The 55,113-nt window shown below is 60.4% G+C and carries 56 protein-coding genes (1 of these 56 only partly in view); 24 read left to right on the forward strand and 32 right to left on the reverse strand.

Annotation, left to right across the window (positions count from 1 at the left end):
* Nucleotides 1–90 precede the first annotated feature (90 nt).
* The gene (locus AB1462_RS08165) at nt 91–498 is read right to left on the reverse strand and encodes a flagellar basal body-associated protein FliL (protein WP_090401558.1); all 408 of its coding nucleotides are present in this window, start codon (nt 496–498) and stop codon (nt 91–93) included.
* A gap of 150 nt (nt 499–648) precedes the next feature.
* Between AB1462_RS08165 and AB1462_RS08170 the strand changes: the two genes are divergently transcribed.
* Together AB1462_RS08170 and glpT are read left to right on the forward strand one after the other, a co-directional pair.
* Nucleotides 649–1,626 carry an NADPH:quinone oxidoreductase family protein gene (locus AB1462_RS08170; protein ID WP_315335348.1) on the forward strand — a complete coding sequence of 326 codons (978 nt, stop codon included), beginning with the start codon at nt 649–651 and terminating at the stop codon, nt 1,624–1,626.
* 247 nt (nt 1,627–1,873) lie between these two features.
* Entirely contained in the window at nt 1,874–3,211 is a 1,338-nt protein-coding gene (gene glpT, locus AB1462_RS08175; RefSeq protein ID WP_065926651.1) for a glycerol-3-phosphate transporter, read from the forward strand.
* Here glpT and AB1462_RS08180 read toward each other — a convergent pair.
* Nucleotides 3,208–3,861, reverse strand: a complete 654-nt coding sequence (locus AB1462_RS08180) for a gamma-glutamylcyclotransferase (RefSeq protein WP_090401556.1) — start codon at nt 3,859–3,861, stop codon at nt 3,208–3,210. The two genes, glpT and AB1462_RS08180, sit on opposite strands and share 4 nt — an antisense overlap.
* Nucleotides 3,862–4,126: 265 nt before the next feature.
* On the opposite strand from AB1462_RS08180, the gene AB1462_RS08185 reads away from it, so the two are divergent.
* Nucleotides 4,127–4,609, forward strand: coding sequence for a sn-glycerol-3-phosphate transporter (locus AB1462_RS08185; RefSeq protein ID WP_259191707.1), 483 nt, complete (start codon nt 4,127–4,129; stop codon nt 4,607–4,609).
* A 28-nt stretch (nt 4,610–4,637) separates the two neighbouring features.
* Here the strand turns inward: AB1462_RS08185 and AB1462_RS08190 are convergent, their stop codons facing one another.
* From AB1462_RS08190 to AB1462_RS08210, 5 genes are all read right to left on the reverse strand, one after another.
* Nucleotides 4,638–5,606: a CDP-6-deoxy-delta-3,4-glucoseen reductase gene (locus AB1462_RS08190; RefSeq protein WP_090401554.1), complete on the reverse strand. Its 969-nt coding sequence runs from the start codon at nt 5,604–5,606 to the stop codon at nt 4,638–4,640.
* Nucleotides 5,606–7,072: a 4-hydroxy-3-polyprenylbenzoate decarboxylase gene (gene ubiD, locus AB1462_RS08195; RefSeq protein WP_090401553.1), complete on the reverse strand. Its 1,467-nt coding sequence runs from the start codon at nt 7,070–7,072 to the stop codon at nt 5,606–5,608. The genes AB1462_RS08190 and ubiD overlap by 1 nt, the downstream gene beginning before the upstream one ends.
* Nucleotides 7,073–7,228: 156 nt before the next feature.
* Nucleotides 7,229–8,488 (reverse strand): transcription termination factor Rho, encoded by a 1,260-nt coding sequence (gene rho / locus AB1462_RS08200; protein WP_003176825.1) that lies wholly within the window; start codon nt 8,486–8,488, stop codon nt 7,229–7,231.
* A 234-nt stretch (nt 8,489–8,722) separates the two neighbouring features.
* A complete protein-coding gene (gene trxA / locus AB1462_RS08205; protein ID WP_259191706.1) occupies nt 8,723–9,052 on the reverse strand; it encodes a thioredoxin TrxA in 330 nt (109 codons plus the stop codon).
* 121 nt (nt 9,053–9,173) lie between these two features.
* A complete protein-coding gene (locus AB1462_RS08210; protein WP_090401552.1) occupies nt 9,174–9,869 on the reverse strand; it encodes a FadR/GntR family transcriptional regulator in 696 nt (231 codons plus the stop codon).
* Nucleotides 9,870–10,124: 255 nt separating this feature from the next.
* Here AB1462_RS08210 and AB1462_RS08215 point away from each other — a divergent pair, with 255 nt between their 5' ends.
* Genes AB1462_RS08215 through AB1462_RS08230 form a run of 4 tightly spaced genes read left to right on the forward strand, consistent with a single transcriptional unit; the run spans nt 10,125 to nt 12,967 of the window.
* On the forward strand, nt 10,125–10,910 hold the full coding sequence (locus AB1462_RS08215) for a transporter substrate-binding domain-containing protein (protein ID WP_017530859.1): 786 nt from the start codon (nt 10,125–10,127) through the stop codon (nt 10,908–10,910).
* A 17-nt stretch (nt 10,911–10,927) separates the two neighbouring features.
* On the forward strand, nt 10,928–11,596 hold the full coding sequence (locus AB1462_RS08220) for an amino acid ABC transporter permease (protein ID WP_017736949.1): 669 nt from the start codon (nt 10,928–10,930) through the stop codon (nt 11,594–11,596).
* On the forward strand, nt 11,593–12,243 hold the full coding sequence (locus AB1462_RS08225) for an amino acid ABC transporter permease (RefSeq protein ID WP_090401551.1): 651 nt from the start codon (nt 11,593–11,595) through the stop codon (nt 12,241–12,243). Before AB1462_RS08220 ends, AB1462_RS08225 begins: the two co-directional genes overlap by 4 nt.
* Nucleotides 12,230–12,967, forward strand: coding sequence for an amino acid ABC transporter ATP-binding protein (locus tag AB1462_RS08230; protein ID WP_090401550.1), 738 nt, complete (start codon nt 12,230–12,232; stop codon nt 12,965–12,967). Before AB1462_RS08225 ends, AB1462_RS08230 begins: the two co-directional genes overlap by 14 nt.
* A 4-nt stretch (nt 12,968–12,971) precedes the next feature.
* Here AB1462_RS08230 and AB1462_RS08235 read toward each other — a convergent pair whose 3' ends face one another.
* The 5 genes from AB1462_RS08235 to AB1462_RS08255 all read right to left on the reverse strand — a co-directional run bounded on the left by AB1462_RS08235 (nt 12,972) and on the right by AB1462_RS08255 (nt 18,269).
* Nucleotides 12,972–13,544: a hypothetical protein gene (locus tag AB1462_RS08235; protein ID WP_367246565.1), complete on the reverse strand. Its 573-nt coding sequence runs from the start codon at nt 13,542–13,544 to the stop codon at nt 12,972–12,974.
* Nucleotides 13,501–16,005, reverse strand: coding sequence for a fimbria/pilus outer membrane usher protein (locus AB1462_RS08240; protein ID WP_367246566.1), 2,505 nt, complete (start codon nt 16,003–16,005; stop codon nt 13,501–13,503). The genes AB1462_RS08235 and AB1462_RS08240 overlap by 44 nt, the downstream gene beginning before the upstream one ends.
* Before the next feature lie 6 nt (nt 16,006–16,011).
* The gene (locus tag AB1462_RS08245; RefSeq protein ID WP_367246567.1) at nt 16,012–16,728 is read right to left on the reverse strand and encodes a fimbria/pilus chaperone family protein; all 717 of its coding nucleotides are present in this window, start codon (nt 16,726–16,728) and stop codon (nt 16,012–16,014) included.
* A gap of 98 nt (nt 16,729–16,826) precedes the next feature.
* A complete protein-coding gene (locus AB1462_RS08250; RefSeq protein WP_367246568.1) occupies nt 16,827–17,474 on the reverse strand; it encodes a DUF1120 domain-containing protein in 648 nt (215 codons plus the stop codon).
* A gap of 144 nt (nt 17,475–17,618) precedes the next feature.
* Nucleotides 17,619–18,269, reverse strand: coding sequence for a DUF1120 domain-containing protein (locus tag AB1462_RS08255; protein ID WP_367246569.1), 651 nt, complete (start codon nt 18,267–18,269; stop codon nt 17,619–17,621).
* Nucleotides 18,270–18,774: 505 nt separating this feature from the next.
* Between AB1462_RS08255 and ppx the strand changes: the two genes are divergently transcribed.
* A complete protein-coding gene (ppx, locus tag AB1462_RS08260; RefSeq protein WP_090401544.1) occupies nt 18,775–20,277 on the forward strand; it encodes an exopolyphosphatase in 1,503 nt (500 codons plus the stop codon).
* 138 nt (nt 20,278–20,415) lie between these two features.
* Here ppx and ppk1 read toward each other — a convergent pair whose 3' ends face one another.
* The gene (gene ppk1, locus AB1462_RS08265; protein ID WP_367246570.1) at nt 20,416–22,641 is read right to left on the reverse strand and encodes a polyphosphate kinase 1; all 2,226 of its coding nucleotides are present in this window, start codon (nt 22,639–22,641) and stop codon (nt 20,416–20,418) included.
* An 18-nt stretch (nt 22,642–22,659) separates the two neighbouring features.
* A complete protein-coding gene (gene hemB, locus AB1462_RS08270; protein WP_090401542.1) occupies nt 22,660–23,673 on the reverse strand; it encodes a porphobilinogen synthase in 1,014 nt (337 codons plus the stop codon).
* Nucleotides 23,674–23,880: 207 nt separating this feature from the next.
* Here hemB and AB1462_RS08275 point away from each other — a divergent pair, with 207 nt between their 5' ends.
* A complete protein-coding gene (locus AB1462_RS08275) occupies nt 23,881–24,519 on the forward strand; it encodes a DedA family protein (protein WP_090401541.1) in 639 nt (212 codons plus the stop codon).
* On the opposite strand, the gene AB1462_RS08280 is transcribed toward AB1462_RS08275, so the two are convergent.
* Nucleotides 24,500–25,735: a sterol desaturase family protein gene (locus AB1462_RS08280; RefSeq protein ID WP_367246571.1), complete on the reverse strand. Its 1,236-nt coding sequence runs from the start codon at nt 25,733–25,735 to the stop codon at nt 24,500–24,502. The two genes, AB1462_RS08275 and AB1462_RS08280, sit on opposite strands and share 20 nt — an antisense overlap.
* Nucleotides 25,736–25,850: 115 nt before the next feature.
* Between AB1462_RS08280 and elbB the strand changes: the two genes are divergently transcribed.
* Nucleotides 25,851–26,516, forward strand: a complete 666-nt coding sequence (elbB, locus tag AB1462_RS08285; RefSeq protein ID WP_259191696.1) for an isoprenoid biosynthesis glyoxalase ElbB — start codon at nt 25,851–25,853, stop codon at nt 26,514–26,516.
* 65 nt (nt 26,517–26,581) lie between these two features.
* Here elbB and AB1462_RS08290 read toward each other — a convergent pair whose 3' ends face one another.
* Together AB1462_RS08290 and AB1462_RS08295 are read right to left on the reverse strand one after the other, a co-directional pair.
* A complete protein-coding gene (locus AB1462_RS08290) occupies nt 26,582–27,037 on the reverse strand; it encodes a YaiI/YqxD family protein (protein WP_090401538.1) in 456 nt (151 codons plus the stop codon).
* Between the two features lies 1 nt (nt 27,038).
* Complete coding sequence (locus tag AB1462_RS08295; RefSeq protein ID WP_367246572.1) at nt 27,039–28,934, reverse strand: FTR1 family protein; 1,896 nt, start codon at nt 28,932–28,934, stop codon at nt 27,039–27,041.
* 268 nt (nt 28,935–29,202) lie between these two features.
* Between AB1462_RS08295 and AB1462_RS08300 the strand changes: the two genes are divergently transcribed.
* The 4 genes from AB1462_RS08300 to AB1462_RS08315 are packed head-to-tail and all read left to right on the forward strand — an operon-like array spanning nt 29,203 to nt 32,346.
* A complete protein-coding gene (locus tag AB1462_RS08300) occupies nt 29,203–30,597 on the forward strand; it encodes a COG3014 family protein (RefSeq protein WP_090401536.1) in 1,395 nt (464 codons plus the stop codon).
* 10 nt (nt 30,598–30,607) lie between these two features.
* Nucleotides 30,608–30,979 (forward strand): YcfL family protein, encoded by a 372-nt coding sequence (locus tag AB1462_RS08305; protein ID WP_259191689.1) that lies wholly within the window; start codon nt 30,608–30,610, stop codon nt 30,977–30,979.
* 35 nt (nt 30,980–31,014) lie between these two features.
* A complete protein-coding gene (lpoB, locus tag AB1462_RS08310; protein WP_053127752.1) occupies nt 31,015–31,602 on the forward strand; it encodes a penicillin-binding protein activator LpoB in 588 nt (195 codons plus the stop codon).
* A 3-nt stretch (nt 31,603–31,605) separates the two neighbouring features.
* Nucleotides 31,606–32,346 (forward strand): penicillin-binding protein activator LpoB, encoded by a 741-nt coding sequence (locus tag AB1462_RS08315; RefSeq protein WP_315335357.1) that lies wholly within the window; start codon nt 31,606–31,608, stop codon nt 32,344–32,346.
* A gap of 141 nt (nt 32,347–32,487) precedes the next feature.
* On the opposite strand, the gene AB1462_RS08320 is transcribed toward AB1462_RS08315, so the two are convergent.
* The 3 genes from AB1462_RS08320 to AB1462_RS08330 all read right to left on the reverse strand — a co-directional run bounded on the left by AB1462_RS08320 (nt 32,488) and on the right by AB1462_RS08330 (nt 35,694).
* Complete coding sequence (locus AB1462_RS08320) at nt 32,488–33,120, reverse strand: LysE family transporter (RefSeq protein WP_367246573.1); 633 nt, start codon at nt 33,118–33,120, stop codon at nt 32,488–32,490.
* 91 nt (nt 33,121–33,211) lie between these two features.
* On the reverse strand, nt 33,212–33,784 hold the full coding sequence (locus AB1462_RS08325) for a mechanosensitive ion channel family protein (protein WP_090401532.1): 573 nt from the start codon (nt 33,782–33,784) through the stop codon (nt 33,212–33,214).
* Complete coding sequence (locus AB1462_RS08330) at nt 33,784–35,694, reverse strand: ATP-binding cassette domain-containing protein (RefSeq protein WP_090401531.1); 1,911 nt, start codon at nt 35,692–35,694, stop codon at nt 33,784–33,786. Before AB1462_RS08330 ends, AB1462_RS08325 begins: the two co-directional genes overlap by 1 nt.
* 50 nt (nt 35,695–35,744) lie before the next feature.
* On the opposite strand from AB1462_RS08330, the gene AB1462_RS08335 reads away from it, so the two are divergent.
* Nucleotides 35,745–36,209, forward strand: a complete 465-nt coding sequence (locus AB1462_RS08335) for a TIGR02444 family protein (RefSeq protein ID WP_259191675.1) — start codon at nt 35,745–35,747, stop codon at nt 36,207–36,209.
* On the opposite strand, the gene AB1462_RS08340 is transcribed toward AB1462_RS08335, so the two are convergent.
* Nucleotides 36,206–37,285, reverse strand: coding sequence for an AlgP family protein (locus tag AB1462_RS08340; protein ID WP_367246574.1), 1,080 nt, complete (start codon nt 37,283–37,285; stop codon nt 36,206–36,208). The genes AB1462_RS08335 and AB1462_RS08340 overlap by 4 nt on opposite strands.
* Before the next feature lie 192 nt (nt 37,286–37,477).
* Between AB1462_RS08340 and AB1462_RS08345 the strand changes: the two genes are divergently transcribed.
* Nucleotides 37,478–38,155: an FKBP-type peptidyl-prolyl cis-trans isomerase gene (locus tag AB1462_RS08345; RefSeq protein ID WP_090401528.1), complete on the forward strand. Its 678-nt coding sequence runs from the start codon at nt 37,478–37,480 to the stop codon at nt 38,153–38,155.
* Between the two features lie 52 nt (nt 38,156–38,207).
* On the opposite strand, the gene rsd is transcribed toward AB1462_RS08345, so the two are convergent.
* The 7 genes from rsd to AB1462_RS08380 all read right to left on the reverse strand — a co-directional run bounded on the left by rsd (nt 38,208) and on the right by AB1462_RS08380 (nt 44,604).
* Entirely contained in the window at nt 38,208–38,666 is a 459-nt protein-coding gene (gene rsd, locus AB1462_RS08350) for a sigma D regulator (RefSeq protein ID WP_090401527.1), read from the reverse strand.
* Between the two features lie 209 nt (nt 38,667–38,875).
* Nucleotides 38,876–39,397 carry a disulfide bond formation protein B gene (locus AB1462_RS08355; protein ID WP_259191673.1) on the reverse strand — a complete coding sequence of 174 codons (522 nt, stop codon included), beginning with the start codon at nt 39,395–39,397 and terminating at the stop codon, nt 38,876–38,878.
* Between the two features lie 236 nt (nt 39,398–39,633).
* Nucleotides 39,634–40,875, reverse strand: coding sequence for a heme biosynthesis protein HemY (locus tag AB1462_RS08360; protein ID WP_259191672.1), 1,242 nt, complete (start codon nt 40,873–40,875; stop codon nt 39,634–39,636).
* Between the two features lie 5 nt (nt 40,876–40,880).
* Complete coding sequence (locus AB1462_RS08365; RefSeq protein WP_259191670.1) at nt 40,881–42,005, reverse strand: uroporphyrinogen-III C-methyltransferase; 1,125 nt, start codon at nt 42,003–42,005, stop codon at nt 40,881–40,883.
* Between the two features lie 18 nt (nt 42,006–42,023).
* The gene (locus tag AB1462_RS08370) at nt 42,024–42,782 is read right to left on the reverse strand and encodes a uroporphyrinogen-III synthase (protein WP_315335360.1); all 759 of its coding nucleotides are present in this window, start codon (nt 42,780–42,782) and stop codon (nt 42,024–42,026) included.
* Nucleotides 42,779–43,720 (reverse strand): hydroxymethylbilane synthase, encoded by a 942-nt coding sequence (gene hemC, locus AB1462_RS08375; RefSeq protein WP_315335361.1) that lies wholly within the window; start codon nt 43,718–43,720, stop codon nt 42,779–42,781. The genes AB1462_RS08370 and hemC overlap by 4 nt, the downstream gene beginning before the upstream one ends.
* Nucleotides 43,721–43,857: 137 nt before the next feature.
* On the reverse strand, nt 43,858–44,604 hold the full coding sequence (locus AB1462_RS08380; RefSeq protein WP_090401521.1) for a LytTR family DNA-binding domain-containing protein: 747 nt from the start codon (nt 44,602–44,604) through the stop codon (nt 43,858–43,860).
* Between the two features lie 502 nt (nt 44,605–45,106).
* Here AB1462_RS08380 and argH point away from each other — a divergent pair.
* Nucleotides 45,107–46,501 (forward strand): argininosuccinate lyase, encoded by a 1,395-nt coding sequence (gene argH, locus AB1462_RS08385; protein WP_315335362.1) that lies wholly within the window; start codon nt 45,107–45,109, stop codon nt 46,499–46,501.
* A 36-nt stretch (nt 46,502–46,537) separates the two neighbouring features.
* Here the strand turns inward: argH and AB1462_RS08390 are convergent, their stop codons facing one another.
* Nucleotides 46,538–47,197, reverse strand: a complete 660-nt coding sequence (locus AB1462_RS08390) for a glutathione S-transferase family protein (RefSeq protein WP_367246575.1) — start codon at nt 47,195–47,197, stop codon at nt 46,538–46,540.
* 125 nt (nt 47,198–47,322) lie between these two features.
* Between AB1462_RS08390 and AB1462_RS08395 the strand changes: the two genes are divergently transcribed.
* The 3 genes from AB1462_RS08395 to AB1462_RS08405 all read left to right on the forward strand — a co-directional run bounded on the left by AB1462_RS08395 (nt 47,323) and on the right by AB1462_RS08405 (nt 50,964).
* Nucleotides 47,323–47,607, forward strand: a complete 285-nt coding sequence (locus tag AB1462_RS08395; protein WP_090401518.1) for a hypothetical protein — start codon at nt 47,323–47,325, stop codon at nt 47,605–47,607.
* A gap of 95 nt (nt 47,608–47,702) precedes the next feature.
* Nucleotides 47,703–47,957, forward strand: coding sequence for a TIGR02647 family protein (locus tag AB1462_RS08400; protein WP_034116378.1), 255 nt, complete (start codon nt 47,703–47,705; stop codon nt 47,955–47,957).
* A 166-nt stretch (nt 47,958–48,123) separates the two neighbouring features.
* On the forward strand, nt 48,124–50,964 hold the full coding sequence (locus AB1462_RS08405; RefSeq protein WP_315335363.1) for a class I adenylate cyclase: 2,841 nt from the start codon (nt 48,124–48,126) through the stop codon (nt 50,962–50,964).
* On the opposite strand, the gene rnk is transcribed toward AB1462_RS08405, so the two are convergent.
* The 3 genes from rnk to cyaY form a co-directional block, all read right to left on the reverse strand.
* Nucleotides 50,961–51,371 carry a nucleoside diphosphate kinase regulator gene (gene rnk, locus AB1462_RS08410; RefSeq protein WP_090401516.1) on the reverse strand — a complete coding sequence of 137 codons (411 nt, stop codon included), beginning with the start codon at nt 51,369–51,371 and terminating at the stop codon, nt 50,961–50,963. The two genes, AB1462_RS08405 and rnk, sit on opposite strands and share 4 nt — an antisense overlap.
* 131 nt (nt 51,372–51,502) lie before the next feature.
* Nucleotides 51,503–51,721, reverse strand: coding sequence for a DUF1289 domain-containing protein (locus AB1462_RS08415; RefSeq protein ID WP_090409849.1), 219 nt, complete (start codon nt 51,719–51,721; stop codon nt 51,503–51,505).
* A gap of 2 nt (nt 51,722–51,723) precedes the next feature.
* Nucleotides 51,724–52,056, reverse strand: coding sequence for an iron donor protein CyaY (cyaY, locus tag AB1462_RS08420; RefSeq protein WP_090401515.1), 333 nt, complete (start codon nt 52,054–52,056; stop codon nt 51,724–51,726).
* A gap of 238 nt (nt 52,057–52,294) precedes the next feature.
* On the opposite strand from cyaY, the gene AB1462_RS08425 reads away from it, so the two are divergent.
* The 4 genes in view from AB1462_RS08425 to AB1462_RS08440 are tightly spaced (at most 13 nt apart) and all read left to right on the forward strand, a layout consistent with a single transcriptional unit that may run on beyond the window.
* Nucleotides 52,295–52,465, forward strand: coding sequence for a lipoprotein (locus AB1462_RS08425; protein WP_010207449.1), 171 nt, complete (start codon nt 52,295–52,297; stop codon nt 52,463–52,465).
* 9 nt (nt 52,466–52,474) lie between these two features.
* On the forward strand, nt 52,475–53,722 hold the full coding sequence (lysA, locus tag AB1462_RS08430; RefSeq protein ID WP_090401514.1) for a diaminopimelate decarboxylase: 1,248 nt from the start codon (nt 52,475–52,477) through the stop codon (nt 53,720–53,722).
* Between the two features lie 3 nt (nt 53,723–53,725).
* Entirely contained in the window at nt 53,726–54,556 is an 831-nt protein-coding gene (gene dapF / locus AB1462_RS08435; RefSeq protein ID WP_090401513.1) for a diaminopimelate epimerase, read from the forward strand.
* Between the two features lie 13 nt (nt 54,557–54,569).
* Nucleotides 54,570–55,113, forward strand: partial view of a DUF484 family protein gene (locus tag AB1462_RS08440; protein ID WP_090401512.1) — the 5' portion only. Its footprint extends 173 nt past the window's final position; only the first 544 of its 717 coding nucleotides appear in the window; the start codon lies at nt 54,570–54,572; its stop codon lies off the right edge, out of view.

The following is a 55,113-nucleotide window of genomic DNA, read 5'->3' on the forward strand; positions in this document are numbered from 1 at the left end:
GAGTAGCGCCCTACGCAGCCTCGCTTGCGCTCGGCAGCTGCTACGGGGTTTGCGCGGTTTTGGATAAGACGGTATCTACGGGGCGGCGCGTTACTGAATGATCAGGTTATTGAACAGCAGGTCTTCCACCATGGGCTTGCCCGTCTCGTCGTTCATCACTTGCTGGGTTTGCTTCAGCGCTTCCTGGCGCAGCTTTTCCTTGCCCTCGACAGTGCTCATCGTCTCGTTGGTCTGCTGGGTGAATAGCGCGACCAACTGGTTACGGATCAATGCGTCGTTGGCCTTGACCGCTTTGGCGGCTTCCTCGCCAGTCACGCGCAGGGCGATGTCGGCCTTGAACACTTTGAGCTTGGCCGTGCCATCCAGGCCGTAGTTACCCACGAACGGCGGGCTCAGGCTGATATAACTGACCTTCGGCGCCGCACCTTCTTTGGCTTCTTCGGCCTGGGCTGCCATCGGCAAGGTCAGGGCCAGCATCAACAGGATCCACGCTTTCACAGTTCATTCCTCACATTCGGTTGCCGGGTAGCATAACGCTAGCAAGGCAGAGCACAAGCTTATGGCGACTTATCAGGGCCGAGCATGCTCGTTGACCCACAGGCCTACCCTCCTACACTTATCGGCCACGACACCAAAAGGAATAGCCCGATGAAAGCTGTGCTGTGCAAAGCCTTCGGCCCCGCCGAAACCCTGGTGCTGGAAGAAATCGCCAGCCCGGCGATCAAGAAGAACGAAATCCTGCTGGACGTGCACGCCGCCGGGGTCAACTTCCCCGACACCCTGATCATCGAGGGCAAATACCAGTTCAAGCCGCCCTTCCCGTTCTCGCCGGGTGGCGAGGCCGCGGGCGTGGTCAGCGAAGTGGGCGAAAAGGTCAGCCACCTGAAAGTCGGCGACCGGGTCATGGCGCTCACCGGCTGGGGCAGCTTTGCCGAGCAGGTCGCGGTGCCGGGCTACAACGTGCTGCCGATCCCGCCGAGCATGGACTTCAACACCGCCGCCGCCTTCAGCATGACCTACGGCACCTCGATGCACGCGCTCAAACAACGCGCCAACCTGCAACGCGGCGAAACCCTGCTGGTACTCGGCGCTTCCGGCGGCGTGGGCCTGGCCGCCGTGGAAATCGGCAAGGCCATGGGCGCGCGGGTGATCGCCGCCGCGAGCAGCGCCGACAAACTCGCCGTGGCCAAGGCCGCCGGCGCCGATGAACTCATCAATTACAACGAAGCCAACCTCAAGGACGAGATCAAGCGCCTGACCGACGGCAACGGCGCCGATGTGATCTACGATCCGGTGGGCGGCGACCTGTTTGACCAGGCCATCCGCGCCATCGCCTGGAACGGCCGCCTGCTGGTGGTGGGTTTTGCCAGCGGGCGCATCCCGGAGCTGCCGGTGAACCTGGCGCTGCTCAAGGGCGCAGCGGTGGTCGGGGTGTTCTGGGGCTCGTTTGCCCAGCGCCAGCCGCAGGACAATGCGGCGAACTTCCAGCAACTGTTCACTTGGTATGGTGAGGGCAAGCTCAAGCCACTGGTGTCGCAGGTGTATCCGCTGGAGCAGGCTGCCCAGGCGATCAATGACCTGGGGCAGCGCCGGGCGGTAGGCAAGGTGGTCGTCCAAACCCGCTAACCGACCTGAAATGTAATCAAATGTGGGAGAGGGCTTGCCCCCGATGGCAGTGGGTCGGCTACAGATAAGCTGACTGACCTATCGCTATCGGGGGCAAGCCCCCTCCCACATTTGATCTTCGGTGTTCGTAAGAGAACATGCTCCTACTCTCATTTCCTGTATTTGCAGATAAGAAGCGATGCTATTTTCGGTAACGAAACTGTAACATTCGAATCCGCAGTCAAAACAAGAAATCTGGAGCTTTTGAATGTTTGCTTTCTTTCGTCCTGCCGCGCACCAGGCGCCTCTGCCTGAAGAAAAAATAGACAGTACCTACCGACGGCTGCGCTGGCAGATCTTCGCCGGTATTTTCTTCGGTTATGCCGGGTACTACCTGCTGCGCAAAAACTTCTCCCTGGCCATGCCCTACCTGATCGACGAGGGTTATACCCGGGGTGAGCTGGGCCTGGCGATGTCGGCCATCGCGATCGCCTACGGCCTGTCCAAGTTCCTCATGGGCCTGGTGTCAGACCGCTCCAACCCGCGCTACTTCCTGCCCTTCGGCCTGCTCGTATCGGCGGGAGTGATGTTCATTTTCGGTTTCGCACCTTGGGCGACGTCCAGTGTGACCATGATGTTCATTTTGCTGTTCATCAACGGCTGGGCCCAGGGTATGGGCTGGCCGCCCAGTGGCCGGACCATGGTGCACTGGTGGTCGCAGAAAGAACGCGGCGGCGTGGTATCGGTGTGGAACGTGGCGCACAACGTTGGCGGCGGCCTGATCGGCCCGCTGTTCCTGCTGGGCATGGCCTGGTTCAACGACTGGCATGCCGCCTTCTACGTGCCGGCCACGGTGGCCTTGGCGGTGGCGGCGTTTGCCTTCATTACCATGCGCGACACTCCGCAATCGGTGGGCCTGCCACCGATTGAGCAATACAAGAACGACTACCCGGAAGGCTACGATGCCAGCCACGAAGACGAATTCAGCGCCAAGGAAATCTTCGTCAAGTACGTGCTGCGCAACAAAATGCTTTGGTACATCGCCTTCGCCAACGTGTTCGTCTACCTGCTGCGCTACGGCGTACTGGACTGGGCGCCAACCTACCTCAAGGAAGCCAAGCACTTCACGGTCGATAAGTCGTCTTGGGCGTACTTCTTCTACGAGTGGGCAGGTATTCCGGGCACGCTGCTGTGCGGCTGGATGTCGGACAAGATCTTCCGCGGCAACCGTGGCCTGACCGGCATCGTGTTCATGGCGCTGGTGACCGTTGCGACCCTGGTGTACTGGCTCAACCCACCGGGTAACCCGATGGTCGACATGATCGCGCTGTTCTCGATCGGCTTTTTGATCTACGGCCCGGTCATGCTGATCGGCCTGCAGGCGCTGGAACTGGCCCCGAAGAAAGCCGCCGGTACGGCTGCCGGCTTCACCGGCCTGTTCGGCTACCTGGGCGGTTCGGTGGCGGCCAGTGCGGCCATGGGCTACACCGTGGACCATTTCGGCTGGGACGGTGGTTTTGTGCTGCTGATCGGCGCGTGCCTGCTGGCCATCGCGTTCCTGATCCCAACGCTGTGGCACACCAACAGCGTCAGCTCGGCGCGTTAATCGCCTGGGCAATCCTTGGCACAACGCTTGAGCCGCGCCTCCAGATTCTTGTCTGGCATGGCGTGGCTACGCAGGGCGTTGACGGTCTGCTCGACATAATCGCGAGTGGTCCCGTAACGCCCGCAAGCGCTTTGCAACACATGGTTCAGCACGATATCGGGCAAGTTGCCGGCGTAACTGGGCAAGTGCCGCTCCAACACAAACCCCAACGCCTGCACCTGACTGCCATCTTCAAGACGGCAGCTGAGCCAGTGCGGCCGGTAGGAGGGGTAAGGCATCTCGCGCTGCCACAAAGCGTAGAGCGAGGCCTCCAGTTGATCTTCCGGCAAGCGGTAGGCAAACCCACTGCACGAGCCACCGCGATCCAGGCCAAAGACCAAGCCCGGCAACTCCGGCGTGCCCCGATGCTCGTGGGACCACAGGTACAGGCCCCGGTGATAACCGTGGACCCGTGCCCGCACCCGCTCAGTCGACGAACATTCCGGGCGCCAGATCAGCGAACCATACGCAAATAGCCAGACCGGGCCACCCTTGTGCCGGCCCATGGTGGCCTGCATCGAGCTCATTAACTGTTCGTGAGTGAGTTGCGGCCCAAGATCGAGCCGCGGAGGGTAAGCCAATTGCAAAAGATCGGATTCAATGGCGGTCATGGCGAAAAGCGGTGCGCCCCCTGTGTGTTACCAGTTGTAAGCAACTTTACCGTAATAAAACGCGCCGCTGTAACCGTACGGCGAAAAAGTGCTACAGGCGGTTGTCGCGACTGCGGTGACGGCGCAGCCCTTTTCGTCAGGATTGCACCCGGCAATCTCGCTACTTTCAGCCCCGGTTCAGCCTGGGAGCACGCCAAGCGGTCAAAATAGCGCGCACATCACGACCCACCTAGCCGCCATCAAACCGACTATCGAGGTCGCTCCCATGAAGAAATTTCGACTGCCTGGCCTGCTGTTCCTGGCCCAAGCCACCACCGCACTGGCTGGCGAAACACCGCCCGCCAATGACGACAAAGGCTTCTGGTACGCGCAGACCAGCGTGTATACCCGGCACTTCGCGCCGGACAAAGATCACAACAACAACCAGGACCTGATCGGCCTGGAGCGCAATGAAGCATCAGGATTGGTGTATGGCGGGGCGACGTTTCGCAACTCGTTCAGCCAGCGCTCCTACTATGCCTATGCAGGCAAGCGCTATGAGATGACCGACTATCCGGTGTACCTGAAGGTCACAGGCGGGGCGATCCAGGGCTACCGCGGCAAATACCGCGACAAGATCCCCCTGAACCGTTTCGGCGTAGCGCCGGTGATCATTCCGTCGGTAGGCACCCATTACGGGCCGGTGGCAGCGGAACTGGTGCTGCTGGGGTTCAATGCGGCGATGGTGACGACCGGGGTACGATTCTGAGCACGCCCCCTCCCACAGTTTGAACGCCTCAGGCCCGCGGGGCGTAGGCGAATACGTCGGCGCGCATCTGGTGTGCATCCATACCGGCGTCGACCAACGCATCCAGCGTGCCGTAGATCATCGCCGGTGAACCGCTGGCATAGACATGCACCGCCTTGAGGTCGGCAATGTCTTCGCACACCGCTTCATGCAGCAAGCCGCAGCGCCCCTCCCAACCGCATAGGTCGCTGACCACCTTGTGCAGGAACAGGTTGGGCAGTTGCAGCCATTGGTCCCAGTGCTCGATCTCGTAGAAATCTTCCGGGCGACGCACACCCCAGTACAGATGTACCGGGTGCTTGAACCCGGAAGCACGGCAATGCTCGATCAGGCTGTGCATCTGCGCCATGCCGGTACCGGCGGCGATCAGCACCAAGGGCCCGTCCGGCAGCTCGGCCAGGTGGGTGTCGCCAAATGGCAGCTCGATGCGCGCCATCTGGTCGCGCTGCAATTGCTCCAGCAAGTTGCGCGCGCTGTCCTCGCGGGCCAATACATGCAGCTCCAACTCGCGACCGGCATGGGGCGCCGACGCCAGGGAAAATGCCGACTTCTCGCCATTCTCCCGCTCGATCATCAGGTATTGCCCGGCGTGGTAACGCACCGCCTTGCCGGCCGGGGCCCGCAGACGCACGCGCCACACATCGCCGCCCACTTCCACGCACTCGCTCAATTGGCATGACAACTTGCGCAACGGCAACTCTCCCGGCGCCAGCACGCCATCCCACAACACCACGCAATCCTCCAGTGGTTCGGCGATGCAGGTGTAGAACTCACCATGGTCGCGCACTTCGCCGGCTTGCTGCACCCGGCCTTCCACCAGCAGTGCGGCGCACACGTGGCACACGCCATTGCGACACGCCTGAGGGCATTCGTAGCCCAGGCGGCGCGCGCCTTCGAGGATTCGTTCGCCGGGGACCAGCTCCAGCACGGCGCCGGAAGGTTGCAGGGTTACACGCATCAATCTATTCCCAATTCTTTCCAGATCGCATCGACACGTGCCGTGACGGCTTCATCCTTGACGATCACCCGGCCCCACTCGCGGGTCGTTTCACCCGGCCATTTGTGGGTAGCGTCCAGGCCCATCTTCGAGCCCAGGCCCGACACCGGCGACGCGAAGTCGAGGTAGTCGATCGGCGTGTTGTCGATCATCACCGTGTCGCGCTTGGGGTCCATGCGCGTGGTGATGGCCCAGATCACGTCGTTCCAGTCCCGGGCATTGATGTCGTCGTCGGTGACAATAACGAACTTGGTGTACATGAACTGTCGCAAAAACGACCACACACCCAGCATTACCCGCTTGGCATGCCCCGGGTACGACTTCTTCATCGTCACGATGGCCATGCGATACGAGCAGCCTTCCGGCGGCAGGTAGAAGTCGGTGATTTCCGGGAATTGCTTCTGCAGGATCGGCACGAACACTTCGTTCAGCGCCACGCCCAGGATCGCCGGCTCATCTGGCGGACGACCGGTGTAGGTGCTGTGGTAGATCGGTTTGATCCGGTGTGTGATGCGCTCGACGGTGAACACCGGGAAGCTGTCGACTTCGTTGTAATAGCCGGTGTGGTCGCCGTATGGGCCTTCATCGGCCATCTCGCCTGGATGAATCACGCCTTCGAGGATGATTTCAGCGGTGGCCGGGACTTGCAGGTCGTTGCCACGGCACTTCACCAGCTCGGTGCGGTTGCCGCGCAACAGGCCGGCGAAAGCGTATTCGGACAAGCTGTCGGGCACCGGGGTCACGGCGCCGAGGATGGTCGCAGGGTCAGCGCCCAGGGCCACGGATACCGGGAATGGCTGGCCGGGGTGTTTTTCGCACCACTCACGGTAGTCCAGCGCGCCGCCACGATGGCTCAGCCAACGCATGATCACCTTATTGCGGCCGATCACTTGCTGGCGGTAGATACCCAGGTTCTGGCGGTCCTTGTTCGGGCCCTTGGTGACGGTCAGGCCCCAGGTGATCAGCGGGCCGACGTCGCCGGGCCAGCAGGTTTGCACGGGGAGCATGGCGAGGTCGACGTCATCCCCTTCGATGACCACTTCCTGGCACACCGCGTCCTTGACCACCTTGGGTGCCATGGCAATGATCTTGCGGAAGATCGGCAGCTTCGACCAGGCATCCTTGAGGCCCTTGGGCGGCTCGGGCTCCTTGAGGAACGCCAGCAGCTTGCCGATCTCGCGCAACTCGCTGACCGACTCGGCGCCCATGCCGAAGGCTACGCGGTCGGGAGTACCGAACAGGTTGCCGAGCACCGGGATGTCAAAACCGGTCGGGTTCTCGAACAGCAGCGCCGGGCCCTTGTTACGCAAGGTGCGGTCGCAAATCTCAGTCATTTCCAGCACCGGGGAAATCGGCATCTGGATACGTTTCAACTCTCCGCGCTGCTCAAGTTGCTGCACGAAATCCCGAAGATCCTTGAATTTCATTAACCATGCCACCCGTAAAATAGGCGTACATCCTACCTGCTCTGAGGGCTGCTGGCAGCTTATCGCGGCGTATTTGGGTCAGGAACAGGCTTAAAAAACGCGCAAAAAAAAATGGCGCCCCTGGGGGCGCCATTCTTTCGGACCTGAAACGTCGTATTACTTACGTTTCATCGACAGGAAGAACTCGTCGTTGGTCTTGGTGGTTTTCAACTTGTCGATCAGGAACTCGATGGCCGCAACTTCGTCCATCGGGTGCAGCAGCTTGCGCAGGATCCACATGCGCTGCAGTTCGTCGTCGGCGGTCAGCAACTCTTCACGGCGGGTGCCGGAGCGGTTGATGTTGATCGCCGGGAACACGCGTTTTTCCGCGATGCGACGGTCCAGAGGCAGTTCCATGTTGCCGGTACCCTTGAACTCCTCGTAGATCACTTCGTCCATCTTCGAACCGGTTTCAACCAGTGCGGTGGCGATAATGGTCAGCGAGCCGCCTTCTTCAATGTTCCGCGCGGCGCCGAAGAAACGCTTCGGTTTCTCCAGGGCGTGGGCATCGACACCACCGGTGAGGACCTTGCCGGAGCTCGGGATCACGGTGTTGTAGGCACGGGCCAGACGGGTGATGGAGTCGAGCAGGATCACCACGTCCTTCTTGTGTTCGACCAGGCGCTTGGCCTTCTCGATCACCATTTCGGCAACCTGCACGTGGCGGGTTGGCGGCTCATCGAACGTCGAGGCAACCACTTCGCCGCGCACGGTGCGCTGCATTTCGGTTACTTCTTCCGGGCGCTCATCGATCAGCAATACGATCAGGTGAACTTCAGGATTGTTACGTGCAATGTTCGCTGCAATGTTCTGCAGCATGATGGTCTTACCGGCTTTCGGCGGTGCGACGATCAGGCCACGCTGGCCTTTGCCGATCGGGGCGCACAGGTCGATCACACGACCGGTCAAGTCTTCGGTGGAACCGTTACCGGCTTCCATCTTCATGCGCACGGTCGGGAACAGCGGGGTCAGGTTCTCGAAGAGAATCTTGTTTTTCGCGTTCTCGGGACGATCAAAGTTGATCGTGTCGACCTTGAGCAGGGCGAAGTAACGCTCGCCTTCCTTCGGTGGGCGGATCTTGCCAACGATGGTGTCACCGGTGCGCAAGTTGAAGCGACGGATCTGGCTCGGCGAGACATAGATGTCGTCTGGACCGGCGAGATAGGAGGCGTCTGCAGAGCGGAGGAAACCGAAGCCGTCCTGGAGAATCTCCAGCACGCCATCACCGGAGATTTCCTCGCCGCTTTTCGCGTGCTTTTTCAGCAGGGAGAAAATCACGTCCTGCTTGCGCGAACGGGCCATATTTTCTATGCCCATTTCTTCGGCCAGTTGGAGCAGGTCGGTAATCGGCTTTTGCTTGAGTTCAGTCAGATTCATATAGGAATGACGTAATCATTTATGGAGGGGGGGAAATTAAGCTTTTGGCTTAATGAGGCCGCGCCGCAGAGAAGGCGACAGGATCGCGTACTAATCGAAAAGGAATGCGTCGGCGACGGCTTGCAGGGGGCAGTGGAGAAACCAGTGCGGGGCCGAATGTACCACCTGAGTTTCGGAGCGTCTAGCCCTGTTTCACGAAAAAGCCCCGCTATTTACGGGGCTTTTTGACGACGCTTAGATGTTCGCGTCGAGGAAAGCTTGCAGCTGAGACTTCGACAGCGCGCCCACCTTAGTGGCTTCGACGTTGCCGTTCTTGAACAACATCAACGTAGGAATACCGCGCACGCCATGCTTGGCCGGGGTTTCCTGGTTGTCGTCGATGTTCAGTTTGGCAATGGTCAGCTTGCCTTCGTAGGTGGTTGCAATCTCGTCCAGGACCGGAGCGATCATTTTGCAAGGGCCACACCATTCAGCCCAGTAGTCAACCAGCACCGGGCCAGCAGCCTTGAGTACTTCGGCCTCAAAGGTCGCGTCGGTGACGTGCTTGATAAGATCGTTGCTCATGGATGTCTCCGGATTGTAAGCAAAAAAAACGTTGCCCATCATAGCCGTCCTTCCCCCGTTCAGGAAGCCGCCTCTGATTGAGTCTTCCTATGATGGCGCATGAGTTTGGATATAGCCCAACTCAGGGCGTAACGGGAGTCACGAAGGCGATACCTGTGCGCAACGCCGCATTGCGTACATGCTCCTGCATGGTTTTCTGCGCCGACGCACTGGCCCGCCGGGCCAGGGCGCGCAGGATTTTGCGATGTTCCTGCCAGGTTTCCATGGCCCGCTCCGGCCGGATGAACGGTAGTTTCTGGCTTTCCAGAAACACCTCGGCACTGGCACTCAGGATGCTCACCATCGCCTGGTTACCGCTGGCCAGCAGGATCCGCTGGTGGAATTCGAAGTCCAGCCGTGCGGCCGCTTCGAAGTCGCCGGCCTTGAGCACCTTGCGCATCGCTTCGACATTGTCTTCCAGGCTGTCCAGTTCATCGATCGTCAGCGTGACAGCCGCCAAACCCGCCGCAAACCCTTCCAGCGCATAGCGCAACTGGAAGATATCGAGCGGCGTGGCCTGCGCTGCAAAAGGCCAGGCAAAGCCCGGCGCGTCATCCACCGCCTGCACGAACACGCCTTTACCTGGCTGCACACTGACCACACCCAAGGCGCTCAAGGACGACAGCGCCTCGCGCAGCGACGCCCGGCTGACGCCCAACTGCACCGCCAGGTCGCGCTGGGACGGCAGTGCATCGCCCGGCCCGAAGCCTTGCTCCTTGATCAGTTTGCGGATGGCCTGCAGGGCCGCTTCCGGTACGGCTTGGGCGATGGAATTCATAAAAAACTCAAGGTTCCAGTCAACAGAGCGGCTAGTTGTAAAGCTATTCGTGGCCCGCGGCAAGCCACGCCCCAAAGGGGCTCGCGGGGTTTTATCGACGCTCGAAAAGAGTGCGAAAAATCGCAGCACTGTTCAGACCAGTAAGACCACCGCACCTCAACAAACTCAAGCCTCGCAGACGATCCGCGCAGTACTGGCATGGGCTGTGCACTGAGCAAATCCAGAAAATTCCTTCGCCCTTCTCGGAGAGTTGCCATGACCAAGCGCTACAGCGCCCTGCTCACTGCCCTGTTTGCCAGCCTGATGCTGAGCCAGGCACCCGCCCAGGCCAACGGTCTGGACGATATCGTCGCCCGTGGCACCCTCAAGGTCGCCGTGCCCCAGGACTTCCCGCCGTTCGGTTCGGTCGGCCCCGACATGAAGCCCCGTGGCCTGGACATCGACACCGCCAAGCTGCTGGCCGACCAACTCAAGGTCAAGCTGGAGCTGACCCCGGTCAACAGCACCAACCGCATCCCGTTCCTCACCACCGGCAAGGTCGACCTGGTGATCTCCAGCCTGGGCAAGAACCCCGAGCGCGAAAAGGTCATCGATTTCTCCAAGGCCTACGCACCGTTCTACCTGGCCGTATTCGGCCCGCCTGACGCGGCCATCAGCAGCACCGACGACCTCAAGGGCAAGACTATCAGCGTGACCCGTGGCGCCATCGAAGACATCGAGCTGACCGCCGTAGCGCCCAAGGAAGCCACCATCAAGCGCTTCGAAGACAACAACTCCACCATCGCCGCCTACCTGGCCGGTCAGGTCGACCTGATCGCCAGCGGCAACGTGGTGATGGTGGCGATCAGCGAACGCAACCCGAAACGCGTGCCTGCACTGAAAGTGAAGCTCAAGGACTCGCCGGTGTACGTGGGCGTGAACAAGAACGAGCCGGCGCTGCTGGAGAAGGTCAACCAGATCCTGGTCGCGGCCAAGGCCGACGGCAGCCTGGAAAAGAACGCGATGCAATGGCTGAAAGAGCCGCTGCCCGCCGATCTTTGATACGACGGAGCTGACTCATGGCGTATCAATTTGACTTTGTGCCGGTGCTGGCCAATACCGATCTGCTGTTGCGCGGCGCGTTGTTCACTCTTGAGCTGACGGCCATCGGTGCGATCCTGGGGGTGGCCCTGGGCACCGTCGGCGCGGTGGTGCGGGCGTGGAAAATCCAGCCATTTGCCTGGTTCTTCGGCGTCTATGTCGAGTTGATCCGCAACACACCGTTCCTCGTGCAGCTGTTCTTCATTTTCTTCGGCCTGCCGTCCCTGGGGCTGAAAATCACCGAGTGGCAGGCTGCTGTATTGGCGATGGTGATCAACCTGGGGGCCTACTCCACGGAGATCATCCGCGCCGGCATCCAGGCCATCCCGCGCGGGCAATTGGAAGCCGCCGCCGCGCTGGCGATGACGCGCTTCGAAGCGTTTCGCCATGTGGTGCTGCTGCCGGCGCTGGGCAAGGTGTGGCCGGCCCTGAGCAGCCAGATCATCATCGTGATGCTCGGTTCGGCGGTGTGTTCGCAGATCGCCACCGAGGAGCTGAGTTTTGCCGCCAACTTTATCCAGTCGCGCAATTTCCGCGCGTTTGAAACCTATGCGCTGACCACCCTGGTGTACCTGTGCATGGCGTTGATGATTCGCCAGCTGCTCAACTGGATCGGCCGCCGCTTTGTGATGAGGAATAGCCGATGAGTGATTTTTCCTTCTGGGACATCGTGCGCAACCTGCTTACGGGCCTGCAGTGGACGCTGTTGCTGTCGCTGGTGGCGTTTATCGGCGGCGGCCTGATCGGCTTGCTGGTGATGACCATGCGCATCAGCAGCAAAGCGTTCCCGCGCAATGTTGCGCGCACCTATATCGAACTGTTCCAGGGCACACCGTTATTGATGCAGCTGTTCCTGGTGTTCTTCGGCATCGCCCTGTTGGGGGTGGATATTTCACCGTGGCTGGCAGCGGCGATTGCCCTGACGTTGTTTACCAGTGCGTACCTCGCCGAAATCTGGCGCGGCTGCGTCGACTCCATCGCCCATGGGCAGTGGGAAGCATCGGCCAGCCTGGCGCTCAATCCGCTTGAACAACTGCGCTACGTGATCCTGCCGCAAGCCCTACGCATTGCGGTGGCGCCCACGGTTGGGTTCTCGGTGCAAGTGGTCAAAGGCACCGCCGTCACTTCAATCATCGGCTTCACCGAACTGACCAAGACCGGCGGCATGCTCGCCAACGCCACCTTCGAGCCCTTTATGGTCTACGGCCTGGTGGCGCTCGGTTACTTCCTGCTCTGCTACCCCTTATCCCTCAGTGCGCGCTACCTGGAAAGGAGACTGCATGCCTCTGCTTAGAATTTCCGCCCTGCATAAATATTACGGCGATCACCACGTCCTCAAGGGCATCGACCTGACCGTTGAAGAAGGCCAGGTGGTAGCGATCATCGGCCGCAGCGGCTCGGGCAAGTCCACCTTGCTGCGAACCCTCAATGGCCTGGAATCGATCAACGACGGCGTGATCGAGGTTGATGGCGAATACCTCGATGCCGCCCGTGCCGATCTGCGCAGCCTGCGACAGAAAGTCGGCATGGTGTTCCAGCAGTTCAACCTGTTCCCGCACCTGACCGTAGGCGAAAACGTCATGCTCGCACCGCAAGTGGTGCAGAAAGTGCCAAAGGCCAAGGCAGCACAACTTGCCAGGCAAATGCTGGAGCGCGTAGGCCTGGGTGAGAAATTCGACGCTTTCCCCGATCGCTTGTCAGGCGGCCAGCAGCAACGCGTTGCCATTGCCCGCGCCCTGGCCATGTCACCCAAGGTGCTGCTTTGCGATGAAATCACCTCAGCCCTGGACCCGGAGCTGGTCAACGAAGTGCTCAGCGTGGTGCGCCAACTGGCCAAGGACGGTATGACCTTGATCATGGTGACGCACGAAATGCGCTTCGCCCGGGAAGTCGGCGACAAGCTGGTGTTCATGCACCAGGGCAAGGTGCATGAAGTCGGTGACCCGAAGTTGTTGTTTGCCAACCCGCAGACTGCCGAGTTGGCGAACTTCATCGGCACTACCGAAGCGCACGCCTGATCGATCAGCCGCCGGGTACCCATTCAAAACGCCCGCTACCCTCCAGCAACGTTTTATCGCGGACGGGGGGCGCGGCGCTCGATAGATAGGTGTCGACCTGCACCTGCGCAGAAAAGACTCGCCCCCTGACAGACTGCCCGGCCTTCAGCACCACCAACGCTTGGTCAGGCCGCAGTTGAGCACTGCGCTCGGCTCGGTTGTGCATCGGTGCCAGCTCTATTGCTTGGCCATCCAGCAGTGGCTGTTGCAGCGTCAGGTCAAAACGCCCCGCCCGGCCAAACCTGAAACCTTGGGCATCGGCCGGCACACCCTGAAAACGCAACGCAATCAACGTAGGCTCAGAGCACACCACGTTCAGGCGCACCATGCGTTTACCCAGGAAAATCCCGCGAGGCTCGGGCGTTGTACCGGGGCGCAGAAGCCCGTAATCAATTTGTGGCTGGCTCACTGATAGGCGGCACTCAGAAGCCGAAGCCTCAAAAACCGTCAACAGGCTCAACACCACCGTAAGAGCTCCCGGCGCCAAGGCACCTTTAACGGCAGACCGCCGCTGTGTTTTCATAAAGTTGGCCATCATCGTTTTGTTCCGACAGGTCGAGTTGCAGTTTGCAGGAGGTCGCGTTCGGCAATGACACGGTCAGGGCTTGTGGCGCGTCGATGTTGCTCAGGAAAATCAGGCCGTCCCCGACGACTGTGGTCAGGAATGTATTGTCTGCTGCCATAACCGAAGCGCCTTTGGCCAACGGTCGGCCACTTTGATCGATGGCACGCAACAGCACCCGCCGGACCTTCACCACTTCAAAGTCGACCGTACTGAATGAGCCTCGCCCAGCCTCCAGGGTTTTGATGCCATTCTTGATATCAACCTGACGTGGCAGGGATTTGCCTTCCACCTCGACGAGACTGGACTGATAGGCAGGCAAGCCCGGTATCACCGCCATTCCCCATCGGTCAGTCCATACAGGCCCTTGGGGTGTGGTGATGCGCGCGCCCGAAACATCGCCGACCGAAGCAACTCCAAAGGTATCCTCGACCCTGTACGGTGACAGCGTCAGCCCACGCTCATGCGCCACAACCGCGCCCTGCAACTGTCCGCTATAGCTGGTGCTGGTCGACTCTCGGTTAACGCCCAGGCCCAGCTGGGCGTAACGGGACGTCGTGTTGAGCGTACCGCCCAGCGCATGCCGGGCGTCAGCACCCAGGTCGCTGTCGGCGCGAAGTTCATAATTGAGCGTGTCGTCGACGCGCTCGCTGAAAGCAGTGCCAATACTTGATCGACTTCCCTGGCGCCTGGCCGTGGAAGTCAGCGAACGATCCCCACCCAAGGGAACGCTGACCTGCAGGCGAATGCCGACCCCATCGTTGTCGTCCTTGTTATTGCCGGAAGCACCCACCTGCGAGTCCACGCTCACCCCGACGTTGGCGTACTTGAAATTCTTGTTCCAGGAACCATGGATATGCTGGGAGGTGTGGCTGTTGAAGTTTGCAGCACGGGTGTATCCGATCGCGAACCCGCCCAACTGTGGGTCCGCCCAGTTGAACCCCGCCGTGTATTGATTTTTGAAGCGCGAGTCCACTCCCTCCCCCATATCGGCGCGCACAGTGTCGAGCACATCACGAAAACCTGGCGTCTGGGTCGTAGCACTCAAGGTCATGTGCACATCACCCGGCAATACGCTCCCCAAGGAGACGCTGTTACGCATGCCCCGCACGCTGTTCTTGCTGTCACGTGAGAGGTTGTTACGCAGGCCAACAGAGAAACGCTGCGCGAAATTGCTGTCCAGTGCCAACCCCACGGAATTGTAATGGTCGGTAACCTGCACACCCGAGCTGAGGGCGGTATCGGGTGTGAGCGCCCAGGTCCCGGAGCCCATGGCCAGCAGAGGTTCATCGGCACCGCTGCGGTCCACGTCCCGAATCGTGCCCACGGCCGCGGTATAACCTGACTTCACCGGCACCGCACCACGAAAGGAAGCGGCTGGTACGACAAAACTACGCTGTCCGCCACGGGTCTCGATAACCCGCACTTCAAGATCGCTCGTGCCGTTGAGCAGCGGCAGGTTGCTCAACACAAACGGCCCTTCCGGCACGACCGTTGTGTAGATCAGGGCGCCCGACTGACGCACCTCCACCCGCGACTGGCTCAGGGCCTGGCCTTCGACCACCACACCATTGCTGCCGGCACCGCCTTCGACACCGTCTGGAGACAGCTGAAAACCGGTCAGTTGCATGCCGCCAAACACCGGACTGTTACCGGCGATCTGTCCCACCTGGAAAGTAGACGCCAACGACGCAAGATCCCGTTGCGCATAAGCGTACAAGTGCTCTGTCCTTGAACGACCATCGGTCGAGAAATAAAGCTGGCGACTGCGTGCAATCCAATCGCCGACGTTGAACCCCAACTCCGTAGACGCCGATAGAAAACGCCCCCTGGCCTCGCGCGAATGACTGTTGATACCTTGCAAATCGTAGTTGAGCAGGCCCGCCATTCCTCCTCGGGCGAAGTGGCCAGTACCTCGTTGCGGCTCACGTATCGCCTGGGTCGGAACCACGATCGACACCTCTTCGTTGCCCGGGCGCAGGGTCAATACCGTACTGGGAAACTCGGCAAGAAAGTCATGGCAGGCCTGATCAGCGGGAACCTGCTTGTCTATCACCGAAGCAGGTACACGCAGGCCTCCGCGATCCAGCAAGCCGCGGGTAAAGCACAGCTCCCCCTCATGGTTGAACCGCGCATCGGTCAATCCAATGCGATCACCATTAACCGTCAGATCGACGACCCGAACGCCTTCACTGAATCGCGGTGCGTTCTGAAAATAGCGGGCGACCGATGGATCAAGTCCGCGATGCTGCAAGATGGCTAGATCGAATCCCAGAGGGGATGCCCCAGGCCCGGCATACACATGCCCGGCAGCTCCCGTAAACATCGCTACGCAGACTGAAAGACTGACTCGGTGAAATATAAAAGGCGCTTCGGCCTTTTGTACGTCACGTCGGTTTTTACGAACAACGCCGGCAACCTCGTTTACTTTTCTCATACGCGGTCAAGGCGTGTTGGCTACGAGCAGGGCATCGTAGTTGTCTACGGTAAATCCATAGACAGTGGCAGGCGCGATGGTGACTGACCTGGCATCAGGGTTGGGGCTTGAAAATTCGGCGCTCAACACCTCACCCGGCAAGACATAGGTGCGTGAAAGATAGGCTTTGGCTTTTTGCGGGTTCAGTTGCACCTCAGCGGCCAAACGAACGATATAGGGACTATCGTTGCGCACGCTCAAGGTTTTGCCCTGCAGGCTCCAGGTCAGCAGCTCCCAAGGCGCATTGTGCTGGGGCAGGCCCTTGGGGTGGAGAATCAGTGGCAGGTTTTGTCGCAGGCTGATACCAATCGTCGCCCCTGACCCTGGCTGGGTCTGTGGAATGCCCTCGAAGGTGACACGTTTTAGACGCTGGTTTTTGAGCGGTTCGTTGCCGATCGCCAGAAACCTCACCATTTGCAACTCGCCACCGTCCACCCTGGAAACAGGTGGAGTGACAACCACCAGCGGTTCAAGATCTTCAGGAACATCTTCAATTGCCGAATGGAGTAGCGCCGGCCCTGCATCAGTATTTTTAACGTTAATACTGACCTCACCATCCGCTTCATTCAGCACAATGACAGTGGTTTCAGGCTCCATACCATCGGCGTACGCTGCACCGCATAAAAGAAAGTTGACGCACATGCATATCGCTAAAAAAAACTTTGACTTCGAGAAGACGCTCATTCGATCTTTCCTTTACTTCGAGCACAGCAAAACAGCCAACACAAGTTAAAACTTCAAACACGCGAAGCCTCAACCTGCGCTGGCCGACCCGGCATCGCTTACAAGTAGCGCAACTCTAAGGTGGCATGGCCATCCAGATTGATGCCTTGACCGACGGAGAAAGCAGAGGTCTTGTTGATGACTCCCTGTACTTGCAAGTTGCCGGAAACGACGGACAGCTTAATCGGCGTAGTTGTGCCTGATGCCCAACTCGTCAAATGCGGCGGCTGTGCCAGAGCACCATCGCCGAAGGTCCAGGCAGCACCGTTATTGCTCGAACCATTAACCCTGACAACCTTACCGTCGGCGATGGTATTCGCCATGAACATGACGTAACCGCCCACCTTCTCACCTTTGGATGAGGTACCCAGTCCATAGTTGAAGGTGTCGATATATGTCCGGTTAAATGCAGTTTGCATCATCCCGGGCACTTTACTGCCTGCACGATTGTCCTGTGTCCTGATGCTTACCAAGGTAGGCGCATCACACCTGACTGTGAAGGGAGTGCTTTTTTTATCCAATTTTGTGTAATTAGTGGCACTCAGCGAACTCGGTCGAATCATACCGTAATCAAAAACCGAGTTGGCTATCGTAAAACTACAACTTGCGGGAGCAATAGTGCCTTTAACACGCACATCAGCAGCTTGGGCGTTCAGACCAGCAACGCCAAAAAACAACCCCATCAATAAAACTGCTTTATTTTTCATGAACAGCCCTTTTTATAAAAACCATGAGTAACGCCCAAACTTATTTCGTTTGAGCTATTAATTTTCAACGCACAGCGACAAGACAACCAAGCCTATCGACATAACGGCGTCGCTTTCACCGTATCCAAGCAACAGGTCTGTTGCTTAGAGATAGACCAATTCAAGAGTTGCATGACCATCCAGCATTATTTCGCTATTCATGGTCAACGCAGAGGTCTTATTAATAACCGGCTGAACCCTCAAGTTGCCGGAAACAACTTTCAACCTGATAGGTGTGTACGCAGAGCCTGAACGCCAACTGCCCAACTCCGGCGGTTGCCCCAAGACTTGATCTGTGTAGTGCCACGTCGCCCCATTATTGAAGGACCGTGCTAGAAGAACCGCTCTTCCATCGGCAACGTTATTCTCCATAAAAACAACATAGCCACCGATATTTTCACCCTTAGCCGTAGTACCAAGCCCGTAGTTAAACCCATCGTGATAAGTCCTGTTATACATAACCTGCATCAAACCAGGCACTTTACTGGATGCACGACTATCCAGCGTCTTGATTCCGACCATCGTAGGGGACGAGCAACTGACAGCAAAAGGCGTCCCCTTTTTATCTAACTTTGTGTAGTTTGTAGCGCTTAACGAACTAGGATTAATTCGCCCAAAATCAAGGGTCGAATTAGTAATGGTAAAACTACAGCTGGCAGGGGCAATAGAACCCTTGACCCGCAAATCCGCAGCTTGAGCATTCAGGCCAGCGACGGCAAAAAACAGCCCCACGAACAAAGCACTTCTATTTTTCATCTATAGCTCAACTCACTATCAGTGATCATTTACCGGCGCGTAGCTAAAGGCTCAAACGCTCCGAAAGCCAACTTTACAAGCCGCATTTAAAATGCCGACCCACTGAACCCTTAGCCCATAAACAAATACCACCACGGTCCAAATCGCCGACCCGAAGTATTAACACTCCACCCAATCAATAAAGCCGGAAAAAATATCAACCATCGTAAGAGCGTTCAGCAGCGTCCCTTCCACATTTGAGCAATCACTGTGCGAATAAAAATAACAACTCAGAGGACTAATAAAAAACTGCGTAGGAATTAGTTACTACCCCGTAAATAAAGGCCTCTAAAAATACGGACTACGGTAGCGATTGACCTTGTAATACAACTGTCATGAAAACCTCCTACAACCCGCATCGGCGATTTCCGCAGAGGCGCTGATTGGAAATCCTCTGGCGCTACGCGTTGGCGTCAGCTGTCGATCGTGGCACGATGGCAAGGTTATCGACCGAGACCCCCTAACCATGCCGCAATCCCAAGCCAAGAATCTGTCCCTGATCGCCGCCATCGACCTGGGCTCCAACAGCTTTCACATGGTCGTGGCCAAGGCCCAGAACGGCGAAATACGCATCCTTGAGCGGCTCGGAGAAAAAGTGCAACTGGCTGCCGGGATCGACGATGAGCGCCAGCTCAATGAAGAGTCCATGCAGCGAGGGCTCGATTGCCTCAAGCGTTTTGCCCAACTGATCAATGGCATGCCCCTGGGTGCTGTACGAATCGTCGGCACCAACGCCTTGCGCGAAGCCCGCAACCGGGGCGAATTCATCCGCCGCGCCGAGGAAATCCTCGGGCATCCGGTAGAGGTCATCTCCGGCCGTGAAGAAGCGCGCCTTATCTACCTCGGCGTGTCGCATACCCTCGCAGATACTCCTGGTAAGCGCCTGGTCGCCGATATCGGTGGCGGCAGTACCGAGTTCATCATCGGCCAGCGCTTCGAACCGCTGCTGCGTGAAAGCCTGCAGATGGGCTGTGTCAGCTATACCCAACGTTATTTCAAGGACGGCAAGATCACCCCGGCTCGCTATGCCCAGGCCTATACGGCGGCGCGACTGGAGATCATGAGCATCGAGCACGCCCTGCACCGCCTGACCTGGGATGAAGCCATCGGCTCATCCGGCACCATCCGTGCCATCGGCCTGGCGCTCAAGGCCGGCGGCCATGGCACCGGCGAGGTCAATGCCGAAGGTCTGGCGTGGCTCAAGCGCAAGCTGTTCAAGCTGGGGGATGCCGAGAAAATCGACTTCGACGGTATCAAGCCTGACCGTCGCACCATCTTCCCGGCCGGCCTGGCGATTCTCGAGGCGATCTTCGACGCCCTCGAACTGCAGCGCATGGACCACTGTGACGGCGCCCTGCGTGAAGGCGTGCTGTATGACCTGCTGGGCCGCCATCACCACGAGGACGTGCGTGAGCGCACCCTCACCTCGCTGATGGAGCGTTATCACGTCGACCTGGAGCAGGCCGCTCGTGTGGAGCGCAAAGCCCTGCACGCCTTCGACCAGGTCGCCGAGGACTGGGACCTGGAAGACGGCGTGTGGCGCGAACTGCTGGGCTGGGCGGCCAAGGTGCATGAAGTGGGCCTGGACATCGCCCACTACCATTACCACAAGCACGGCGCCTACCTGATCGAGCACTCCGACCTGGCCGGCTTCTCCCGGGAAGACCAACAGATGCTCGCGCTACTGGTGCGCGGCCATCGCCGCAACATTCCCAAGGACAAATTCGCCGAGTTCGGCGACGAAGGCATCAAGCTGATCCGCCTGTGCGTGCTGCTGCGCTTTGCGATCCTGTTCCACCACATTCGTGGCACCCAGGAAATGCCTCAGGTGACACTGCGCGCCAACGGCGACAGCCTGGATGTCGTGTTCCCGAAAGGCTGGCTGGATGAGAACCAGCTGACCCAGGCGGACTTTGGCCAGGAAGCGGAGTGGCTGACACGGGTGGGGTTCAGCCTGAACCTGCGCTGAGCCGATCTAAAGAACACTGCAAAAACACATGTGGGAGGGGGCTTGCTCCCGATTACGGTGTGTCAGTCGCGAATACTTTGACTGAACCACCGCAATCGGGAGCAAGCCCCCTCCCACATTTTCAGAGCGTGTTGTCTGTTAGTTCACCGCCAGAATCGGGCTACCCAACTTCTCCAGCAACGTCGCCTGTGCACTGCGCGGGTTCTGGTTGCCGGTCGGCGTGTTGCGCACGTAGCGGCCGTCAGACTGCAGGCTCCAGCTGTGGGTGTTGTCGGTGAGGTAGCTTTCCAGCTCCTTCTTGACCCGCATGATCAGCTTCTTGCCCTCTACAGGGAAGCAGGTTTCCACACGCTTATCGAGGTTGCGCTCCATCCAGTCGGCACTGGAGAGGAACATCTGCTCTTCGCCACCATTGAGGAAGTAGAACACGCGGGTGTGCTCCAGGAAGCGGCCGATGATCGAGCGCACATGGATGTTATGCGACACCCCGACAATGCCCGGACGCAGGCAGCACATGCCGCGCACCACCAGGTCGATGCGCACGCCGGACTGGCTGGCCTTGTACAGCGCGCGGATGATCTTCGGATCGGTCAGCGAGTTGAATTTGGCGATGATGTGCGCCGGTTTGCCGTCGAGGGCGAACTGGGTCTCGCGCGCAATCATGTCGAGCATGCCCTTCTTCAGGGTGAACGGCGCGTGCAGCAGCTTCTTCATGCGCAAGGTCTTGCCCATGCCGATCAACTGGCTGAACAGCTTGCCAACGTCTTCACATAAGGCGTCGTCGGAGGTCAGCAGGCTGTAGTCGGTGTAGAGCTTGGCGTTACCGGCGTGGTAGTTGCCGGTGCCCAAGTGGGCGTAACGCACGATCTCACCGGCTTCGCGGCGCAGGATCAGCATCATCTTGGCGTGGGTCTTGAAGCCAACCACGCCGTAGATCACTACCGCACCGGCCGCTTGCAGGCGGCTGGCCAATTGCAGGTTCGACTCTTCGTCAAAGCGCGCGCGCAACTCGATCACCGCAGTGACTTCCTTGCCGTTGCGCGCGGCGTCTACCAGCGCATCGACGATTTCCGAGTTGGCGCCGCTGCGGTACAGGGTCTGGCGTACGGCCAACACATGCGGGTCCTTGGCGGCCTGACGCAGCAGGTCGACCACTGGGGTGAAGGACTCGAATGGGTGCAGCAGCAGGATGTCCTGCTTGCTCACCACGCTGAAGATGTTCTCGCTGTTTTGCAGCAGTTTCGGAATCTGCGGGGTGAACGGGGTGTATTGCAGCTCCGGATGGCTGTCCAGGCCGGTGATGCTGAACAGGCGCGTGAGGTTCACCGGGCCGTTGACCTGGTACAGCTCGCTTTCGCCCAGGTTGAACTGCTTGAGCAGGTAGTCCGACAGGTGTTTCGGGCAAGTGTCGGCCACTTCCAGGCGTACCGCATCGCCGTAGCGCCGCGAGAACAGCTCGCCACGCAGGGCGCGGGCCAAGTCTTCGACGTCTTCGGAGTCCAGCGCCAGGTCGGCGTTACGGGTCAGGCGGAACTGGTAGCAGCCCTTGACCTTCATGCCTTGGAACAAGTCATCGGCGTGGGCGTGGATCATCGACGACAGGAATACATAGTTGTCGCCAGCGCCCCCCACCTCTTCCGGTACCTTGATGATCCGTGGCAGCAAGCGCGGTGCCGGGATGATCGCCAGGCCCGAGTCGCGACCGAAGGCGTCGATACCTTCCAGCTCGACGATAAAGTTAAGGCTCTTGTTCACCAGCAATGGGAACGGGTGCGTCGGGTCGAGACCGATCGGGGTGATGATCGGCGCGATTTCGTCGCGGAAGTAGCGGCGCACCCAGGTCTTGATCTTGGTGGTCCAGTGGCGACGGCGGATGAAGCGAACCTGATGTTTTTCAAGTTCCGGCAGCAGGATGTCATTGAGGATCGCGTACTGGCGATCCACATGACCGTGCACCAGTTCGCTGATGCGCGCCAACGCCTGGTGCGGCTGCAGGCCGTCCGCGCCGGCTTGTTCACGGGCGAAGGTGATCTGTTTCTTGAGGCCGGCGACGCGGATCTCGAAGAACTCATCCAGGTTGCTGGAGAAAATCAGCAGGAACTTCAGGCGCTCCAGCAGCGGGTAGGACTCATCCAGCGCCTGTTCGAGCACGCGAATGTTGAATTGCAGTTGTGACAGCTCACGGTGAATGTACAGGCTGCTGTCATCCAGGTTGGTCACCACGGCGACCACCGGGACCGGGGCGGGCGTTTCGGCTACCACGACAGGCGGGGCCGGCTCATGCTCCGGCGGAGTCTCGGTGACTTGTTCAACCACCGGGTGAGCGTCTTTTACGGCAACGTCGGAGAGTCCTTCGGTATTCATCGAGTGTTCCTGTGAGGGCTATTGTTGCTCTCTAAGCAATTGGGCGGCGCGGGCGGCGAAATAGGTCAGGATGCCATCAGCCCCGGCACGTTTAAAGGCCGTCAAGGATTCAAGGATTACCCCTTCACTCAACCAGCCATTTTGTATTGCAGCCATGTGCATGGCGTATTCGCCACTGACCTGATACACAAAGGTCGGCACTTTGAATTCCTCTTTGACCCGGTAAAGGATGTCCAGGTAAGGCATCCCGGGCTTGACCATCACCATGTCGGCGCCTTCGGCCAGGTCAGCGGCCACTTCGTGCAGCGCTTCCTGGCTGTTGGCCGGGTCCATCTGGTATGAGGCCTTGTTGGCCTTGCCCAGGTTCAGGGCCGAGCCCACCGCATCGCGAAACGGGCCGTAGTAGGCACTGGCGTACTTGGCCGAGTAGGCCATGATCCGCACATTGACGTGACCGGCCAGCTCCAGGGCTTCGCGAATCGCCTGGATGCGGCCATCCATCATGTCCGACGGCGCAACCACCTGGGCGCCCGCTGCTGCGTGGGACAAAGCCTGCTTGACCAACGCATCGACGGTAATGTCGTTCTGAACATAGCCTTCTTCGTCAAGAATGCCATCCTGCCCGTGCGTGGTGAACGGGTCCAACGCCACATCAGTGATCACCCCCAGCTCCGGAAAACGCTCGCGCAGGGCGCGGGTGGCGCGCTGGGCGATCCCATTCGGGTTCCAAGCTTCGGCAGCGTCAAGGGACTTGAGTTCAGACGGCGTGACCGGGAACAACGCCAACGCCGGAATCCCCAGCTCGACCCAGCCCGCCGCCTCTTCAAGCAGCAGATCAATGGTCAGACGCTCTACACCCGGCATCGACGCTACCGCTTCCCGGCGATTTTCACCGTCGAGCACAAACACCGGCAGGATCAGATCATTCGTCGTCAGTACGTTTTCACGAACCAGGCGGCGAGAAAAATCATCACGGCGATTACGGCGCAGGCGGGTAGCAGGGAATAGGCGATTGGCAGGGGTAAAGCTCACGACAGACTCCTGAGCCCGGGTTCACGGGCGAGCGTTGCAGTTATAAGCGGGCATTATGACGAAGGTATGACAGTTGTGCTTAACGATGCGACCTGTAGTCGCATTCGTCGTTTATGTAGGAATTGTTCACTTCGTGACACATCTCGATACTTTCATGAATGTTCACGAAGGCGTAGGCTGCGCGTTCATTTCGCCAGCACCCAGACCATGCTTCAACAATTTCTGCATGACTTCGGCTACTTTGCCCTCTTCCTAGGCACGTTCTTCGAAGGCGAAACCATCCTGGTTCTCGCAGGCTTCCTGGCGTTCCGTGGGTACATGGATATCAACCTGGTGGTGGTCGTTGCCTTCTTCGGCAGCTACGCCGGCGACCAGCTTTGGTACTACATGGGACGCAAGCACGGCCGCAAACTGTTGGCGCGCAAGCCGCGCTGGCAATTGATGGGCGACAAAGCCCTGGAACATATCCGCAAGCACCCGGATATCTGGGTGTTGAGCTTCCGCTTTGTCTACGGATTGCGCACGGTAATGCCCGTCGCGATCGGCCTGTCAGGCTACCCGCCGGTGCGCTACCTGATCCTCAACGGTATCGGTGCCGCGATCTGGGCTGCCGCGTTGGGGGCTGCGGCCTATCACTTCGGCGCCGTGCTGGAAGGCATGCTGGGCAGCGTCAAGAAATACGAGCTGTGGGTACTGGGCGCCTTGCTGCTGCTGGGCTTTGGCCTGTGGCTGCGCCGCCGCTTCAAGAATGCCCGCATTGCCCGCCAGGCCTGTGCCGACGCCAAGGCGCGGCTTGCCGCCGCCGAGCCCGTCCCGGTAGAAGCGCCTAAGACACCAGTCGAGTAAGCCGGCCTCTGCAACAGTAGAGGCCAATCACGCTGAGCAGGCTGTAGCTCAGCAAGCCCAACCAGCCCAGGTTGCTGGCGGGCCAAAGCCCGACCACCGGCGCCAGCCACACCAACGGCACATTCAGCACCAGGCGCATCAGCTCCGCCTTTAACGCCCACGGACGATTCTCCAGGGCCACGCCCAGGGTAAACAATCCAAGTGCCATCGCCCCCCAGCCGATAATCAGCGCTGCGGTGGACAGACCCTCGCCGACATTCATCAGATAGCTGCCAAAACCCACATACGCCGCGAACTGAAAGGCGATGTAGACCTGTTGGCGCGCGTCCAGCGGCACTTCGAATTTGCGGAACTGGCTCAACTCCGGCTTGGCCAAGGGGTATTTGGCCTTCACGTCCGCCGGGCGCCACCCGGTGCGCATGAACCAGATGCGCAGCTTGTCCCACTGACTCTCGGTACGCCGCGCATCACTCCAAAGCTGTGCATAAAACTGCAGGTTGGCCCACAACGGATTCCAGCTGGCCAAGGGCGTGGTCACGCCGAAAATCACCGGTTCGTTGTCGTCTTCTTCCTGGAAGGTGCCGAACAGTCGGTCCCAAAGAATGAACACCCCGCCATAGTTGCGATCCATGTAGAGAGCGTTCTGTGCATGGTGAGCCCGATGATTGGATGGCGTGACGAAAAACCATTCGAACCAGCCGAGCTTTGGCACGTGCCGGGTATGCACCCAGAATTGATACAACAGGTTGAGCGACGCCACGCTGATAAACACCACCAGCGGCACGCCAAGCACGGCCAGGGGCAGGTAGAAGATCCAGCTCAGCAGGAAGCCGGTGCTGGTCTGGCGCAGGGCGGTGCTGAGGTTGTAGTCCTCGCTCTGGTGATGCACCGAGTGCGCGGCCCAGAGGATATTGCGCTCGTGCCCCATTCGATGCAGCCAGTAATAACAGAAGTCGTAGAACACAAAGGCGAACACCCAGGTCCAGACGCTGTGGACGGGCAGTTCAATCAGCGCCAGGTGCTTGAGGGCGAGCGCATAGGTCAGCAGCCCCACGCCTTTGGTCAACAGCCCGGTGGTGGTGGACAGCACACCGGTGCTGAGACTGTTGATGGCGTCCGCCACCCGGTAGTTGCGCTGGCCACGCCAACGGTCGGCAAGCAGCTCCAGCACGATCAATAGGATAAAAAACGGTACCGCGTAAGGCACGAAGTCCATGAGCTAGTCCGGTCTATTTTTGTTACAGCAAGATTAGGTGCAGCGGTGCGAGATCCCATTGGCAACAGGTTACAAATTAGTAGACATTTAACGCCATGAATCAGGAGAAATGCCCATGAGCAAAAAGATTGCAGTGATCCTTTCCGGCTGTGGCGTGTACGACGGCGCAGAGATCCACGAAAGCGTGATCACCTTGCTGCGCCTGGATCAGCGCGGCGCTCAGGTCCAATGTTTTGCACCGAATATTGCGCAGCTGCACGTGATCAACCACCTGACGGGAGAAGAAATGCCCGAGTCGCGCAATGTGCTGGTGGAGTCGGCCCGCATTGCCCGGGGCGAGGTGAAGGATATTCGAGACGCCAACGCCGACGAGTTCGATGCGCTGATCGTACCCGGGGGGTTTGGTGCGGCGAAGAACTTGTCGGACTTTGCACAGGAAGGCGCCGCTTGCAGCGTCAACCCGCAGGTACTGGCGTTGGCCGAAGCCTTTGCCGAAGCCGGCAAGCCGGTGGGGTTGATCTGTATTTCACCAGCCCTGGCCGCGAAGATCTACGGCCCAGGCGTGACCTGCACCATCGGCAACGATGCCGACACCGCCGCCGCCCTCGACAAAATGGGCGCCACCCACCAGGAATGCACGGTGGAAGACATCGTAGAAGACAAGGCCCGCAAACTGGTAAGCACGCCGGCCTATATGCTCGGCAAGAGCATCAGTGAGGTGGCGTCAGGCATCAACAAGCTGGTGGATCGGGTGCTGGAGCTGACCCACGAGAACGATTGACCAGGTGGCCAAATACTGAACGGTGATCAGCCGGCTTGGTGTGGCGAGCCGGCTTGCCACAGGCATCAGGCCTGGCGCATCAACTTCGTCAAGATCCGGTCCAGGGCATTGGCAAACGCCTGCTTGTCCTTTTCCCCATGGGGCGGTGGCCCACCGCCCATCTGGCCCTGCTCGCGCAGATCGGTAAACAGGTTACGCACCGCCAACCGTTCACTCATGTTCGCCGGGCTGAACTCCTTGCCACGCGGGTCGAGGGCGGTGACGCCCTTCTTCACCAGGCGGTCGGCCAGGGGCACATCGCTGCAGATCACCAGTTCGCCGGGCACGGCGTGCTCCACCAGGTAGTCATCTGCTGCGTCCGGACCGCTGGGCACCACGATCAACTTCACGCACGAGAAGCTCGGCTTGATCTGGCTCTGCCCGGCCACCAGGACGACCTCGAATTGGCGCTTGAGGGCGAATTTCACCACTTGGTCCTTGGCGGCCCGAGGGCAGGCGTCCGCATCGATCCAGACCCGCATGTTATGCCGCCACTCGCTGTTTCTCTGCCAGTCGGCTGCGACCGTAGAGCACTACAATGGCCAGGATCGCCACGGCCTGTGCACTCAACGAGTAAGCATCGGCATGGATGCCCAGCCAGTCGAAGTCAAAGAACGCCACCGGCCGTGTGCCGAAGATGCCGGCTTCCTGCAAGGCTTTGACGCCATGCCCGGCGAACACCACCGACAACGCACACAGCAGCGCCGCATTGATGCCGAAAAACAGCGCCAGCGGCAGTTTCGCCGAACCGCGCAGAATCACCCAGGCCAGACATACCAGCAGCACCAACGCCGTGGCACCACCCGCCAGCACCGCGTTGTGCCCGGCCGGGCCCGCTTGCAGCCACAGGGTTTCGTAGAACAGGATCACTTCGAACAGCTCGCGGTAGACCGAGAAGAACGCCAATATGGCAAAACCGAAGCGCCCACCGCCGCCCACCAGGCTGCTCTTGATGTAGTCCTGCCACGCCGCGGCATGGCGGCGGTCGTGCATCCACACGCCAAGCCACAGCACCATTACACTGGCGAACAGCGCCGTGCAGCCTTCGAGCAATTCGCGTTGGGCGCCGCTGACGTCAATCACATACGCCGCCAGCGCCCAGGTGGCCAAGCCGGCCAATAGCGCCAGGCCCCAGCCGATGTTGACGCTGCGCACCGCCGATTGCTGGCCGGTATTGCGCAGGAACGCGAGGATCGCCGCCAGCACCAGGATGGCTTCCAGGCCTTCACGCAGCAGGATCAGCAGACCGGAAATGTAGCTCAGCGACCAACTCAAGCCATCGCTGCCCAGCAAGCCTGCGGACTCGGTGAGCTTGCCCTTCGCCACGTCCAGGCGCTGCTGCACCTGCTCAATCGGCAGGCCGTCCTGCAACGACTGTCGGTAAGCCATCAGGGCCTTCTCGGTGTCCTTGCGCACGTTGGCGTCGACGTTATCCAGTGAGCTTTCCACCAGCTCGAAGCCTTCGAGGTAGGCCGCTACCGACAAGTCATAGGCTTGGTCGTGGTCACCGTTGCGGAACGCCGCGAGGCTTTTGTCCAGGGTGGTAGCGGTGTATTCGAGCAACTGCGCCGGGCCACGCTTGACCTGCGGCGGTTGCGCACGCTGGGCGCGGAAGGTTGCGGCAGCCGTTGGGCCGTTTGCGGCCAGTACTTCATTAGGCGTCTGGCGGGCCAGGTCGGCGAGGTTGAAGGGCTGCTCGCTTTTGGCGGCGGCCGGGTCTGCGGTGAAGCCGGCGATGTAGGTGGCCAGGTCCCAGCGCTGGCGGTCGTCCAACTGGTCGGCGAAGGACGGCATATCAGTGCCTTCGACACCCAGGCCCAGGGTGTTGTAGATCGCGTAAAGGCTCAGGCGATCCAGGCGCGCTGCATCCGTCAAGTTGGCCGGCGGCGGCGTCATCCCCACGCTGGCCGGGCCATCACCAGCACCGGCAGTGCCGTGGCACACCGAGCAGTGCTGGGCGTAGAGCGGTGCACCGCGCGTTGGGTCGGGCGTGATGGCCGGGGCCTGGCTGACCTCATACGCGACCGCCAGCCTGGCGCCCAACTGACGGGCCTGGCGAGCCACGGTGGCGCCGTCTGCGTGAGCGGTGACAGCCGCCAGCAGTTCGTCGACGCCCTTCACCAACTCCGCACGCTCGGGCTTTTGCGGCAAATCCGCCACCAACCCCTGCAATACCCCGAGAAACTCCACCTGCTCACGGTATTCCGAATCATCCACAACCTTGCCCGCCTCCACCGTCGGTGGGTAGTCAGCACCGATGTAGTCCAGCAGATGCAGAGCCTGTGGGGCGCTCTCGGCGGTTGCGGCCAACAGGTTGAAGCTGCACGACATCAACGCCGGCAACAGCAGCCAGGCGAGAAAACGGAAGGGGCCAGTCATGAATGAATCTCAAGTGGAAATACGAAGTAACACATTGTTAAGGCTTATGGGGTTTGACTCAAGGCGTTAGTGATTTGTCATTTGAACGGGAGGTGAATTTCAGCCGCGCGGTAGTGGCATCTACGTCGACCCAATCAAAGCAAAAAGCCATTGTTTTGCCAGTAACGGTGCTTATAATGCCGCGCCCTGTTAGTGCGAAAGGGAATTTCGTTCCTCGTTTTTATGAGGAATAACCACATCGACTGACTACTTTCAGGGAAGAAGTTATATGGCTTTTCGCGCCTTACCTCCGCTCGCGCTCGCGGCAGTCACCTTGCTCTCCGGCTGTTCAATGTTCCGTAGCTACGACTCCGAGCTGCAAGCCACCAACCAGCAACTGGCCACCGGCAATGTCGACGCCGCCCTGACCCTGCTGGAAAAGAACAACACCGGTGAAGACAAAGACCTGCTGTATTTCTTCGAAAAGGGCGAGTTACTGCGGGCCAAGGGCGACCTGACCGGCAGCCAGACCGCCTGGCGCAGCGCCGACCTGCAAGTCTATAAGTGGGAAGAGTCGGTCAAGTTCGACAGCGCAAAGTACCTGTCCCAGTTCGGCAGCTTCCTGGCCAACGACAAGGTGCGTCGCTACGAAGGCTATGACTACGAAAAAGTCATGCTGACCACGCAAATGGCCCTGAACCTGCTGGCCCTGAACGACTTCGACGGTGCACGCACCGAAATCAAGAAGACCCACGAACGCGAAGCGGTGATCGCCGACCTGCGCGACAAGGAATACCTCAAGCGCGAAGACGACGCCGAGCGCCAGGGCGTGACCACCCAGATCAAGGACCTGCACGGCTACCCGGTGCAAGCCCTCGACGCACCGGAAGTGGTCGGCCTGAAGAACAGCTACCAGAGTGCGTTCAGCCATTACCTGGCCGGCTTCGTCTACGAAGCCCTGGGCGAAAAAGACCTGGCCGCCCCTGGTTATCGCAAGGCCGTCGAGCTACGCCCTAACACCCCACTGCTGGAAAAAGCGCTGCTCGACCTGGACAAAGCCAAGGTCGGCGCCGATGAAACCGACGTGCTGATCGTGGTGCAGAGCGGCCTCGCGCCCGCCCGCGACTCGATCCGCCTGCCGCTGCCGATCCCGATCAATGGCAACCTGGTGATCACCCCGCTGTCGTTCCCGGTGATCAAGGCCGACACCTCCACGGCGACTTTCGCCCAGATCGGTGTCGACGGCCAGCAACAGAACCTCACCGCGCTCAACAGCACCACGGCCATGTCCCGCCGCGCCCTGCGTGACGACATGCCGGGGATCATCCTGCGCACCACCGTGCGGGCGGTAAGCCGTGGCGTGGCGCAGAACAACCTGAACAAGACCAACCCCATGGCAGGCCTGGTACTGGGTATTGCCTCGGCCGTGACCGAAGGCGCCGACACCCGCACCTGGCGCACCCTGCCGGACATGACCCAGGTCACGCGCCTGCGCCTCAAGCGCGGCGAACACCAGGTCAGCCTGCCCAACGCCCTGGGTGGCACGCTGGTGACGGTCAAGGCCGACCAACCCTACCAGGTGATCACCCTGCGCGTGGTCGGCAACCAAGTGTTCGCCGGCGGCCTCGCCGCCCATGTGGTGCCCAGCACGACAACCCAGGCCATCGCCCTCAAACAACCTTAAGGAGCACGCTATGCGTCATTTCATCCTCGGCGCCCTGGCGCTGGTCCTGCTTGCCGGCTGCGCCACCCCGCCGCCACCGGAACCTGGCAGTGCTGCGAGCAAAATCGTGGTGATGGGCAAGTTCAAGGGCATCGCGGTCGGCGCCATTCGTGTGGCTCGCGAGAACGGCTTCCTCACCGCCAAAGTACAACTGAGCAACATCACCAGCAGTAACCAGATGATGTATTACCGCTTCGCCTGGCTGGGCGCCGATGGTTTCCCGGTGGGCGATGAAGAGACCTGGAAAGTGCTGCCCCTGTACGCCAACCAGGCGACCTTCCTGCCCGCCATTGCCAATTTGCCCCAGGCAGCGGACTTCCGCCTTGAAGTCAAAACCCCTTGAGCCGTTCATTCTTTTTGCTGCTGAGAGATTTCCCCATGCTTGCACGCTTCTCGATCCTCGCCGTGGTTGCCGTCCTGGCCAGCGGCTGCGCGAATACCTCCCCGGTACTGGGCGGTAAAAACATCAGCTACGGCGACACCAAGGCCGTGGAACTGGTGACCAACGAGTTCGGCTCCACCGACCTGCAGATGATCGCCGAAAGCATGACCCGCTCCCTGGCCCAGTCCGGCATCCTGCAAGGCCGCCCGGTGGTGCAGGTGTATGACGTGAAGAACAAGACCAGCGAGTACATCGACACCCGCGAGATCACCACGTCGATCAAGACCCAGCTGATGAAGACCGGCACCGCACGCTTCGCCAGTGACAACACCGACATGCAGAGCCAGGTCGACCAGCTCAAGCTGCAGAACCAGAGCGGCTTGTACAAGAAATCCACGGTCAGCAAGACCGGCAATATGGTCGCGGCCAAATACCGCCTGGAAGGCTCCATCAGCTCCATCGTCAAGCGCAGTTCGGACTACAAGGACGTGTTCTACAAGTTCAGTCTGCAGCTGATCGACGTCGAGAGCGGCCTGGCAGAATGGATGGACGAAAAAGAAATCCGCAAGACCACGGAGCGCTAAGCAATGCGTGCATGGATTGGTTTGATCGGCCTGCTGTGCGCCTTTGGCGCCTGGGCCGCGCCGAAGATCGCGGTGACTGACCTGGCCTACCAGGCGCAGGTCGAGGAGTACATCCACCAGGTTTCGGCCAGCAACAACTTCCAGGCAAGCAGTTACAACGCCAGCGGCGCCTCGAACTACAGCGAGTATGAGAGCCGTAGCAGCTACATTGAGCAAACCGAGCTGCGCAAGTTCAGCGGTGACATCAAGGGTGAGATTCTCAAGTCCCGCCAGTTCCAGCTGGTGCAGGGCACGCCCTACACCGCCGATGCCAAGGGTGACGTCTATGACGTGATCAAGCGCATCAAGGCCGGTAACTTCAAGGGGGCGGACTACGTGCTGTTCGGCACGCTGTCAGATATCGACTTCACCCAGGACATCAACGCCCTGGACCACACCAACAGCTACTCGGCGGTGCTGGGCCTGACACTGGTGGCGGATTTCAGCCTGATCAACACCCGCACTTACGAAATCACCTCGGCGTTTACCGCCATGGGCGAAGGCCAGGACACCAAGCTGGTGAACAGCCGCGACCTCCGCGTGAGCCTGAACCGGCCGCGTGTGGTAAAGGAAGTGTCGAAGGCACTGGGTGAGGACGTGGCACGGCAGTTGGCGGAACAGTTGGGCGGCGGCTATCAAGAGCCTGGCCAGCCGGTGTTGCGTAATAACCTGCCAAGGGATGAAGCGCCGAAGATCCTGCGCTGAGCCTAAGCTTTACAGCCAACCACACAACAAATGTGGGAGGGGGCTTGCTCCCGATAGCAGTGGGTCAGTCAGCATATTTTTCACTGAAACACCGCCATCGGGGGCAAGCCCCCTCCCACACTTTGATTCGGTTTCGTCAGCTCAAGCCGTTGCGCGATGCAGGCTGGCGAGGAAGCCCGCTGCCCCCACAAACAACCCGGCAAACGTACGGTTCATGCGCTTCTGCTGTTTGGGCGTGCGCAACAGGCGCAGGACTTTCGAGGCCAGCCCCGTATACCCCGCCATCACGATCATATCGACGCTGATCATCGTCGCACCGATGATCAGGTACTGGGCCAGCAACGGCGCCTGCGTATTCACGAACTGCGGCAGCACCGCGAGCATGAACACCAGGGCCTTGGGGTTGCTGGCGTTGACCAGGAAACCACGGAACATCATCGCCATCGGCTTGCCGAGCGGGCGTACGGCCGCGTCATCGGCCATGTCCATGGGCAAGGCACGCCATTGCTTGATGGCCAGGTACACCAGGTACGCCACGCCAAACCATTTGATCGCATAGAACGCGGTCGACGACGCCGCCAGAATGGCACCCAAACCGCCCGCCACCACGGCAATCTGCATCGCCAGGCCCAGCTGCAGGCCGATCGCGTTCCAGTAGCCACGTACAAAACCATATTGCAGGCCGCTGGACATCGAAGCGATGGCGCCGGCACCAGGGGAAAGGGAGATGATCCAACTGGCCAGGAAAAAGGCCAGCCACGTGTCGAGTGCCATTGCACACCTCGGGAGAGAGTCAGCGATTGTTGTGCCTTAAGCTAACTCCGCCGACCAGAGGCTGGCTATCGATTTTTAAACGCGGTAAATGCTAGCGGTCGCCCGGGAATACATGGGTGCCGGGCCAACGCCGCACCGAGCGCTGGAAGAAGAGGCTGTTAGGCACCTGTACGATAGCGCTGTCGGTACCCGCCGCTTCCACTTCGATCAGCGTGGTGTAGAGCAAGTTGATCGCCACCACCCTGCCCTTCACACCGGGCTTGTCGACGGTATCCACCAACTCCACGATGTCACCGAGGCGAAACGGCCCGACGGTAAAGATCAGGATCGCGCACAGCAGGTTGGACAACACCGACCACATGGCGAAGAACGCCACTGCCGCCACCGCGACAAACCCCGACAGCGCGGTCCACAGTACCGTAGCGGACACGCCCAGGCGTTCCAGCACAAAGATCAGCGCACTGCCCATGATCAGCCAGCGCAAACCACCGCGCAGCGGCATCAGTAATTGCGGCGGGAACGGGTAGCGTTCACCCAGGCGGGTCAGGCCCTTGGCGACAAAACGCTGGGCGAAATAGCCGGCCAGCAGGATCAGCAGGATTTGCACGCCGATCCACACAGGCTCGATCCATTGCGCCGGCAGCGGCAACTGCAACGCTTCCATCAGGACAGCGCCTCCAGTTCCGCTTGCAGGGTTTCGAGCAGTTCGAGGGCCTCCATCCAGCTTTCCTCCAACTGCCCTTCGCGTACCTTGAGCTTGGCCTGCTCGGCCAGCAGGTCGCGCAGCTCATCCTTGCGTGCAGCCTCGTACACGGCACTGTCACCCAGGCTGGCTTCGATCTTGGCCAGGCGCTCGTGCACCTTGCCCAACTCGGCCTCAAGCTTGTCGGCTTCGCGCTTATGCGGCGCCAGCTGCTGGCGCAGTGCGGCAGCTGCCTGGCGCTGGGCTTTCTTGTCGGTCTTGTCCGGGTTGACCGGGGTATTGCTGACCGGTGCGTTGCGCAGACGATAGTCCGTCAGCCAGCGCGCGTAGTCGTCCAGGTCACCGTCGAACTCTTCGACTTTGCCATCCGCTACCAGCAGGAAGTTGTCGGTGGTGCTCTTGAGCAGGTGGCGATCGTGAGACACCACCAGTACCGCACCGCTGAATTCCTGCAAGGCCATGGTCAGCGCCAGGCGCATTTCCAGGTCGAGGTGGTTGGTCGGTTCGTCGAGCAGCAGCAGGTTCGGGCGGTCCCAGGCGATCAACGCCAGGGCCAGGCGGGCTTTTTCGCCGCCAGAGAAGTTCAGCACCGGCTCATCGATGCGCGCGCCACGGAAGTCAAAGCCACCGAGGAAGTCACGCAGGGTTTGCTCGCGCTCGGTCGGCGCCAGGCGTTGCAGGTGCAGCAACGGGCTGGCCTTGGAATCGAGGGAATCCAACTGATGCTGGGCGAAGTAGCCCACCACCAGGTTCTCGCCACGGGTCAGGCGACCGGCCAGGGGTTGCAACTCGCCCGACAGGTTCTTGATCAGCGTCGATTTGCCCGCGCCGTTAGGGCCGAGCAAACCAATGCGCGCACCCGGGGTGAGCTGCAGCTTGACCTTCTCCAGGATGGTTTTCTCGCCATAACCCAGGCGGGCATCCGAGAGGTCCAGCAACGGGCTGGAGATCTTCACCGACTCGCGGAACACAAAGTCGAACGGCGAATCGACGTGGGCCGCCGACAGTTCTTCCATGCGCTCCAGGGCCTTGATCCGGCTCTGGGCCTGGCGGGCCTTGGTGGCCTGGGCCTTGAACCGGGCGATGTAGCTTTCCATGTGCGCGCGCTGCGCCTGCTGCTTCTCGAACGCCTGCTGCTGCTGGGCCAGGCGCTCGGCACGCGCACGTTCGAACGCGGTGTAGCCGCCACGGTAGAGGGTGATTTTCTTCTGTTCGACGTGGGCGATGTTGTCGACCACGGCGTCGAGGAAGTCCCGGTCGTGGGAAATCAGCAGCAAGGTGCCCTGATAGCTCTTGAGGAAGTCTTCCAGCCACAGGATCGCATCGAGGTCCAAGTGGTTGGTCGGTTCGTCGAGCAGCAACAGGTCCGAGGGGCACATCAGCGCCTGGGCCAAATTAAGGCGCATGCGCCAGCCACCGGAGAAGTCGGCGACTGGACGGTCCATCTGTTCGTTGGTGAAGCCAAGGCCGGCGAGCATCTTGCGGGCGCGGGCGTCGGCGGTGTAGCCGTCGGCACTGTCGAGCTCCGCGTGCAGGCGGGCCTGGGCGGCGCCGTCCTGGGCTTTCTCGGCCTCGGCCAGGTCGTGTTGCACCTGGCGCAGGCGCAGGTCGCCATCGAGCACGTAGTCGATCGCGATGCGGTCCAGGGTGTCGATCTCCTGGCGCATATGGGCGATGCGCCAGTCGGCCGGCAGCAAGCAGTCCCCGGAATCCGGGGTCAGCTCACCCAGCAACAGGGCGAACAACGTGGATTTGCCGGCGCCGTTGGCACCGATCAGGCCGGCTTTGTGACCGGCGTGCAGGGTCAGCTCGGCGTCTTCCAGAAGACGTTGCGGGCCACGCTGTAATGTTAGGCTTTGAAGTCGGATCATAATGGCGGCGGAGTCTACCAGCTTCGTTGGCCGCTGGCTTGGGTGTGAATATGAACGCTGACCTGTGGAGCTTTGCTCTCTCGACTTACGCCCGCCCGGGCGTCGAAGCCGCGTGCCTGCGCTTGCAGGAGCAAAGAGCGGACGTGTGCCTGTTGCTCTGCGGCGCGTGGCTGGAACAGCGGGGTGTGGCACTTGAGCCCGGGCGTGTGCGAACACTGCAACAGCTGGCCCGACCGTGGCAGGCGCAGGTGATCGAACCATTGCGACAGTTGCGTATGCAATGGCGCGCCATGGCGCAGCAGGATGAGCAGCTGGCGGCGTTACGCGAGCGGGTCAAAGCCCTGGAACTGGATGCCGAACGGCAATTGCTGACGCGCCTGGAAGCGTTGACGCAGGCCTGGCCGACAGGGGAGATGACTCAACAGCCGTGGCTGGAAGGACTGGCGGCTGAGGATGCCGCCAACCTTGACCATGACGCGCTGCAGCAGCTGCGCGTCATGATCACCGGCACTTAGGAAGCGCTGGTTGGGGTGGTGCTTGGCGCTACCGGTGCAGGGGTGCTGCTGGCCGATGCGGTTGGAGCGGTGGACGCTGCCGGGGTAGCCGCAGGTGTTGCTGGCTTGGCCGGTGCTGGTTTTGCAGCAGCAGGTTTGGCAGCTGGCTTGACGGCAGGTTTCGCAGCAGCAGGTTTGGCAGCTGGCTTGACGGCAGGTTTCGCAGCAGCAGGTTTGGCAACTGGCTTGGCGGCTGGTTTCACAGCAGCAGTTTTAGCAGCTGGCTTCGCGGCAGGTTTGGCAGCAGCGATTTTGGCAACTGGCTTCGCGGCTGGTTTGGCAGCAGCAGTTTTAGCAGCTGGCTTCGCGGCTGGTTTGGCAGCTGCAGTTTTGGCAGCTGGCTTGGCGGCTGGTTTCGCAGCAGCAGGTTTGGCAGCTGGCTTGGCGGCAGGTTTGGCAGCAGCAGTTTTAGCAGCTGGCTTCGCGGCAGGTTTGGCAGCTGCAGTTTTGGCAGCTGGCTTGGCGGCAGGTTTGGCAGCAGCAGTTTTAGCAGCTGGCTTCGCGGCAGGTTTGGCAGCAGCGGTTTTAGCAGCTGGCTTCGCGGCAGGTTTGGCAGCAGCGGTTTTGGCAGCTGGCTTCGCGGCGGGTTTGGCAGCAGCGATTTTGGCAACTGGCTTGGCGGCCGCTTTAGCCGGTGCACGAGCACCCAGCACTTTCGCTACGGCTTCCTTCACACGACCAACGCCCTGGGCCAGTTTCAGGCTTTCTTGAGCATCTTTTTTGAGTTGGGAAATGTAGGTGCGGGTTTCAGCCTGGCGATCCTTGAGAGCGTCCAGCAGGTCTTCGAGTTCTTTGACAGCGTCTTTGGCCTTGGCTTGTGCCTTGGCCTTGCCGGCAGTAGCGGCGTCTTGCAGTTTGGTGCGGGATTTGTGCAGCTTTTCTTGCGCTTTACCGCGTTGTTTTTCCAGCTTGGCGAGCAGTTTTTCTGCATCGGCCAACGCTTGGGAACATGCGCTTTCCAGATGTTCGAGCAGGCTGCCCGACAATTGTTGGAGTAAATGCAACGGGGTATTTACAGGCTTCTGTTTGGCCGACATGGTTTACCTCCTGGCTGACGTGGGTGCGGCTCATACTAGCCCTCTGCTCTTACCGCCGCTAGGGCATGTTGACAGTATCGTTTGCGTTGCGTTGCACGGTGCGAAAATTCTTATCGATATAACGAAAATACGCCGCACTTTTTACGCACCCGCACTGGCATAATCCGTCGCACTTTCGGCAGGAGAATGCCCATGTCGCGTTACCTTTTTCTTATGCTGGGCCTGGCGATTTCCGCGGCCAATGCGAGCGAGCAATCACCGTCAAAAACCACCTCCCAAGACCAACACGACCTTGCGTACAGCCTGGGCGCCAGCCTCGGTGAGCGCCTGCGCCAGGAAGTCCCGGACCTGCAGATCCAGGCCTTGATCGACGGCCTCAAGCAAGCCTATCAAGGCAAGCCACTGGCGTTGGATAACGCACGCATCGAACAGATTCTTGCCCAGCATGAAGCGCAGTCCGAAGCCGACGTCCAAGCCCCAAAAAGTGAAAAGGCGCTCGCCGCCGAGCAGCAGTTTTTAGCCAAAGAAAAAGCCGCGAAAGGAGTACGCGAGCTGGCCGATGGAATCCTGCTCACGGAACTGACACCCGGCAGTGGTAACAAGCCTGGCGCGAATGATCAGGTTCAGGTGAATTACGTTGGACGATTGCCCGACGGCACGGTCTTCGATCAGAGCACGCAGCCCCAATGGTTTCGCCTGGACAGTGTGATCAGCGGCTGGAGCAGCGCGTTGCAGCAGATGCCGGTCGGGGCCAAATGGCGCCTGGTGATCCCATCGGCCCAAGCTTATGGTGGCGACGGTGCCGGCGAGTTGATCCCGCCGTATACGCCCCTGATATTCGAGATCGAGTTGCTCGACACCCGTCATTGACCCAATAAAAAACGGTGCGTCATGCGCACCGTTTTTATCTCGCCAGCCAAGGTCAGGCCTGGGCGGCAGCTTCTTCCTTATGGGCGTTGTGGAGCACTTCGATCAGGCAGTCTTCCAGTTCGAAACGCTCATGGAGCAGGCCACCCAACTCCTTGAATTTCTCGGCAACACATTGGCCGGCATCACACAGGTCGGTGAACGCCAGCAGCTTCTCAGTGATGACATCGATGCGCGGGTAAAGGGTCTCGGCCAGTTCCAGACCACGCTGATCGTCGAAGGCTTCCGCCTCTTTGGTCAGCTGCTCGTAGACGCCGAAATGACCGGCAGACACGTAGTCCACCAATACACCGCAAAAATCCTGCAACGGTTCACGATTTTCAGCCAAGGCCTCGGGTTTGGCACCAAGAGCATCAAAGGCCCGAACCAGTTCGTGACGTGCCTTCAACCAGCTGTCGATCAGCTTGTGCACCCCACCCCAGCGTTCCTGAGCATTCTGACAACTTTCCAGCATGATGATCTCTCTTCCCTATAGGGACGCTGCCGCCTGATGCCCGCGCGACACTTCAAGGATAAAACAGCAGCGGGCCAAGGCTGCGTTCGACAAACGGTTTCAATAACGCATGCGGGCCAGATTATGCCCCCATGACTATGGCTTCAAGGTACGCAGGAGAGAAAGTTCATACAAGTGTTTAATCCCTTCCTACGAACTGCGGCCTCCGTTCAGCGCCTGGCCGAACGTAAAGGATGGCTCGAAAACAGTCGGGAAAATTGCATGACGCCAAGGATCAACATGCCCAGGAAGAACAACAGGCTCCACTCGGGAAGGCTCAGGTCAAACAGCGTCCAGCTTATTTCCATGCAATCGACAGTGCCTTTGACCGTCAATTGCAATGCCTGCCACAGCGACAGGTTTTCGATCATGTGACTGAGACTGGGCCAGCAATCGGTGGCCTGATCAGGCACGGCATTTTGCAGCAGCACCTGGCGCACCGCGGTGATGGCGCCCAACAACGCGCATACCATGCTCGTAACCCCATACAGGTAAAAAGTGGAACGCCTGGGGTTGTGGATGGCGGCGACCAGATTGATCAGCGTGAAGGCAGCCAGAAAGACCCGTTGCATCTGGCAAAGGAAACAAGGGCGTAACGAGGCACCGAACTCAAGATAGAAGGACGCGCCCAGCGTCAGCGCACCCGCCATGAACGCAAGGAAAAACAAGGAGCGTGAAGGGGCCAAAGACATGCTTTATCCGCATCGCGAGAGATAGGTCGTTACGTTAGAGTAAAGGCCTGACCCCTTTCAATACGCGCCAGAGCAGACGATTCCGTGAGAACGTAGGGACATCCCGTCAGAGCACGGAAGACTTGAAGCGTGCGAGCGTAGGAGTTTGCTTCAAAGGGCTTCAGGACCGGTATATGGCAGCATTGAAGGGCTGGCTGTCAGATGGATCTGAGCCAACCCTCTACTTCTTTCCTACATCAAACTCGGGCGGGAACTGGCAACGGAGACGCCAGCAAGCGGTTATCCAACAGGCCCAGGCCTTCCTGGAACAACTGGTTGCTGCGCTCGGTGTCGCCCAACTGGGCCAACAGCCGCGCCAGTTCGGCACAGGCCTCGGGATTACGCTGCACCTGCAGGCTGCTTTCCAGGTAATCCCGCGCCTTGCCCCACAGGCTGTTCTGCAGGCACAGGCGACCCAACGTCAGCAACAGGCTGGCATCACCCGGATGGTCCTTGAGCCAACCTTCGGCAAACTTCAGTTGCCGGGCCGGCTCACTGCCGCGCAGCAAGCCGTAGAGACGAATCAGGTGGCTGTCGTAGCTGCGCTTGATAGCACCGCGCAACGCCTCCTCCGCCTTGGCATCGGCGCCCAATTGACGCAGTTGCTCGGCATAGGCCAAGACCAGCTGCGGCTCCTGGCGCTGGGCGGAAGTGAGTTGTTGCCAGGCCCGCTCAAGAGATTGCAAGCCGGCTTCGCCCTGCTCTTCGCGCTGGGCCGCCAGGCTCAGGTTCTCCCCCCAGGCACGACGTTCCAGCTCGGCCAATTCGCTGGCGGGCAGCACCTTGTCCTTGCGCAGCTCCGGCAACAGGCGGATCACCGAAGGCCAGTCGCCCCGCTGCTGGTGCAGACGCTGCAATTGGCGCAGCACTTGGCCGTTGTGGGGATGACGCTCGTGCATGGCCTGCAAGGTAGTGAGCGCACCGTCAGTATCGCCACGGTCCAATTGCAACTGCGCATGGCTCAAGGCAACCGCCAGCTCGGCTTGGGGCTGACGCTCCAGGGCGCGTTCGAGCAAACCGTCCGACTCTTCGTAACGGCCCTGCTCATTCGCCGCCCGGGCCGCGCCCAGGTAGTACAGCAATGGCTGGCGCTCGGCTTCGGCGGCTCGGTGCAGGTGACGTTCGGCACTGGCCCAACGGCCTTCGGCGAGGTCCATCTGGCCCTGTTCGATGGCGATCTGCACGCGGCGACTGCGGTTACGCCGCGACCACGGGTTCACCACGCCACCCGAGGTGGTGACCAGGCTCAGCAATACGCGGATCAAGTAGATTGCCAGGCCGAAGACAAACACTGCCACCACGGTAGCCCATAGGCTCGACTCGTAATGCAGCACATGAGGATAGGTAATCAGCACATAGCCGGTGTGTTTCGAAATGCCCACAGCCAGCGCCAGGGCGATTGCAATCGCCAGCACCAGGATCACATAGAAACGCTTCATCGGCTCTACTCCTGCTTCGCCGAGGTAGCCGCCGGCGTGGCCGCCGCCTTGGCTTCGTCGGCAGACAGATGACGACGCTCGAGGTACGCCTGCACCGCAGCCAGGCTTGCCGCCAGGTCCGGTGTCACCACCGAGACGGCCTTGGGCTCAAGCTCGGCAATACGCGCCAGCATCGCCTTGCTCTGCGGGTTGTCCTGGTTGAAGTTGTCCTGCAACACGCTGCGCGCCTCGCCCAGGGAACGGCTGTACACCGCCGACTCACCATTGAGCGCGGCCCATTGCGCTTGCTCCAAGGCCAGGCTGAGGGCCAGGCGCACCTGGTTCAGGCCTTGGCCGGCGAGCAGTGGACGAATGTTGTCGTCGGGGTTGAAGTCGATGCGGAAGTAACGGGAAATCTGCTCCCACCACTGGCTCCAACGGCTGTCCGTATCAGTGCTAGGGCGCCCCTGGGATGCGGGCTCGGTCAGTTGATACTCAGGGGCGATGGCCGCTAGTTGCACGACCTGATCGCGCAGGGCCGCCAATTGCAGATACAACCCGGTGCGATCCGGCTGCTCAGTACTGCGCAACGCGGCAAGGCTCTTGGCCAGTTGCTCGCGGGCAGCGTAGGAGCCTGGATCGCTTTGCTCGCGAAGAATCTCATCTGCGCCCTGGACCAGCGCCTGGGCGCTGTTGATGTCCTGCAAGGCAGACAAGCGCAAACTCGCCAGGCGAATCAAGTGCTCGGCCTCAGCCAGGCGCCAATCCTTGCGGCTGGCACCCAGTACGGTTTCCAGGCGCTGGCTCAAGCGCTGCTGGTCACCCTGCAACTGCGCCACCAGGCGACGGCGCTCCTCCAGCTCATCCGCACCCGGCAGTTGCGCCAGGCGTGCAGCCAGTTGTTGCTGGCTTTGCTTGAGGGTCTGGGATTGGTCATCCAGGGTCTGCACTTGGCCCAGCTGTTGCTGGCTGCTGGCTTGCAGGGCACGGACCTGCCAGATCCCCCAACCGCCGGCGGCAACACCCGCAGCGCCAAGCAGCAGGGCGACAACTGCCAGGCCATTGCCGCGGCGCGGCGCGGTGACCGGTGACTCAACCGGCGCATCAAGTGCGGGTTGGGTTTCATCTTTAGGCAAGGCTGTTTCGCTCACGTATCCGTCCTTTGCGTATCAGAGAGTGGGAACGGGATGACTCCGTAACGCCACTAACAAAGCCGCGGCACTCGCGCCGCGACAATCCACAACTTTTTCTGCGCCTGCGGCCCGCGCCATCTCGGCGACTCGCGGGCTGGGCACGAACAACGGCAGCTGTGCCACCTGTGGCCAATCGGGTCCGGCCAAGGCTTGCAGGTGCAAAAAACCCTGCCCACTGCTGACCACCAGGCCGTTCAAGCGTTCCAACTGGATGCGCTGGGTCAGTACACCAATGTCGTAAGCCGGCAGGAAACGGCGATACAACTCCAAGTAGTCGACACTAGCACCTTGCTCACGCAAACGCTCAGCCAGCAGCTCCCGACCGCCCTCGCCGCGCAGGATCAACACCCGTGCATCCGGCCGTGCGATAGCCTCGCGCAACGCAGGCAATTGAAGCAAGGCCTCGCTGTCGTCGCCGGTTTGGGGATAGTGAACGTGGAGGCCGTGGTCAGCCAGTACCTGCGCGGTGGCCGCACCGACGCTGAACCACGGCAGTTGCGGCGAGGCGTGATCCAACTGCTGCACGGCAAGCCGCGCGGCCGGTTTGCTCACTACGATCACCGCACAATAGCGGCCAAGATCGCCGAAGACGGCCTGTTGTTCGGGGGTAACGGGTAACGGCTCGATGTCCAGCAAAGGCAAGCTGCTGCTGAAGATACCGGCTTTGGACAACGCCGCCGCCAGGGCCGCCGATTCCTCGGCAGGCCGTGTCAGCAGCACTCGCCAATCGGTCACTGCGGGCCGGCCTCGCCGTAGACCTTTTGCAGAATGGCGCCAGCGCCCTTGTCCAGCAGCTCTTCAGCCACCTGGACACCCAGGGCGACGGCATCACGCCGCGGGCCACGGACTTCGGCAGTCAGCAGAGTGCCCCCTTGCGGATCCCCAACCAGGCCACGCAGCCACAGGTTTTCACCTTCGAGCACGGCGTAACACGCGATCGGCACCTGACAGCCACCGTTGAGGTGCTTGTTCAAGGCGCGTTCGGCCGTGACACGCACTTCAGTGTCGTGGTGATCCAGGGGTTTGAGCAGCGCGTGGATCTCACTGTCGGCGGTGCGGCATTCGATGCCCACGGCGCCTTGCCCGCCAGCCGGCAGGCTGTCTTCGACACTGATGGCCGAGGTGATGCGGTCTTCGAAGCCCAGACGGATCAGGCCGGCGGCGGCGAGGATGATCGCGTCATATTCGCCGGCATCCAGCTTGGCCAGACGGGTGTTGACGTTGCCACGCAGAAAGCGGATCTGCAGGTCCGGACGACGGGTCAACAACTGTGCCTGGCGACGCAGGCTGGAGGTGCCGACAATGCTGCCCAGAGGCAGGTCGTCCAAGGACGCGTAAGTGTTGGAAACGAACGCGTCGCGCGGGTCTTCACGCTCACAGATGCAAAACAGGCCCAGGCCTTCGGGGAAGTCCATGGGCACGTCTTTCATTGAGTGCACGGCGATGTCGGCTTCGTTTTCCAGCAGCGCGGTTTCCAGTTCCTTGACGAACAGGCCCTTGCCACCGATCTTCGACAACGGCGAGTCGAGCAACTTGTCGCCGCGACTGACCATGGGCACCAAGGTCACCTTGAGGCCGGGATGAGCCTGTTCGAGGCGTGCTTTGACGTATTCGGCCTGCCACAAGGCCAGGGCGCTTTTACGGGTGGCGATGCGGATTTCGCGAGAGGACATGGATCAATCCGTACTGAATAGATACGGCAGATAATAACAGCTCAGGCAAATACGCTTTGATTTGAATCAGCAAGTGCGGGGCCTCCCTGGCCACGGCGCACCGGGATAATGAATGCAGTCTCGCCAAAACCCTCGGGCTAAAGCTGCTGCATCATCTTGCGCACGCCAGCGACATGGCGCCGGCTGACGATCAACGCATCCCCGTTAAGCCCTTTGAGAAATAACTGAAAGTGTCCAAGGGGCGTGCGCTGCAGGCGCTCGATTCGCTCGCGGGCCACCAGCGCATTACGGTGGATTCGCACGAAGCGGTCACCGAATTCATCCTCAAGGGCCTTGAGCGGCTCATCGAGCAACACTTCGCCAGACTCATGCCGCAGGGTCACGTACTTGTGATCAGCAATGAAGTAGACCACCTGGTTCAAGGGGATCAGCTCGATGCCTTTGCGTGTGCGGGCGCTGATATGGCTGCGTGGCCCATTACCGCTTTGGGCGGCGGGCTGGGTCAGGGCAGCGAGTTGGGCGCGGTTGGGACGTTCGGCTTTCTTCAGGGCCCTGAGCAAGGCCTCGGCAGTCACTGGCTTGACTACGAAGCTGACACCACTGGCTTCCAGTGTCTGCGCGGCAAACTCTTCTTGTGCGGCGCACAACACCACGGCTGGTGGCGATTCGCGCTCGCTCAGGCGGGCAGCAACTTGCAGGCCATCAAGGCCCGGCATGCGGATATCGAGCAACACCACGTCCGGCTTGAGGCTTTCGATCAACGTCAACGCCTCCTCCCCGCTGGTGGCACTCGGTTCAAGGACTGTATAACCCTCGAGCTCACTGACCAAACGGCTCAGTCGCTCGCGGGCTTGGGGTTCGTCATCAACGATCAGGACATTCATATAGCGCTGGATTCCTGCGTGAGTCTCGCACAAGGATAGCGTAGACAGGTGCGGTGACTTGCGTCACAGCGATCCACGCTAAGACTAGCGCGAGCGGCAAAAAGTGCCCTGACAGCGGCACCCATATTTACCCGGACCTGTTCAATAGCGCCCAAGACCTGCTGCCTTCGGGCATCGTCGTAGGGTTTGCTGATACACAATCCGAATACCCCCCTTTTAAATGGATAGTCAGGCTCTGACCGCATTACCCGACTTTGGTGCATTCACACACTATCAGTCCAACTGTAGACGCTCGCCGAGACGATATTGCTCAATCGTCAAATATCGTATCAATAAGCACCTGCCTCCAGTCTCGTCCCGGACGCGGTCGGCGGCAAGGCACTTAGCCATCCTTTGCACAAATAAAAATGCCGACGACCCGCAGCACCGCCTCCAAGGGCAACCCTGTTATTATCGCCGGCACACTTTCATGCCTCTTAATAAGCAGACCACGAGCGAATCCATGAGCACCGACAAGACCAACCAGTCCTGGGGCGGCCGCTTCAGTGAACCCGTCGACGCCTTCGTCGCCCGCTTCACCGCCTCCGTCACCTTTGACCAGCGCCTGTTCCGCCACGACATCATGGGCTCTATCGCCCATGCGACGATGCTGGCCAAGGTCGGCGTGCTGACCGACGCCGAGCGCGACAGCATCATCGATGGCCTGACCACCATCCGCGGTGAGATCGAAGCCGGTACGTTCGACTGGCGTGTCGACCTGGAAGACGTGCACATGAACATCGAGGCTCGTCTTACCGACCGTATCGGTGTGACCGGCAAAAAACTGCACACCGGTCGTAGCCGTAACGACCAGGTGGCCACCGACATCCGCCTGTGGCTGCGCGATGAAATCGACCTGATCCTGTCCGAAATTACCCGCTTGCAGAAAGGCTTGCTGGAGCAGGCCGAGCGTGAAGCGGACACCATCATGCCCGGTTTCACCCACCTGCAAACCGCACAACCCGTGACCTTCGGCCATCACCTGCTGGCCTGGTTCGAGATGCTCAGCCGCGACTACGAGCGCCTGGTCGATTGCCGCAAGCGCGCCAACCGCATGCCGCTCGGCAGCGCAGCACTGGCGGGCACCACCTACCCGATCGACCGCGAGTACACCGCACAACTGCTGGGTTTCGACGCCGTCGGCGGCAACTCCCTGGACGGCGTGTCGGACCGTGACTTCGCCATCGAGTTCTGCGCCGCCGCCAGCATCGCAATGATGCACCTGTCGCGCTTCTCCGAGGAGCTCGTGCTGTGGACCAGTGCGCAATTCCAGTTCATCGACCTGCCGGACCGCTTCTGCACCGGCAGCTCGATCATGCCGCAAAAGAAAAACCCCGACGTGCCCGAGCTGGTGCGTGGCAAGAGCGGCCGTGTATTCGGCGCACTAATGGGCCTGCTGACCCTGATGAAAGGCCAGCCTTTGGCCTACAACAAGGACAACCAGGAAGACAAGGAACCGCTGTTCGACGCCGCCGACACCCTGCGCGACTCACTGCGCGCCTTTGCCGACATGATCCCGGCGATCAAGCCCAAGCACGCGATCATGCGTGAAGCGGCCCTGCGCGGTTTCTCCACGGCGACTGACCTGGCGGACTACCTGGTACGCCGCGGCCTGCCGTTCCGCGACTGCCACGAGATCGTTGGCCATGCGGTGAAATACGGCGTGGACACCGGCAAGGACCTGGCGGAAATGAGCCTGGAAGAACTGCGTCAGTTCAGTGACCAGATCGAACAGGACGTGTTTGCCGTGCTGACCCTGGAAGGTTCGGTGAATGCCCGTAACCACGTGGGCGGTACCGCGCCGGCGCAGGTGAAGGCTGCGGTCGTGCGCGGCCAGGCCCTGCTCGCGAACCGCTAAAAAATGCGGGAGGGGCTTGCCCCCTCCCACACTTGATCACTTTTTGGCCGCAACCATCGCCATGAACGCCGGCATTGCGGCCTCCCTGTCCGCCACCACCTTCTGCGCATTGGGCATGGCATGCAGTCGCTCCAGCAACGCTTTGGCCGCCGGCAATTCAGCCAACAGGTCCAGGCCAAACAGCTTCTCGCCCACGGCACAGGCGAGGTTCACGCTGTACATGAAATACAGATCCGCAATCGTAAAGCTCTCCCCCGCCACATAAGGCGCGAACTTGCCGTGCCGACCTAAAGAACCGACCCCCAGCAGCAACTCAGTCCTGGATTTCTCCTTGATCGCCTCCGGCACCCGCATACCGAAAAACGCCTCGGCAAAACACGCGCGGGCGGGCAATTCGATGTACAGCTCGATTTCCCTGCACAACGCCAGCACTTGGGCACGCTGGAACGGGTCGGCAGGCAACAGCGACGGGCCTTCCTGGGTGTGCTCGATGTATTCGAGGATCACACTGGTTTCGTTGATAAAACCCTGCTTCACGGCCAACACCGGCACCTTGCCGCGCGGACTGACCGCCAGGGCCTCCGGGGTTTGCCGGGCATAAAAAGGCACCTCCTCAAAAGGCAGGCCTTTCTCCAGCAGCGCCAGTTTCACCATGTTGTAGTAGTTGCTGACCGAAAATCCGTAAAGCTTGAGCATCGCAAAGCCTCCAGGCCGTGTGCGGGGTTGGCTGCAAGAGGTATAGATCCCCAGGCCCGGCCTGACCAGCAGCATCACCCGCCTGAATGGGGGTAGACTGGCGCCCTTTCCTTGAGGAGCCTGCCATGAGCGAGCCGACCGATATCGACAACGACGAAGAAGAGTTCACCGAAAACACCTTGATCGAAGCGATCGAAAACCAGATCGAAAGCGACAACCCACCTGCCGCCAAGGCCACTTTCAACAAACTGACTCTGGTGGGCTATGAACGTGAAGAGATCCTGAATCTCATGGCTCATGTGCTGGCTTTCGAGATCGACGCGATGCTGGATGAAGACCGCGCATTCAATACCGAATGGTATGAAACAGCGCTGCGGGCACTGCCTGAGCTGCCGCCCGAAAAGGAATAATCCCGGTACACCGCAACACGCTGGACAGTTCGGCAAAGTGCGTTCACCTTATGGCCTGCTAGCCTCTAATAAATTTTAGAAAGTCTGGAGTCCTTATGTCGTATACCCCTGAGTTGGTTGCCGAACTGGAAATCCTTGCACTCTTCAACCTGGGCAGCTCCCAGGAAGGCCTGAAAGTCCACCAGACCGCCGCTCCCACTGCCATCGCCGCTGCCCGGCGCCTGTATGACAAAGACCTGATCGACCAGCCAGATGGCGGTTATCTGACGAGCCTTGGCCGGGATGCTGCCGAGCACGCACAAAGCCTGCTGACTATTCTGACTACCGCCACGACCAAAGAAGCCGCCTGATACCGGATACCGCCCATGGAGTCCGCCCAGCGGATTCCGAGGGCGTTGCCGTCGAAGCGAGAAAATTCTGACGTCAAAAACCATTTCCCTCTAAACCTCCTACGCGACTGGCTGTAAACTCCTACATGGCCGCCCGCGTCGGGCCCTGCGAGCCACCGAGTTCGACATGACCCGCACCCATGAAATCCGCCCCGACCTGGACGAAGGCATCGACCGCAAGGTGCTGGCCCAATTACGCGCGCGCTTCATGGCCCTCAATGATGGCCGCATGGCTCGTGCCGTCGAGGGGCTGACACCGCGCCAGCAAAGCGTGCTGACCCTGCTGCCGCTGTTTTTTCACGTCAATCATCCGCTGTTGCCGGGTTATGTATCGGGCAGCACGCCGGCCGGGCTATCGAACTTCGAGCCCGACGCCCAGGCACTCACAGAAGCCCAGCGCCTGACCCGCTCGTTCTCTTACAAGCCGCGTCCGGTCAATCAACCCAAACCGATCCACGGCCTGTTCCTGATGGGCAGCCTCGGCACCCTAGCCCAGGCCGACCAGAGCGACATGGATGTGTGGGTGTGCCACGCACCCGACCTGGGCGAAAACGAGCTCGCCGAGCTGCGCAAAAAATGCCAACTGCTGGAAGCCTGGGCCCTGAGCATGGGCGCAGAAGCGCACTTCTTCCTGATCGAGCCGACGCGCTTTGTACTCGGCGAGCGCGACACCCAACTCAGCTCCGACGACTGCGGCACGACCCAGCATTATCTGTTGCTGGACGAGTTCTACCGCACCGCGATTTGGCTGGCCGGGCGTACGCCGATCTGGTGGCTGGTACCGGTGTATGAAGAGACCCGCTATGCGGAATTCACCCACACGCTGATCTCCAAGCGCTTTATCCGCGCCGATGAAACCCTCGACCTTGGCCACCTGGCACGTATCCCCCCCGGTGAATTCATTGGTGCCGGGCTGTGGCAACTGTTCAAGGGCATCGAGTCGCCCTACAAGTCGGTACTCAAGCTGCTATTGACCGAGGTCTACGCCAGCGAGCACCCGAACGTGCACTGCCTGAGCCTGCGCTTCAAGCGCGCGGTGTTCGCCAACCACATGGACCTGGATGAGCTGGACCCGTACATCGTGGTGTACCGCCGTATCGAGGAATACCTCAAGGCACGCAACGAGCCGGAGCGCCTGGAGCTGGTGCGTCGCGCCCTGTACCTGAAGGTCAACCGCAAGCTCAGCGCCGGCCAGCGCAGCACCAGTTGGCAACACTTATTGCTGGAGCGTCTGGCCCATGAGTGGGGCTGGGACCAACGCCAACTGGCGCTGCTGGACAGCCGCAGCCAGTGGAAGGTGCGCCAGGTGGCTTCCGAGCGCCGTGCCCTGGTCAGCGAGCTGAACTACAGCTACCGCTTCCTGACCCAGTTCGCCCGGACCGAACAGACCGTCAGCCTGATCAACAAGCGCGACCTCAATGTGCTGGGACGGCGCCTGTATGCCGCCTTCGAACGCAAGGCCGGCAAGGTTGAATTCATCAACCCCGGCATCGCCCCGGACTTGGCCGAAGACACCCTGACCCTGGTGCAATCGCCCAACCGCAAGGAGCCCGGCCAGCACCACTGGGGCCTGTACAACGGTAACCTCACGGCCCTGGAATGGGAGCACTTCGCGCCGATCAAGCGCAGCCGCGACCTGCTGGAAATGCTCACCTGGTGCCACCGAAACGGCGTGATCGACAGCAGCACGCGCCTGGCGCTGCATCCCGGCACCAGCGACATGACCGAATTCGAGCTGTTCAACCTGCTGGGCAGCCTGCAACAAACCATCGCCTTGCCCCTGGCCAGCGTCGATGAAGCACGCCTGCTGCGCTCGGCAGTGCCCGAGGAGGTGTTGCTGCTGATCAACGTCGGCGTCGATCCGCTCAAGCATCATCGCGACCTGAATATCCTGATGACCACCGAGCGCACCGACTCCCTGAGTTATGCCGGTGTGCGCGACAACCTGGTACTGACCTTGGACCAGGTCACGCTCAACAGCTGGAACGAGGTGATGGTCAGCCGCTACGACGGCCCCCATGCCCTACTCGACTGCCTGCGCGACTACCTCAACCAACTGCCGCCGGATCATCTGCCTCGGCTGCGGGTGCGCTGCTTCTGTCACAACCGCGCGCAGTTCATTGCCCAGCGCGTGGAAGAAATCTTCGACACCGCGCAGAACCTGCTGCTGGGCCAGGGCAATCACCGCTACTTGCTCCAGGTGCAGCAGCACTATCACGTGATGGAGTTGATGCCGGGCCAAGCCACCCACGTATCACTGGCGACCCAGGACGCGCTGGTCGCCTACCTCAGCGAAGAATTGGCCAGCTACAGCCCGCTGCATCTGGATGCCATGGCCCTGGAAGACCACGACCTGGCACTGTTGCTACCCATGGGCATGGCCGATTGCGTGCAGGTGTTCTACCGGGTCAACGAAGGCTTCGCCGAGCTCTATGTCCTGGATGAATTCAACGCACTCTGGCAGCAACGCTTACCGTTTCATGATGAACAGAGCCTGTTGGCACCGCTGCAGCGCTTTTTGCAGTCGATCATCTACCGCCGGGAAGCGCTATCGCCCCTGGACACGCAACAAACGTTGGGTGAGGTGCAAACCTTGTACTACCAACTGTTGCCGTCGGGCAGCACGCGCGCGCGCGGCGTCGAGCCGCGGCCGGCCCCGCAGAATCCGGCCAACAAACCGTTTTATGACGTGCAGGCGATTATCGGCAAGGCGGCGCCGGGCCAGGTGGGCATTACCCTGTACTGCAATCAGCGGGAGTTTTCCGAACTGGAGTTCGGCGACCAACTGTTTGCGGTGGTCGCCCAGGAAATCGTCGGGCAACGCCGGGAAACCGAACGCTACCGCTGCTACATCACCGACCTCGACCTGTCGGGGCTGCTCGGTGATGTGCAAAGCCCGAGCAACCTGTACCTGCGCTACAAAACCGAGCTGGAAGAGTCACTCAATGCGGCGTTGAATCAGGTTTAGAGCGCGAAGGCACCGCCGTCGGTGGGCTGACCTTCAACGCTGAGCAGTTCAAGCTTGAGGGTCTTGCCGCCGGGTGCTGGCCAATCAATGTGTTGACCCACCTGCAAGCCGAGCAAAGCACTGCCGACTGGTGCCAGGATCGAGATCTTGCCTGCGTCGGCGTTCGCGTCTTTCGGGTAGACGAGGGTCAGGTGGTAGTCCTTGCCACTGCCTTGCTCCCGGCAATGCACGCTGGAGTTCATGGTTACGACCGTTGCAGGCACTTCATCGTGACCAACCACTTCTTCGGCGCGGTCGAGTTCGTGTTGAAGGGCTTCGACACCCGGCGAGTCCTCGCCTACACGGTCAATCAGTTGCTCAAGACGCTGCACGTCGAGACGGGTAAGAATGATGGAAGGTGCGGTCATGATTCAGGCAGACTCCTTTTTTCTGCACAAAAAAGCAAAACCCCGCCAGGAAAAGGCGGGGTTCTCACGGACCTCGATGAGTTGAGGTGTACCCGGACACTACCACAGCACGGCAAATAAACAAGACGGGGTCAAGGCGCGGCTTTACGTTGCTCGGCCTGGGCCACGATCACTCGACGCCGCTGATCATCGGCGGAGCGCCATTCACGGATGTCTTCCACATGGCGGAAGCAGCCGAGGCAGACTTTTTGCTCGTCCAGGCGACACAAACTGATACAAGGTGACGGCACCGCCGGGCTGACATTACTGAACAGCGGCTTGGGCGGGCGTGCGGGTGCAGGCTGGGTCACGGTCAAATCTCGTCGAAATCCAGCTCGGCGCCGGTATATTCGTGGACCAGGCGCGTGAGCATCTCGCCCAACAACTCTTCACTCTTGTCGCACTGCCATTTGCCGCTTTCTTCGTCGTAGTCGAAGTGAACGCCGCCGGAGCGCGCTGCCAGCCACAGCTGACGCAGCGGTTCCTGGCGACTGAAGATCAGTTGCGGGCCGCTCTCGAACTTGACGGTCAGCACGCCGGCCGAGTTTTCCAGGTCCACGTCCAGGCCGCTGTCGTCAAAAATATCTTCCAGCGCCTGCTGGGTCGCATCCACCAGGTCGTGAAAACGGGCTTCGGTCAAACTCATTGTGGCAACCTCAAAAGTGTCTGGTTTTGCTCAAGCGCCGCACGATACGGGCGAGCCCCGCCGATTGCAAAGGATACCGATTTCAACACGATTGACGGCGTGAAATATCCTCAACCAGCGTAGTCCGCTTCTCAGCTATCTCGGCAAACCCCCGCCGGACGGGTATTTCAGCGCATAGGCAAGCTGGCGGGTGGTCGGTATACTCGGGCGCAATTAATGCATATTCAAGGATTTCGCCATGAAGCGCCTGATCTCTTCCCTTGCTGCGCTCGTCGCGGTCGCTTGCCTCGTTAGTGCCTGTGGTCAAAAAGGCCCGCTGTACCTGCCCGATGACAGCAAAGACCCGAATGAACAGGCGCAATCGTCGCAAAAGCCATCCAAAGCGCATAAGCACGACACCTACGAATAAGGGAGCTCCATGGACGCTTTTAACTACCGGGACGGCGAGCTGTTCGCGGAAGGCGTGGCGTTGTCCGCGATTGCCCAGCGCTTTGGTACCCCGACCTACGTGTACTCCCGTGCGCATATCGAAGCCCAATACCGCTCGTTCACCGACCCTCTCGATGGCGTACCGCACCTGGTGTGCTACGCAGTCAAGGCCAACTCCAACCTGGGTGTACTGAATGTCCTGGCGCGTCTGGGCGCCGGTTTCGACATCGTCTCCCGTGGCGAGCTGGAACGGGTACTGGCCGCCGGTGGCCAGGCTGACAAGATCGTGTTCTCCGGCGTCGGCAAGAGCCGCGAAGACATGCGCCGCGCCCTGGAAGTCGGCGTACATTGCTTCAACGTCGAATCCACCGACGAGCTGGAGCGCCTGCAAGTCGTCGCGGCCGAGATGGGTGTTCGTGCGCCGATCTCCCTGCGCGTCAACCCGGACGTCGATGCCGGCACCCACCCGTACATTTCCACCGGTCTCAAAGAGAACAAGTTCGGCATCGCCATTGCCGACGCCGAAGACGTGTACATCCGCGCCGCCCAACTGCCGAACCTGGAAGTGCTGGGTGTCGACTGCCATATCGGCTCGCAACTGACCACACTGCCTCCGTTCCTGGATGCCCTCGACCGCCTGCTGGCATTGATCGACCGCCTGGGCGAATGTGGCATCTACCTGCACCACATCGACCTCGGTGGTGGCGTGGGCGTGCGTTATCGCGATGAAGAGCCACCGGCGATCGCCGACTATATCCAGGCCGTGCGCGAACGTATCGAAGGCCGCGACCTGACGCTGATGTTCGAGCCGGGCCGCTATATCGTCGCCAACGCCGGCGTGCTGCTGACCCAGGTCGAGTACCTCAAGCACACCGAACACAAGGATTTCGCCATCGTCGATGCGGCGATGAACGACCTGATCCGCCCGGCGCTCTACCAGGCCTGGATGAATGTCACCGCCGTGACGCCTCGCAACAGCGAAGCGCGCACCTATGACATCGTCGGCCCGATCTGCGAGACCGGCGACTTCCTGGCCAAGGATCGTCAGCTGGCCCTGGAAGAAGGCGACCTGCTGGCCGTGCATTCGGCCGGTGCCTATGGGTTTGTCATGAGTTCCAACTACAACACCCGCGGACGTACCGCCGAGGTGTTGGTGGACGGTGATCAAGCGTTTGAAGTGCGTCGCCGCGAGACGGTAGCCGAGTTGTATGCTGGCGAAAGCCTGCTGCCGGAGTAAGCCATGCTGCTGCGTTTTACCAAGATGCACGGGCTGGGCAATGATTTCATGGTCCTCGACCTGGTCAGCCAGCACGCGCACATCCTGCCCAAGCACGCTAAACAGTGGGGCGACCGGCATACCGGGATTGGTTTCGACCAATTGCTGATCGTCGAGGCGCCAAGCAACCCGGAGGTGGATTTCCGTTATCGGATCTTCAACTCCGACGGTTCCGAAGTGGAACAGTGCGGCAACGGTGCGCGCTGCTTTGCACGCTTTGTGCTGGACAAGCGCCTGACCGCCAAGCGGCAGATTCGCGTCGAGACCAAGAGCGGCGTGATCGAGCTGGATATTCGCAGCGACGGCCAGATCAGCGTCAACATGGGCGCGCCACGCCTGGTGCCGGCGGATATTCCGTTCCAGGCGAGCGAGCAGGCCACCAGCTATGCAGTGGATGTCGACGGCAAGATCGTCGACCTGGCGGCCGTCTCCATGGGCAACCCCCATGCCGTGCTGCGGGTCAACGACATCAACGCTGCACCCGTGCATGAACTGGGGCCGAAGATCGAACACCACCCGCGCTTTCCGGCGCGGGTCAATGTGGGCTTCCTGCAGGTGATCGACCGTTCCCGCGCGCAATTGCGTGTGTGGGAACGCGGCGCCGGCGAAACCCAGGCCTGCGGTACCGGTGCTTGCGCCGCTGCCGTGGCCGCGATCAGCCAGGGGTGGATGGATTCGCCGCTGTTGATCGACCTGCCCGGTGGACGCTTGTCCATCGAATGGGCAGGCCCTGGCCACCCGGTGATGATGACCGGGCCGGCCTCGCGCGTATACGAAGGACAGGTCCGTCTATGAGTGAGCCAAGCTAATGACCGATAAGCCTCAAGTGCCCGCACAAGCTACCCCGAGCGAAAGTCTGGAGGCCGCTGCTGTCGCGGCGTACCTTGAGGCTAATCCGGATTTCTTCGTCGAACACGAAGAACTGCTACCGGCCCTGCGCATTCCCCACCAGCGCGGCGATACCGTGTCGCTGGTGGAGCGACAGATGAAGATCCTGCGCGAACGCAACATTGAAATGCGCCATCGGCTTTCGCAGTTGATGGACGTCGCCCGCGACAACGACCGCCTGTTCGACAAGACCCGCCGCCTGATTCTTACACTGATGGACGCCACCAGCCTGGAAGAAACGGTCATCGCCGTGGAAGACAGCCTGCGCCAGGACTTCCAGGTTCCGTTTGTCAGCCTGATCCTGTTCAGCGACAACCCGATGCCGGTGGGTCGCTGGGTCAGCGGCGGCGATGCGCAAACCGCGATCGGCGGCCTGCTTTCCGAAGGCAAGACCATCAGCGGCACCCTGCGCGAGCACGAGCTGGACTTCCTGTTCGGCGCCGAACAGCGCAAGCAGATCGGCT

This window comes from Pseudomonas sp. SB113 (genome assembly GCF_040754745.1).
Lineage (GTDB): Bacteria > Pseudomonadota > Gammaproteobacteria > Pseudomonadales > Pseudomonadaceae > Aquipseudomonas > Aquipseudomonas grimontii.

What these genes read in the sequence shown, in the direction of transcription:
- AB1462_RS08170 (WP_315335348.1), top strand. Translation starts at nt 649, where the DNA reads ATGAAAGCTGTGCTGTGCAAAGCCTTCGGCCCCGCCGAAACCCTGGTG.
- glpT (WP_065926651.1), top strand. Translation starts at nt 1,874, where the DNA reads ATGTTTGCTTTCTTTCGTCCTGCCGCGCACCAGGCGCCTCTGCCTGAA.
- AB1462_RS08180 (WP_090401556.1), bottom strand. Translation starts at nt 3,861, where the DNA reads ATGACCGCCATTGAATCCGATCTTTTGCAATTGGCTTACCCTCCGCGG.
- AB1462_RS08185 (WP_259191707.1), top strand. Translation starts at nt 4,127, where the DNA reads ATGAAGAAATTTCGACTGCCTGGCCTGCTGTTCCTGGCCCAAGCCACC.
- AB1462_RS08190 (WP_090401554.1), bottom strand. Translation starts at nt 5,606, where the DNA reads ATGCGTGTAACCCTGCAACCTTCCGGCGCCGTGCTGGAGCTGGTCCCC.
- ubiD (WP_090401553.1), bottom strand. Translation starts at nt 7,072, where the DNA reads ATGAAATTCAAGGATCTTCGGGATTTCGTGCAGCAACTTGAGCAGCGC.
- rho (WP_003176825.1), bottom strand. Translation starts at nt 8,488, where the DNA reads ATGAATCTGACTGAACTCAAGCAAAAGCCGATTACCGACCTGCTCCAA.
- trxA (WP_259191706.1), bottom strand. Translation starts at nt 9,052, where the DNA reads ATGAGCAACGATCTTATCAAGCACGTCACCGACGCGACCTTTGAGGCC.
- AB1462_RS08210 (WP_090401552.1), bottom strand. Translation starts at nt 9,869, where the DNA reads ATGAATTCCATCGCCCAAGCCGTACCGGAAGCGGCCCTGCAGGCCATC.
- AB1462_RS08215 (WP_017530859.1), top strand. Translation starts at nt 10,125, where the DNA reads ATGACCAAGCGCTACAGCGCCCTGCTCACTGCCCTGTTTGCCAGCCTG.
- AB1462_RS08220 (WP_017736949.1), top strand. Translation starts at nt 10,928, where the DNA reads ATGGCGTATCAATTTGACTTTGTGCCGGTGCTGGCCAATACCGATCTG.
- AB1462_RS08225 (WP_090401551.1), top strand. Translation starts at nt 11,593, where the DNA reads ATGAGTGATTTTTCCTTCTGGGACATCGTGCGCAACCTGCTTACGGGC.
- AB1462_RS08230 (WP_090401550.1), top strand. Translation starts at nt 12,230, where the DNA reads ATGCCTCTGCTTAGAATTTCCGCCCTGCATAAATATTACGGCGATCAC.
- AB1462_RS08235 (WP_367246565.1), bottom strand. Translation starts at nt 13,544, where the DNA reads ATGATGGCCAACTTTATGAAAACACAGCGGCGGTCTGCCGTTAAAGGT.
- AB1462_RS08240 (WP_367246566.1), bottom strand. Translation starts at nt 16,005, where the DNA reads ATGAGAAAAGTAAACGAGGTTGCCGGCGTTGTTCGTAAAAACCGACGT.
- AB1462_RS08245 (WP_367246567.1), bottom strand. Translation starts at nt 16,728, where the DNA reads ATGAGCGTCTTCTCGAAGTCAAAGTTTTTTTTAGCGATATGCATGTGC.
- AB1462_RS08250 (WP_367246568.1), bottom strand. Translation starts at nt 17,474, where the DNA reads ATGAAAAATAAAGCAGTTTTATTGATGGGGTTGTTTTTTGGCGTTGCT.
- AB1462_RS08255 (WP_367246569.1), bottom strand. Translation starts at nt 18,269, where the DNA reads ATGAAAAATAGAAGTGCTTTGTTCGTGGGGCTGTTTTTTGCCGTCGCT.
- ppx (WP_090401544.1), top strand. Translation starts at nt 18,775, where the DNA reads ATGCCGCAATCCCAAGCCAAGAATCTGTCCCTGATCGCCGCCATCGAC.
- ppk1 (WP_367246570.1), bottom strand. Translation starts at nt 22,641, where the DNA reads ATGAATACCGAAGGACTCTCCGACGTTGCCGTAAAAGACGCTCACCCG.
- AB1462_RS08275 (WP_090401541.1), top strand. Translation starts at nt 23,881, where the DNA reads ATGCTTCAACAATTTCTGCATGACTTCGGCTACTTTGCCCTCTTCCTA.
- AB1462_RS08280 (WP_367246571.1), bottom strand. Translation starts at nt 25,735, where the DNA reads ATGGACTTCGTGCCTTACGCGGTACCGTTTTTTATCCTATTGATCGTG.
- elbB (WP_259191696.1), top strand. Translation starts at nt 25,851, where the DNA reads ATGAGCAAAAAGATTGCAGTGATCCTTTCCGGCTGTGGCGTGTACGAC.
- AB1462_RS08290 (WP_090401538.1), bottom strand. Translation starts at nt 27,037, where the DNA reads ATGCGGGTCTGGATCGATGCGGACGCCTGCCCTCGGGCCGCCAAGGAC.
- AB1462_RS08295 (WP_367246572.1), bottom strand. Translation starts at nt 28,934, where the DNA reads ATGACTGGCCCCTTCCGTTTTCTCGCCTGGCTGCTGTTGCCGGCGTTG.
- AB1462_RS08300 (WP_090401536.1), top strand. Translation starts at nt 29,203, where the DNA reads ATGGCTTTTCGCGCCTTACCTCCGCTCGCGCTCGCGGCAGTCACCTTG.
- AB1462_RS08305 (WP_259191689.1), top strand. Translation starts at nt 30,608, where the DNA reads ATGCGTCATTTCATCCTCGGCGCCCTGGCGCTGGTCCTGCTTGCCGGC.
- lpoB (WP_053127752.1), top strand. Translation starts at nt 31,015, where the DNA reads ATGCTTGCACGCTTCTCGATCCTCGCCGTGGTTGCCGTCCTGGCCAGC.
- AB1462_RS08315 (WP_315335357.1), top strand. Translation starts at nt 31,606, where the DNA reads ATGCGTGCATGGATTGGTTTGATCGGCCTGCTGTGCGCCTTTGGCGCC.
- AB1462_RS08320 (WP_367246573.1), bottom strand. Translation starts at nt 33,120, where the DNA reads ATGGCACTCGACACGTGGCTGGCCTTTTTCCTGGCCAGTTGGATCATC.
- AB1462_RS08325 (WP_090401532.1), bottom strand. Translation starts at nt 33,784, where the DNA reads ATGGAAGCGTTGCAGTTGCCGCTGCCGGCGCAATGGATCGAGCCTGTG.
- AB1462_RS08330 (WP_090401531.1), bottom strand. Translation starts at nt 35,694, where the DNA reads ATGATCCGACTTCAAAGCCTAACATTACAGCGTGGCCCGCAACGTCTT.
- AB1462_RS08335 (WP_259191675.1), top strand. Translation starts at nt 35,745, where the DNA reads ATGAACGCTGACCTGTGGAGCTTTGCTCTCTCGACTTACGCCCGCCCG.
- AB1462_RS08340 (WP_367246574.1), bottom strand. Translation starts at nt 37,285, where the DNA reads ATGTCGGCCAAACAGAAGCCTGTAAATACCCCGTTGCATTTACTCCAA.
- AB1462_RS08345 (WP_090401528.1), top strand. Translation starts at nt 37,478, where the DNA reads ATGTCGCGTTACCTTTTTCTTATGCTGGGCCTGGCGATTTCCGCGGCC.
- rsd (WP_090401527.1), bottom strand. Translation starts at nt 38,666, where the DNA reads ATGCTGGAAAGTTGTCAGAATGCTCAGGAACGCTGGGGTGGGGTGCAC.
- AB1462_RS08355 (WP_259191673.1), bottom strand. Translation starts at nt 39,397, where the DNA reads ATGTCTTTGGCCCCTTCACGCTCCTTGTTTTTCCTTGCGTTCATGGCG.
- AB1462_RS08360 (WP_259191672.1), bottom strand. Translation starts at nt 40,875, where the DNA reads ATGAAGCGTTTCTATGTGATCCTGGTGCTGGCGATTGCAATCGCCCTG.
- hemC (WP_315335361.1), bottom strand. Translation starts at nt 43,720, where the DNA reads ATGTCCTCTCGCGAAATCCGCATCGCCACCCGTAAAAGCGCCCTGGCC.
- AB1462_RS08380 (WP_090401521.1), bottom strand. Translation starts at nt 44,604, where the DNA reads ATGAATGTCCTGATCGTTGATGACGAACCCCAAGCCCGCGAGCGACTG.
- argH (WP_315335362.1), top strand. Translation starts at nt 45,107, where the DNA reads ATGAGCACCGACAAGACCAACCAGTCCTGGGGCGGCCGCTTCAGTGAA.
- AB1462_RS08390 (WP_367246575.1), bottom strand. Translation starts at nt 47,197, where the DNA reads ATGCTCAAGCTTTACGGATTTTCGGTCAGCAACTACTACAACATGGTG.
- AB1462_RS08395 (WP_090401518.1), top strand. Translation starts at nt 47,323, where the DNA reads ATGAGCGAGCCGACCGATATCGACAACGACGAAGAAGAGTTCACCGAA.
- AB1462_RS08400 (WP_034116378.1), top strand. Translation starts at nt 47,703, where the DNA reads ATGTCGTATACCCCTGAGTTGGTTGCCGAACTGGAAATCCTTGCACTC.
- AB1462_RS08405 (WP_315335363.1), top strand. Translation starts at nt 48,124, where the DNA reads ATGACCCGCACCCATGAAATCCGCCCCGACCTGGACGAAGGCATCGAC.
- rnk (WP_090401516.1), bottom strand. Translation starts at nt 51,371, where the DNA reads ATGACCGCACCTTCCATCATTCTTACCCGTCTCGACGTGCAGCGTCTT.
- cyaY (WP_090401515.1), bottom strand. Translation starts at nt 52,056, where the DNA reads ATGAGTTTGACCGAAGCCCGTTTTCACGACCTGGTGGATGCGACCCAG.
- AB1462_RS08425 (WP_010207449.1), top strand. Translation starts at nt 52,295, where the DNA reads ATGAAGCGCCTGATCTCTTCCCTTGCTGCGCTCGTCGCGGTCGCTTGC.
- lysA (WP_090401514.1), top strand. Translation starts at nt 52,475, where the DNA reads ATGGACGCTTTTAACTACCGGGACGGCGAGCTGTTCGCGGAAGGCGTG.
- dapF (WP_090401513.1), top strand. Translation starts at nt 53,726, where the DNA reads ATGCTGCTGCGTTTTACCAAGATGCACGGGCTGGGCAATGATTTCATG.